Genomic DNA, 55,078 nt, shown 5'->3' on the forward strand with positions numbered 1-55,078 from the left:
CTGCTCGATCAGCTTGGCGACGTCTGCGGCAGACGCCTCCGTTTCGGTTGACATGCCCAGCGGTGCTAGGAAGCTGACATTGTACTCGCGGCCGAAATAGCCGAAGGCGTCGTGGCTCGTCAGCACCTTGCGCCGGTCGTCCGGAATCGTGTCGAATTTGGAATGGGCATAGGCGTCAAGCGCGTCGAGCGTCTTCGTGTAGCGCTCGGCATTCGCCTTGAAGATGCCGGCATCCGCCGGATTAGCGGCCGATAGCGCCTTCTCGATATTGGCGACCCAGACCTTTACGTTGACCGGACTGTTCCAGACGTGGGGATCCGTGACGGTCTCGCCGTCCTCTTCCATCGTGCGGGTCTTGATGCCGTCGGAGACGGTGACCGGCGTTCCCTTGTAGCCGGAAGCGGAAATCAGCCGGTCCATCCAGCCCTCCAGGCCCTCGCCGCTGACGAAGGTCAGCTGCGCGGTCTTCAGATGCTTGGCGTCGGCAGGCGACGGCTCGAACTCATGGGGGTCGCCATTCGGGCCGACGAGGCTCGTGACGTTCACGTGGTCGCCGCCGACCTGGCTGACGACATCGGCAAGCACGGTAAAGGAGGCAACCACCTTCAGGGTTTCGGCGGAGGCTGGTACGGACGAAAAGGCGATCAGCGCGGGAAGGGCCGCGGAAAGAAGCAGTCTGCGGGAAATCATCGAAATCTCCTTGAGTTCAGCCCTTAAGATGCGGGCGGGGAAAGAGGCGCCGGGCAAGGCCCGACGGCGCGAAGAGGATGGAAAGCCCGTAGATTGCCGCCGCCGTCATGATGATGGTCGGACCGGAGGCGAGCTCAAGATGGTAGGAGGCGATGAGCCCGAGATAGCCGGAGAAGGTGGCGCTGATCACCGCGATCGCCATCATCGACGGCAGGCTGCGCGACCAGAGCTGCGCGATTGCCGCCGGCAGCATCATCAATCCGACGGCCATCAGCGTGCCGAGTGCCTGAAAGCTGGCGACGAGGTTGAGCACGACGAGCAGCAGGAAAAGCACATGATAGACCGGTCCCCGGCCGCCGACGGCTTTGAGGAACCCCGGGTCGAAGCACTCGGCCACCAGCGGCCGGTAGATCGCGGCGAGAACGACGAGCGTGATCGAGGTGATCGCGCCGATCTGGACGAGAGAAGGAGCGTCGATCGCCAGAATGGTGCCGAAGAGCACATGCAGCAGGTCGATATTCGATCCGCGCAGCGAAACGATCAGCACGCCGAGCGCCAGCGACGCGAGATAGAAACTTGCGAAACTGGCATCCTCCTGCAGGACCGTCGTCCGGCTGACGATGCCGGAAAGCAGTGCGACGGAGAGCCCGGCGATAAGGCCGCCGATGCCCATGGCGGTCAGCGACAGCGATCCCGCAACGAGGTAGCCGATCGCCGCACCCGGCAGCACGGCATGGCTCATCGCGTCGCCCATCAGGCTCATGCGCCGCAGCATCAGGAAGACGCCGATCGGGCCGGCGCCGAGGCCGAGGCAGAGGCAGGCGACGAGCGCGCGGCGCATGAAACCGTAATCCGCAAACGGCGCGAGGAAGATGTCGAAGGACGTCATGCCGCAGGCTCGCAGGCTCTCGCATCCTCGTCCCAGCGCTCGGCCATGGCGCGCGCCTTGAGAAGATTGGCGGGCGACATGACGTCGCCGGTCGGCCCCCAGCCGATCAGCTTCCGCGCGATCAACAGCGTCTGCGGGAAATGCGCCCGCACCTGGTCGAAGTCGTGAAGAACCGCAATGACGGTTCGCCCGTCGCCGTGCCAGCGCGCGACGATATCGAGCAGATCCTTTGTCGTGCGGGCGTCGATGGCTGTGAACGGCTCGTCGAGCAGGATGAGCTTGGCATCCTGCAGCAGCAACCGGGCAAAAAGTACGCGTTGGAACTGGCCGGCCGACAGTGAACCGATATGGCGTTTCTCGAAACCTTCGAGCCCGACTGCGGAAAGCGCTTCGCGAGCCTTGCCGGTCTCATGCGCCAAGACGCGCCGGAAGGCGCCGCTGCTACGCCAAGCGCCGAGCAGCACGGCGTCAAAGACCGAGATCGGAAAGCGCCGGTTGATTTCGGCCGCCTGCGGCAGGTAGCCGAAATCCGTGCGCTGCAGCCTATGGGAAATCCGCCCCTCGGCGGGCCGCAGCTCGCCCATAATGGCTTTCAGAAGCGTCGATTTACCTGCACCGTTCGGCCCCGCGATCGCCGTCAGGCTGCCTGCGAGAATGGAGCCGGAAACATGATGCACCGCTGGGTGACGATCATAGGCGACGGTCAGGTTGTCGAGGGTGATCAGCGCGTCGCTCATGGCAGGACGATCGCCCAATGAATCGCCGTCCAGAGTGCCCCGACGAGAACGAGCACGCAGGCGACGCGGGTCACAGCAGAGGGCAGGAGCAGGCCGGATGCGAAAGGCAGACTTTTCATAGGGTGCTTCTTAATGTAATAACATTACAAGTTATGTTATAACGAATATGGCAAATTGACGGCGGTGGCGAGCCCGCCGAAAACAAAAGGGCGCATACGAAACCGGCGACGCCCCCGAAGCTGTGGCAGGAGCCGTCGTGAAAGCCGCCGCTGATCCTGCGCCGAAAAGCCGATACACTGCGGGAAAACGGGCGGGCCAAGTCAGCCTCATGCGTCGTTTCCTGCCGGAATTCCCGGTCGACAAGAACCTACGAAATTACAATAATTTACCGATCTGAGGCGGCTGGGTTCGGCCGCCTCTCGACGCCTTCTCTGCCGCTCTCTCAGAGCTGCTCTATCATCGTGGCCGCACCTGAGATCGTGGCTTGGCCGGGGCTCTCCTCGACGTTCAGCGATTTCACGACGCCGTCTTCGACGAGCATCGAATAGCGCTTGGAGCGCACCCCGAGGCCGCCGGCGGAAAGGTCAGCGTCCAGGCCGAGCGCCTTGGTGAAGCCGGCGTTCCAGTCGGCGAGGAAGTGGATCTTGCCCATGCCGCCGGACTGCTCGGCCCAGGCGCCCATGACGTGCCAGTCGTTGACGGAGAGAACGGCGATATCGTCGACGCCCTTGGCGAGGATGGAATCGCGGTTTTCGAGATAGCCCGGCAGATGGTTCAGCGAGCAGGTCGGCGTGAAGGCGCCGGGTACGGCGAAAAGCACGACGCGCTTGCCTTTGAAGAGCTGATCCGTCGAAACCTCTACCGGTCCGTCGGCCGTCTTTTCCTTGAAAGTGGCGGCAGGAAGCTTATCGCCGATCGCGATGGTCATAGGGTTCTCCTTGATGTTTATGATTGCGGTGGGGGCAGCCGACTATAAAAGCCGGTCAGTCAAAGGCAAGCGGCGTCTCCATGGCGCGGCCGCCATCGATGATCAGAACGCTCCAGCTTTTGCGGGCGATTTCATAATTCTTCGGCAGCTTGTCGACGGCAATCGACGTTGAAAAATTCTTTCCGTCGCGCTTGCTCATCAGCTTCCTGGTGAAGACATATCCGTTTGGCCCCGTGAGGATCACCTCCGGCGCGGTGTCGCCGCCGTCGGGCAAGGCAACTTGCAGCCAGAGCTCTTTCATGTCCTCAGAGAACTTGTGGGAGATCACCTTGAACTGCGAAGACGGCTTTTCCGGCAGGGAGGCCTCGGCATTCTTGAGGATCGCTTCCTCTTCCGGCCGGGATTGATTGGCGGCAGCGATGGGAAGTGAGAATTCGGCCTGGAACGGAATGCAGATATCCTTGCAGATGCCGATGAACGCGCTCGCCTTCAGTTCGAGCGACCGGGAGGCGTTTTTCGCCGAGAAGGTCAGCGGCAGCGAAACCGGCGCGTCATAGGCGATGTCGTCTATCTTGCCGTCGACGAGATGTTTTGGCACGGGATAGCGGATTGCCGTCAGCGTGATGCCGCTTTCCCGCGCGACCGTGATCTGGGGCGGTATTCCGCTGTTGCCGGGCTCGCGCCAATAGGTGATCCAGCCGGGCTTCGGCTCGATCTGCAGCGCACCGCGCATCATGCCGTCGCGGCCGGGCGGCAGCGCGATCAGCCGCATCCGGCCGCCCTCATTGGCGATCCAGCCGCTCATCTCGGCGCGCGCCGGCTCAAACGATCCGGCCAGCGCGGCGGCGCAGATCGTGGCGTTCAGAAACTGGCGAAACTCGAGAAAAAAAATCGTCATGGAACAACGGTTTATCGAAAATCGCCTTTGCCTGCCAGAAGTTCGGCCATCTAATTCTTCATTTTCAGTTGATTGATCTGCGGCATTGCCCCATGTTTCTTTTATAGGGCTGTTGGTAACAGTCTGGCAGCAGGAGGAAGTATGTCCTTATCCACGCTGAAAAACAGGCGGGAACGCGGCTTTTTCGACGGGCAGTTCCTGATTGCCATGCCGGGCATGGAAGATAGCAACTTCTTCCGCACGGTCATCTATATCTGCGCCCATTCCGATGCCGGTGCCATGGGTTTCATCATCAACCGCGCCCAAAGCCTTACCTTCACGGACGTGCTGCTGCATCTCGAAATGGTCAACGACCAGGAGCCGATAGTCCTTCCGGAACATGCCCGGGACTTCCCGATCCAGACAGGCGGTCCCGTGGAAAGCGGCCGCGGTTTCGTGCTGCATTCCGATGATTATATCAGCGACTCCAGCATCCCGATCAGCGACGATATCTGCCTGACGGCGACGCTCGACATCGTCCGCGCGATTTCCAAGGGCGGCGGGCCGAAGAGGGCCACGATGATGCTCGGTTATTCCTCCTGGGGTGCCGGCCAGCTCGAAATGGAAGTTGCCAGCAACGGCTGGTTGACCTGCGCCGCCAATGAGGCGCTGATCTTCGACCGCAATCTGGACGACAAATACGAGCGCGCTCTCGCGGGCATGGGCATCACGGCCGCGATGCTTTCGGCCGAAGCCGGACATGCGTGATATCTAATCCAGGAACGATTTCGTTGACGTGACGTTTTCTTCCGGCAAGCGTGTCAGATGGCGCGCTGCCGAAATGCCTGTTGCGCGCCGCGCAGCAGGCATTTTGGTTCGTCACCATTCGTCGAGGTAATCATGAGGCTCTTCGCCTGCGACAATTGCGACCAGGTCGTCCACTTCGACAACCGCCATTGCGTCCGCTGCAATCATCGCCTGGGCTTCCTGCCGGATGACCTCTGCGTGCACTCGCTCGAGCCGCGCGATGAAATGCAGTGGCAGTTCGTCGCACGTCCGGAGCGCAGGATCCGCTTCTGCGCCAATGCCGGTCTCGATATCTGCAACTGGCTGCTTGCGGATGAGGACCCCCATGATTTTTGCATCGCCTGCCGCCACAACAGGCTGGTGCCGAACACCGGAACCCAGGACGGCATCGCCCGCTGGCGCCGCATCAGTCAGGCGCAGCGCCATCTGTTTTATTCGCTGCTGCGCTGGAACCTGCCTCACCCGGATCGCGAGGAAGATCCCGTCGGCGGCCTCGTTTTCGATTTCCTCGAAGATACGGTTCAGAACGACGGCAATATCCTCCCCGCGATGACCGGACATGAGGAGGGCCTGATCGCCATCCGTGCGGCGGAAGCAGATGACGCCACCCGCGAACAAGCGCGCACCATGATGAACGAGCCTTACCGCACGCTGCTCGGCCACTTCCGTCATGAGGCCGGCCACTTCGTCTGGAACAAGCTGGTGCGAGACAGGAATGGCTTAGATGCCTTCCGCGCCGTCTTCGCCGACGAACGACAGGATTACGGCGCAGCCCTTCAGAACCATTATGTAAACGGTCCGCCCTTCGGCTGGCAGGAGAGCTTCATCAGCGCCTATGCATCCTCACATCCGTGGGAAGATTTTGCCGAGTGCTTTGCGCACTACCTGCATATCGTTGATACGCTGGAAACGGCCCGCGCCTTCGGCATCGCCATCGATCCCCGCGGCCATGAGGAAATGGCCTCGGAAGTGGATTTCAATCCATACAGGGCGGAAAGCGCTGAACAGCTCGTCAGCGCCTGGGTTCCGCTCAGCGTCGCGATCAACGCCATTCAGCGCAGCATGGGCCAGCCGGACTCCTATCCCTTCGTGCTGTCGCGGGCTGTCGTCGCGAAGCTGGAATATCTGCACAAGCTCATTCAGGTTGCGTCTGCGATGTCGCGGAAGGCTGCCGCGTAGCCCCTCATCCACCTGCCAGCCTTCTACCCGACAGGAAGAAGGGGCATGCGGTTGACGCAGGGAGAGGACAGGGTGTTGGGTAGTCGCCAGCATTTATTTGGAGGGCCTAAGCCCGCTTCGTCAGTGGAAACCGTTCCTTCAGCAGGCGCAGCACGGAATCGGAGCCCATCGGCGGGCCGAAGAGGTAGCTTTGCCCGTAGCTGCAGCCCATCTTGGCGAGCTCGATGGCATCCTCGTTGGATTCGATGCCTTCGGCGACCACCTGCATCTCCAATTCGCGCGCCATGGAGATGACCGACCTTAGAATGGTTGCCTTTTTGTCGCTGTCATCGCGAACGAGCGCCTTGTCAAGCTTGATCGTGTCGAAGGGGAAGCGGGTAAGATAGGCCAGCGACGAGTAGCCCGTGCCGAAGTCGTCGAGCGCCAGTCCGAGGCCAGCTTCCTTGAGCTTCTGCAGCACGAGCCGTGCCTGTTCCGGATTTTCCATGACCATGGATTCCGTCAGCTCCAGCTTCAGGCGCGACGGCTCGCAATGAGTCTTCGAAAGAACCGAGCGCACGTCGTCATAAAGTTCGTTGTTGAGGAGCTGCACGCTCGACAGGTTGATCGAGACGAAGATCGGCAGCTCGCCGGTCTGGTTCTGCCAGGCCATCAGGTCGCTGGTCGCCTGTTCGAGCGCGAACATGCCGAGCGGACCGATGATGTCCGAGGCCTCGGCAATCGGGATGAATTCGGACGGCGGGATGTTGCCGCGCTTCGGATGCTCCCAGCGCATCAGCGCCTCGAAGCCGGCAATCTCGACATCCTCCAGCCGTGCGATCGGCTGGTAGACCATCGAGAGCTCCTTGCGCTCGATGGCGCGGCGGAGATCGGATTCGAGCTGCAGGCGGTCGGCGCCGAAATCGCGGAAGGCGGGGCGGAAGGGTTCGACGCGGTTGCCGCCGGCGCGCTTGGCGCGATACATGGCAAGCTCGGCATCGCTCAGCATTCCGGCTGCGTTTTCCTGCTGGTCTACCCAGGAGGCGAGACCGATCGAGGCCGTCAGAATAATTTCGCGATTGCCGAAATTGATCGGCACCATGATTGCCTTGCTGACGGCATCAGCAAAATCGGCGACCTTCGCTGGATCGCGCTCGGAAACGAGAATGAGACCGAACTGGTCGCCCGCAAGGCGCGCCAGCGTATCCTGCGGCTTCAGCAGACGACGCAGGCGGCGGGTCAGCGCGATCAGAATGTTGTCGCCGGCTGCGACGCCAAGCGAATCGTTCACCAGCTTGTAGCGGTCGATATCGATCACCATCACCGTCGGCCTGAGCGTTTCGCCGCCGGGCGCAAGCGCCAGCACCGATTGCAGGCGGTCGATGAAGAGCTGGCGGTTCGGCAGGCCAGTGAGATTGTCGTGCAGTGCATCATGCAGCAGCCGCTCGACGGAATTCTTCTGCTCGGTGACGTCTACGATCGTGCCGACGCAGCGGATGATCTCGCCGTTCGAGCCGAGCACGGGCCGCGCGCGGATCAGCAGCCAATGGAAATGCCCGTCCTCGGCGCGGATGCGGAACTCGTGGTTCAGCCGTCCGCGACGATGTTCGAGCAGCACGTCCAGCGTCGCGCGGAATCGGTCGCGGTCGTCCGGGTGAAGCCGCGGCAGCCAGTTGCGGGCTGCGCCATGCATGGTTCCCGGCGGCAAGCCCAGTTTGATGGAAACGTCCGGGATGGTGACGACGCGGTCGCGCGCCACGTCCCAGTCCCACACCATGTCGCCGGAGCCGGTCAGCGCCAGAGACTGGCGTTCGAGATCGGAAAACAGACCCTGCTGGAAGGCGCCGCCCGCAAAGGCGTGCTGCATCACCGTAAAACCGATCAGCAGAACGATGAGGACGAGGCCGCCGCCGAGCGCCGGCTGGATGATGTCGTTGTCGAGCCGGCCGGTCACGGTCAGCCAAGCCCCGAAAATCCACACCAGGATCAGCGCCCAGGCAGGCACCAGCAGAATGGCGCGGTCATAGCGGTTGAAGCCGAGATAGATGATGAGCACGATGCCCATCGTCGCCGTCAGCGCGAAGGAAAGCCGCGCAATACCGGAGGCGATCGACGGATCATAGATCGCGACACCGAAGAGCAAAGCCAGGCCGAGAACCCAGGCAAGCGTCGCATAGCCGAGATGCGTGTGCCAGCGGTTGAGGTTCAGATAGGTGAACAGGAAGATCACGAAGCTCGACGCCAGCGCCACTTCCGCGCAGGCGCGCCATATTCGTTGGTCCGCCGAGGCGACGCTGACGAGTTTGCCGAGGAAGCCGAAGTCGACGCAGATGTAGCCGAGCACCGCCCAGGCAAGTGCCGCCGTTGCCGGCAGCATCGAGGTTCCCTTGACTACGAAGAGGATCGTCAGGAACACGGCCAGAAGGCCGGCAATCCCGAGCACGATGCCGCGGTAGAGCGTGAAGGCGTTGATCGTGTCCTTGTAGGCGTCCGGCTCCCAAAGATAGATCTGCGGAAGGTCGGGCGTTGCAAGCTCGGCGACGAAGGTGATGACAGCGCCTGGATTCAGAGTGATGCGGAAGACGTCGGCCTCGTCGCTCGGCTGGCGGTCGAGCGCAAAGCCCTCGCTCGGCGTGATCGCCATGATGCGCTGCGAGCCGAGGTCCGGCCAGAAAAGCTTGGAATTCACGAGGCGGAAATGCGGAGCGACGATGACGCGCTCGAGCTGTTCTTCCGAGACGTTGGCGAGCGCAAAGACGGCCCAGTCGCCCTGGTGGTTTTCGGAGCTGGCACGCACCTCGATGCGCCGGCGGATGCCGTCTGCGCCTGCGGCCGTCGAGACCTGGAAGGCCTCGCCCTGATTGGCATAGATTTCCGTCGTCGCGGTCAAATCGAGCGCGGTGTCGTCGCGGGAAATTTTCACGGGTTCCGCCGCCTGCGCAACGCCTGCAGCCAATGCAAGCATCGACAGGAAAAGAGCTGCGATCACCGCGATCAATCGGCCGGACGGTGATTTAGGCAGCATGCGGTTCGTGGTCATCGGCTGTCGGTTTTCCTGCCTGTATCCGTATCGGTGGCAAGCAGTGAATACATCACGTGGTCATGCCACTGACCGTTTATTTTCAAGTATCCGCGCAGATAGCCCTCCCGCTGAAACCCGGCTTTCTCAAGCAGGCGAATGCTTCGTGCGTTCTCCGGAATACAGGCTGCCTCGATACGGTGCAACTCAAGCCCTGCGAAGATATAGGGTATAACCAACTGAAGTGCGGCGAACATATGGCCTTGGCCGGCATGCTTCTCGCCCATCCAGTAACCGATCATGCAGCTCTGCGCCGCGCCGCGGCGGATATAGCCGATCGTGATCCCGCCGAGCAGTTCCATGTCTGGTTTTAGGAACAGGAACAGCGGGATCGCCTGGCCGGACGCATATTCCTGCTTGCCGCGGATGACGCGGGCGCGATAGGCGCCCTCTGTCAACTCGTCGCGACGCCATGTCGGTTCCCAGGGCTCCAGGAACTTGCGGCTGGCGGAGCGCAGCTTGTGCCACTGGTTGAAATCCTGATAGCGCGGAAGTCTTAGCGCATAGCGGTCGTTCTCGAGCTCCACCGCCTCCGGCTGCCGCGACAGGAATCGAAAAACCGATTTTGGCATCGATCACTCCCGGCAGATGGAACGCGGCTCAGCGGCTTGCAGTTTTCGACTGCGGCAGGGGAGCGGACAGCGAGGCGACGATATCTTCCGTCGGTGCCAGTTGCTCCAGCGGGCCGATTGCCGAAAGCGTCGGCACAGTGTCGAAAAACAGTCGGCCGGCAAGGTCGGTGAGACGCTCGATGGTGATGCCCTCGAGCCGTTCCATCATTTCCTGATTGGAGATCGGGCCGCCGTAGAGCATCATCTGGCGGGCGATCTGGCCGGCACGGGCGGCAGGGCTTTCCTGTCCCATCAGAAGCTGTGCGCGGATCTGCGCGCGGGCACGCTCGATCTCCTTCTGCTCGATGAAGCCGGCCGACTTATGCAACTCGTCGATGATCACCGGTACGAGTTCGGGAAGGTTCTCGCCGCCGGTTGCGGCATGGATGCCGAAGATGCCGGTGTCGGAAAAGCCCCAGTGGAAGGCATAGATCGAATAGCAGAGGCCGCGGATTTCGCGCACTTCCTGGAAGAGGCGGGAGGACATGCCGCCGCCGAGGATGTTGGCAAGGATCTGCGAACAGTAGAAGTCGCGGGCATGATAGGCCTTGCCCTCGAAGCCGAGCAGGATCTGCGCGTCCATCAGGTCGCGCGTCTCGCGCACGCTGCCGCCGATATAGCGGGCGGTCTCGATGACCGGCTGCGCGCTCGGAGCGGTCGGCAGGCTCGCGAAGCGCTGTTCCACCATGCGCACAAATTCATCGTGATCGACTGCACCGGCGGCAACGATGAACATGCGATCGGTCGTATAGTTGCGGCCGAGATAGTTGCGGATCTGTTGCGGCGAGAAGGAGACGACGGTCTCCGGCGTGCCGAGGATGGCGCGGCCAAGCGTCTGGTTGCGATAGGCGGTCTCGGAAAACTTGTCGAAGACCACGTCGTCTGGCGTATCGTTCGCCGCATTTATCTCCTGCAAGATCACCTGCTTCTCGCGTTCGAGCTCGTCTTCCTCGAAGGCCGATTCGGTCAGAATGTCGGCGAGAATATCGACGGCGAGCGGCACGTAATCCTTCAGCACGCGGGCGTAGTAGGACGTCGTTTCGGTCGAGGTGGCCGCGTTCACTTCGCCGCCCACGTCCTCGATTTCCTCGGCGATGTCGCGGGCCGAGCGGCGTGCGGTACCCTTGAAAGCCATGTGTTCGAGCAGGTGGGCTATGCCATGCTCGTCTTCCGTTTCGTTGCGCGAACCCGATTTGATCCAGACGCCCAGAGCGACGCTTTCAAGATGCGGCATGGTCTGGGTTACTACTGTCAGCCCGGATTTGAGCCGGGTGCACTCAACTGTCATTGGCTATCTTTCTGCGCCTGCCGCATCACGTCCGGGCGTGCTTGCCGATAAAACCTTCAACGGCCTTAAGTTCCGGATCGACGACTTGGAAGCGCTCCTCCTTAAGCATCAGTCCAGCAAGCCACGTCGGAAGCGCCGGGTCAATACCGGAGGCGGATTTTACCGCGGCGGGGAATTTTGCCGGGTGCGCGGTCGCAAGCGTCACCATCGGCGTGTTCGGCTTGTCGTGCTTGGCGGCAACGAATACGCCGATTGCCGAGTGCGGGTCGAGAAGATAGCCTGTTTCGGCGTAGGTATTCTTGATCGTCTGCGCCACCTGCTTCTCGCTGGCGCGGCCCGCGCGGAAGTCCTTCTTGATGGCGGCAAGCGCTTTCGGCGCGATCTCGAAGCCATCCGATTGCTTCAGGCTGTCCATCGCATGGCGCACCTTGGAAGCGTCCCGATCATAGGCTTCGAAAAGCAGGCGCTCGAAATTCGAGGAAATCTGAATGTCCATCGACGGCGAGGTCGTCGCCTTGACCTGCTTCATGTCGTAGCGGCCGGTCTTCATCGTGCGGGCGAGGATGTCGTTCTCGTTGGTCGCGATTACCAGCTTGCCGATCGGCAGGCCCATGCGTTTGGCCGCGTAGCCTGCGAAAATGTCGCCGAAATTGCCGGTCGGTACCGTAAACGAAATCTTACGATCAGGCCCGCCGAGTGTGATCGCCGTCGTGAAGTAATAGACGATCTGGGCCATAATGCGCGCCCAGTTGATCGAGTTGACACCGGAAAGGCGAACCTTGTCGCGGAAGGCGGCGTCGTTGAACATCGCTTTGACGAGGTTTTGGCAGTCGTCGAAATTGCCCTTGACCGCCAGCGCGTGGACATTGGGGGCCGTCGAGGTCGTCATTTGCCGCTGCTGCACCGGCGAGACCTTGCCGTGCGGGAAGAGGATGAAAATATCGGTGCGCTCGCGGCCGGCGAAGGCGTCGATGGCCGCACCGCCCGTATCGCCCGACGTTGCTCCAACGATCGTCGCGCGCTCGCCGCGCTTTTCCAGCGCATAGTCCATCAGGCGTGCCAGAAGCTGCATCGCCACGTCCTTGAAGGCGAGCGTGGTGCCGTGGAAAAGCTCCATGACGAAGCTGTTCGGTCCCGTCTGGACGAGCGGGGCGATCGCCGGATGGCGGAAGGTGCCATAGGCCTCGTCGATCATCGCCCGAAATGTGGCGGCGGGGATTTCGTCGTTCATAAAGGGCGATAGGATCGCAAACGCGATCTCCTGGTAGCTCTTGCCGCGCAGCGCCCGGATTTCCTTCTTGGAGAAATGTGGCCATTGCCGCGGGACATAGAGGCCGCCGTCGCGCGCAAGACCCGTCAGCAACGCATCGCAAAAGCCGAGAGATGGGGCCTCGCCGCGGGTCGAGATATAGTCCACGTTCTTCATCCTTGACGTTATGGCCGGAGGAAATCCGGATAGAGGATCCAGGCGCCGAAGTTGCAGCAGATCGAAATGTGCGTCAAAACGGTGCTTACCCAATCGATTTTTCTTTGCGCCGCTGATATAGACCATCGCAAACTGTCATGAAAGGCCCTGCAAGCAAGACTTCGGGCCTGCCAGAAACTTTGTAAGAGGGTGGAATAATCGTGTTCGGCAAAGTCTCGCGCCTCATCGTTTCCGTATCGGTTGCCGCTCTGCTTGCAAGCTGCAATTCCCTGGGCGTCGGCGGTGAAAGCAAGTCCGCCGAAGCGCCGGCTCAGCCGAACGGCAATGCCCAGATCATGCCGCTTGCGCCCGCCAATCCGTCTTCCAGCGACAAGCCGATCGGCACCGCGACCAACGTCCAAGGTACCGCGCAGCCGGTCGTGCAGGGCTCCTGCCCGCAGATTTTCATGAAGGATCAGGACGCGATCTTCCGCACCTATGCCAAGGGCAAGACGGGTGACAACAGCCAGATCGTCCATCAGGCGGCAATCGGGGACTACACGCGTCAGTGCACGCTGAACGAACAGAACCTGACGATGACTGTCGTGGCGCAGATCCGCCTGATCGCCGGCCCGGCCGGCGGCCCCGGCCGCGTCACGCTGCCGGTCCGGATCACCGCCTTCGACGGGCAGGATGTGGTCACTTCGGAAGTGGTTCCGTTTACTGCCGAAATTCCGGCAGGGCAGACGGCCGCTCAGGTTCTCTTCCGCAAGGACGGCTTCAAGCTGCCCGTCGGCTCCGGCGCGCTGGTTCGCGTCAATATCGGTTTCGATCAGGGCCCGGCCGCGAAGACCAAGAAGAGCAGCTAAGAGCCGGCCTGTCCCTGTTTTAGAGGACGCCAGCCCATTCCGAAAGAGCATCAACGACGCCCGGCAGATCCTTCATCCGCGAGATGACCGTCTCCGCGCCGGCATCCGTCAGGCGGTCGGCGTGCGAGGAATAGGTATGCGATGCGCCGGTGAAGCCGATGACGCGCATGCCGGCATCGCGTGCCGCATGGATGCCATGGACAGAATCTTCCACGACGACCGTCTTCGACGGCGAGACTCCCATCGTCTCGGCGCCATGCAGGAAGATGTCGGGCTTCGGCTTGACGCGATCCGGCCCGAGATCTTTTGCGGAAAAGATGTTTGGAGCAAATAGCTTCTTCAGTCCCACCTTGCCGAGCATCATGTCGAGCCGGTGCGCGCTGGAATTCGAGCAGACGCAACGCTTCAGATCAAGACGCGAGATGGCGAACTCGACGCCGGCAATGGCCTGCACGTCCCGTTCGAGGCGCAGGTCGAGCAGCTTTTCGGATTTGTCGAGCAGCGAGGCGGAAAGCGGAATGCTCGCTTCGCGCTCCACCTGCAGAAGAATGTTCTTCCAGGTCATGCCTGCGAAGCGCTCCGCCATCTCTTCGACGCTGATCGGATAGCCTGCGTCGGTCAGAAGCTTGGACTCCACATCCGCCGCTATGATTTCGGAATCGACTAGAACGCCGTCGCAGTCGAAGATAATGAGGTCGAAGCCGTCCATGAACTCTCAAGCCTTGTTGGGGGATGATGCGACTTACACGATGGCCGTCGAAAGCTCAACCGGCACGCCGGCATGGCTGGAATGCGCCGCGCGGGCGGCTTGCGGCTGACGTTTGGCGGCTCAGGCTTCCAGCGGAAAGAGCGACAGGAACTTCTGCTCGCCTTCGGGCGAAAAGATCACCGAGCGGCTTCCCGCGGTCCGCCGCGCCCAGCCCTTGTCGAAGAAAGTCGAAAGCAGCGCCTTGCCGAGACTGCCGGCCAGATGCGCGCGGCGCTCGCTCCAGTCGAGGCAAGAGCGGCAGAGCGGGCGGCGGGACGATTTGAGGCCGGGGACATCTATGCCGATACATTGCAGCCGGCTCTCGCCTTGAGGCGTGACCGACAATCCTTCGCCGATTGCGTCGATCGCACCCGTTGCCACGAGACTATCGAGCATGCGCACGCCGTAATCGCCGGCCAGATGGTCGTAGCAGATGCGCGCCTTGCGCAGCGCCGGTTCCTTCGGACCCGGCCGGTGGCGCAAATGTCCGCGGCTGGCGGCGAAACCCATCATGCTCTCGATCAGCAGGGCGGTTGCTTCGTCGGCGAGTGTGAAATAGCGGTGGCGGCCCTGCTTTCGCTGGGTAAGCAGGCCGCCGGTTTGGAGCTTGGCAAGATGCGTGCTCGCCGTCTGCAGGGTGATGCCACCCACTGCCGCAAGCTCGGTCGCCGTCAAGGCCCGGCCGCCCGACAGCGCAGCCAGCATGTTGGCGCGGGCAGGATCGCCGATCAGCGCTCCGACCTGGGCAATATCCGGTCCTTCTCTCATACTTCGATCGTAACCGAAGCATTGTCGTTACACAATGTGCGAAAACGCCTTTCACACGAAAAGGAGAGAAGTGATGCTGACCTGCTTCATCCGCTACGAGATCGACCCGTTCAAGAAGGATGCCTTTATCGAGTATGCCCGCGCCTGGGGGCAGGCGATACCGCGCAACGGTGCCGATCTCCTCGGATATTTCGGCCCCCACGAGGGGTCCGCGACGACCGCCTACGGCGTCTACAATATTGAAACCCTCGCCGCCTATGAGGACTATCGCGCCCGCCTCGCAGCCGATCCGCTCGGCAAGGAGAACTACGAATTCGCCAAACGCGGGCGCTTCATCCTGAAGGAAGACCGCATCTTCCTGAAGAACGTGTCCCTCCCTCATTCTCCTCTGGTGCTGCCATGATCGCCGTCATCTTCGAAGTCGTGCCTTATATGGGCGAACGCCACAAATACCTTGACCTTGCCTCCGACCTGCGCGCCGAACTGGAAAAGATTGACGGCTTCATTTCCATCGAACGCTTCGAGAGCCTGACGATGCGCGGCAAGCTGCTGTCGCTATCCTTCTGGCGTGACGAGGAGGCGGTCAAAGAGTGGCGCAATCTCGAAGCCCACCGCGCCGCGCAGAAGGCCGGCCGCAACGGCATCTTCGCCGATTACCGCCTGCGCATCGGCCATGTGGTTCGAGACTACGGCATGTTCGAGCGGGCAGAAACGCCGGTCGATAGCCGGCAGGTGCACACGGCTTAGTCTTTATCCACCTGCCTTTCAACGATCCGGATTTCGGGACGTTGATCCACGATGACGCCCCAGATGATTCTGCCGAAAAGGCATGATGCTCGTGCCTCAGCATGTTTCCGATCGACTTGGCGCTGGGCCTGGGCAATTTCCGGCCGCGCGTTCTTGAGATCATCCGAATGCCGCGGCTGGCTTTCGAGATGATCTCCATGGCCCGCGCCAGAGCGAGAGGCAGGATTGTCGTTCCGGCAGTCGGCGAACGGCTTGCCGGCGATTGCCGTCTCGATGATGGCGATTGCCCGAAGAATGTCATGTAGACGTCTAGCGCGGCGGCGACCTTACTTCCGCGTCCCTGCATTTATTTCCCGAAATCATCCACCGGTTCAGGCTTTGGTAACCAACTTGAGTAACCATAACGGCGAGTAAAAGCGTAATGTGTATAAGCGAGTATCCATATGGCGTCAGTTTTTCCGCTTGCCGATCTCAAGACCTCCGCAACACCGGGTTCTTGGATCGACACGATCATCAAGGGTGACTGTGTTGCAGCCCTCGAAGCTTTGCCGACCAATTCCGTCGATGTCATATTCGCTGACCCTCCGTACAATCTCCAGCTCGGTGGCACGCTTCACCGTCCGGACCAGTCGCTTGTCGATGCCGTCGATGACGCGTGGGATCACTTTGCATCCTTCGAAGCCTACGACGCTTTCACCCGTGCTTGGCTGCTTGCCTGCCGCCGCGTGCTGAAGCCTACCGGGACGATCTGGATCATCGGCTCCTATCACAACATCTTCCGGGTCGGCGCGACCCTGCAGGACCTGAACTTCTGGATTCTCAACGACATCATCTGGCGCAAGACCAACCCGATGCCGAACTTCAAGGGCCGCCGCTTCCAGAATGCCCATGAGACGATGATCTGGGCGAGCCCGGACGCGAAGGCCAAGAGCTATACCTTCAACTACGATGCGATGAAGGCTGCCAACGACGACGTGCAGATGCGCTCCGACTGGTTGTTCCCGATCTGCAGCGGTGGTGAACGGCTAAAGGGCGACGATGGCAAGAAAGTTCATCCGACGCAGAAGCCGGAGGCGCTGCTCGCCCGTGTCATCATGGCGTCGTCGAAACCCGGCGACATCATCCTCGATCCGTTCTTCGGCTCCGGCACCACCGGCGCTGTCGCCAAGCGCCTCGGCCGCCACTTCGTCGGCATCGAGCGCGAGCAGGACTATATCGATGCGGCCTCTGCCCGCATTGCCGCCGTCGAGCCGCTCGGCAAGGCAGAGCTGACTGTCATGACCGGCAAGAAGCAGGAGGTTCGCGTCGCCTTCAATGCACTTTTGGAAAGCGGCCTCATCAAACCCGGCCAGGTGCTGACTGATGCCCGCCGCCGCTACAGTGCGATCGTCCGCGCAGACGGCACGGTTGCCTCCGGCGGCGAGGCTGGTTCGATTCATCGTCTCGGCGCGAAAGTGCAGGGGCTCGATGCATGCAACGGATGGACATTCTGGCACTTCGACGACGGGCAATCCCTGCGCCCCATCGACGATTTGCGGTCTGTGATCCGCAGTGATCTGGCGAAGGCGGAATGAGCAGCGGCCTGACCTGATCGAGACTACCTTCTTCCGGTTTTTGTACCTCCAGTTGCGGAAGAAGGCCTACGGCGCCCGGGATCAACACCCCGGGCGCCTTTCTGTTCAACGCCAGTCCGTCACCTTGCCCTTACGCCATAGTCGGCAAGATCGCTGCGCAACTTGTCGGCACCGGTGAAAAGCACGGCATTCCATCCTGCCGCCCTTGCGCCTTCGACATTCGCAGGCGCGTCGTCGACGAAGATCGTCGCCGCCGGCTCGAGGCTGAAGCTCCTCGTATGCGTTTCATAGATCGCGATATCCGGCTTGATTAACCCTACATCGCCGGAAACGGTGACGCCGCGCGGTTTCGTCAGGAAGGAAAAGCGCTTCTGCGCCTCGCGGAACGTATCGGATGCGAAGTTCGTCAGCATTGTGACATCGCGGCCCTCCGCAATCAGCGCTTCCATGATCGCGACGCTGTCCTCGTAGGCATGCGGAACCATTTCGTGCCAGTACTTGCGGAAGGCGCGGATATGCTCTTCCCGCGTCGGATGGGCTTCGATCAGGAGCGCTTCGGCATCCGCCCAGGTGCGTCCGCGGTCCTGCTCGACGTTCCAATCATGGGTGCAGACGTTGTCGAAAAACCACTTGCGTTCGGCCGCGTCGGGAATGAGGCGGCTGTAGGGAATATTCGGATCGTAGTGGATAAGAACTTTGCCAATATCAAAAACGATGTGATGGATTGATGCAGTCATATATCATCCCTTGGGCATTGCAAACACACGAGGAATAGCGGTGGCGATCGCTTTTTTCATGATCGTCGGCAGTGCCTGCGCTTCAAGATTTGTAACCGGCTCCCACCATTTGTCATCATGCTGAATTCTCGATGGGATCGCGGCGCGGTAGATCGAAAGCCGGAGTTCGAAATGCGTGAAGACATGGGTGACGCTGCCGCATGGTTCCCATTGTGCCGGGAAGGGCGCTGCATCCGCGGAAGTTTCCCCATCCGCCCGCGATGTCCAAGCGGTCGTCGGCACCTCCGTCATGCCGCCGAGCAGCCCGCTTGCGATCCGCCGCCGCAGGAGGATTTCGCCGTCAGCGGTCACGGCGACGAAAGCTGCACCGCGCCGGACCGGCCTTTCCTTCTTTGCCGCCTTCACCGGAAACTGCTCGGGATCATGCAGGCGAAGCGCCTCGCACGATCCCCTGAACGGACAGAGCGAACACGCCGGCCGTTTCGGCGTACAGATGGTTGCGCCGAGATCCATCATCGCCTGCGCGAAATCGCCGGGTCTGTCGGCTGGCGTCAACAGCGCCACCTTCTGCTTCATCAGCGTCTTGCCGGCCGGAAGCGGAGTCGAAATCGCGTAGAGCCTGGAGATCACACGCTCGACATTGCCGTCCATGACGGCAGCCTGCCTGTTGAAGGCGATCGCCGCGAGCGCCGCTGCCGTATAGTCGCCGATGCCCGGCAGCGATTTCAGGCCGTCCTCCGTATCCGGAAAGACGCCGTCATGTTGCGTGGCGACCGCTTCTGCGCATTTCTTGAGATTGCGGGCGCGGGCGTAGTAGCCGAGCCCTGCCCAAGCTGCCATGACATCGTCGTTCGGCGCCTCGGCGAGGTCGCGAACCGTTGGCCAGCGCGCCAGGAAATTGGCAAAATAGGGCTTCACGGCCTGCACGGTCGTTTGCTGCAGCATGACCTCCGAAAGCCAGACGCGATAGGGATCGGCCCTCACGCCACGCGCCGCCATCGGCGGGGAGACGCGCCAGGGCAGGTCGCGGTGATGCCGGTCGTACCAGTCGAGAATAGGCGTTGCGGAAGGGGCGTCGAGTGTCGTTGATGTCATCATTTGCCGCGGGACGGGGAAGTGCCTTATACTTGGCGGAGCAATGCTGCGCGATCAAGGTGGTAGCGCCGATTGGCGACGGCATCCGAAGGTTTCGATGAGTTATCCACGTAAAGCTGAAAAGCAGATATCCGAACTGGCGAACGGCCTGATCGACCCGGTGCTTGCAAAACGGGCCGGCATCAACACCGCGCTGCTCGGTTCCTGGGATGAAATTGCCGGCGAGGATTTCGCCGACTGCACACGTCCGGAAAAGATCGCCTGGTCGCGTGGCTATGAAGTCGACACCTATAAACCCGGCGTCCTGACGATTGCCTGCGAAGGCGCGCGCGCTCTGTTTTTGACGCACGCGCAGGGCGAGCTCATCCAGCGCATCAACAGTTTCTTCGGCTTTGCTGCCGTCCACCAGATCCGCATCGTCCAGAAGCCCGTTTCGCAAGCGGTAAAGCGCTCCCGCACTCCGCCGCCACTGAAGGGCGAGGCTGCCCGAAAGCTTGAAGACATGATGGAAGGCATCGAGGGCGACAAGCTGCGCGAGGCGGTGAAGCGGCTGGGCACTGCGGTGCTGGGGAAGCGGAGCAGATAACGCACTTTGAAAAAACGTCTTCGTTCGCATTCTCCTATTCGAGAAACGGGTCCTCATGGTGACCAACTTCGACAGGGCGATCTTCGCAGCGAATGCACCAGAGGTGAAGATGATCGTCTTCGCCGTCGCATTCGATCAATTCGGCCCCGAAGTCGCGACACAGCTTGGCGAAGATGCGCCGCAGGTGGCGGATTGCCGGTACTGACAGAACGTCGCGGGCGGTATTTCGTGACGAAGACCAAATGACCATGGAGCCTGCCGCTTTTTGCCAAAACTGAAATTGCGGATGCGGCTCGCAACGTCAGCTTTCGTCCCACCAAGGTCACAATTCTTTGAAGAAAGTTGCCGAAGCGTGCCTTGTTCGCGGCCGCTTGCCGTTATATCGCACATTCAGCCGCCACTCTCGATTAGGGGAACCCATGCTGATCTCTGAAATGCAACTGACGAAACGCCAGCTTCTGAGCGGCATGGCCGCCGCGACCGCCACACTTGCGGTTACCGGCACGGCAAACGCAGCAGCCGAACTTCCGAAGCCGGCTGGTGATGTCGACATGGCGGAAGTGCTGAAGCCCGGCCCGCTGCCAGAAATGGCGCTCGGCAAGGAAGATGCGCCGGTGACCATCGTCGAATATATGTCGATGACCTGCCCGCATTGCGCCCACTTCCACAACACAACCTTCGACGAGATCAAGAAGAAGTACGTGGACACCGGCAAGGCGCGTTTCATCATCCGCGAATTCCCGTTCGATCCGGCCGCTGCAGCAGCCTTCATGCTCGCTCGCTGCAACGCTTCCAAGCCGGAAGAATTGAGCACGCCGGAACAGTATTTCCCGATGGTTTCCATGCTTTTCAAGCAGCAGGAAACCTGGGCCGCCGCTGAAGATCGCCGTGCTGCACTTCTCCAGATGGCCAAACTCGCTGGATTTAGTGAGGATAGTTTTACGAAGTGCTTGACGAACCAGAAGCTTCTGGATGAAGTGAACGCCACGCGGGAAAGGGGCTCCAAGGAGTTCGGCATCGATGCCACGCCGACTTTCCTCATCAATGGGAAGCGTTATTCTGGAGACATGCCGGTTGACACCCTGTCGGCCCTCATCGACAGCCTGCTTTGATCCGAACCGTTTCAAGATGACGGGCGGCGGCGAAAGCCGTGCGCCCGTTTGTTGTTCTGCGCGCCATGAGGGCGCCGCATGAAGTTCAACAAGCTTCGCGTCATCGGCTTCAAATCCTTCGTCGAGCCGACGGAATTCATCATCGAGCGGGGCCTGACCGGCGTTGTCGGGCCGAACGGCTGCGGCAAGTCCAATCTTGTCGAGGCGCTGCGCTGGGTGATGGGCGAGAACTCGTACAAGAACATGCGCGCCTCCGGCATGGACGATGTGATCTTCTCCGGTTCGGGAAACCGCCCGGCGCGCAACACTGCCGAAGTCGCGCTCTATCTCGACAACAGCGAGCGTACGGCGCCTGCCGCGTTCAACGACAGCGACGAAATTCAGGTGACCCGCCGCATCGAGCGCGAACAGGGTTCGATCTATCGAATCAATGGCAAGGAAAGCCGTGCCAAGGACGTGCAGCTTCTCTTCGCCGATGCCTCGACCGGCGCGCGCTCGCCCTCGATGGTCGGGCAGGGACGTATCGGCGAGCTGATTTCGGCAAAGCCCCAGGCCCGCCGCCAGTTGCTGGAAGAGGCCGCCGGCATTTCCGGCCTGCATTCCCGCCGTCATGAGGCCGAACTGCGGCTGCGCGCCGCCGAAGGCAACCTCGAACGCCTTGATGACGTGACCTCGCAGCTTGAAGGCCAGATCGAGAGCCTGAAGCGCCAGGCGCGTCAGGCGAACCGCTTCAAGACGCTGTCTGCCGAAATCCGTGCGCGCGAAGCCACACTCCTGCATATCCGCTGGGTGCAGGCGAAGGAGGCGGAAGCCGAGGCCGACAGCGCCCTTAACCAGGCGACCGTCGGCGTTGCGGAAAGGGCCCAGATCCAGATGGAGGCCGCAAAGGCTCAAGGGGTGGCCAGCCTGAAGCTTCCGGAGCTCCGCGAGAGCGAAGCGCGCGCCGCCGCTGCCCTCCAGCGGCTGCAGATCGCAAGGTCGCAGCTCGAGGACGACGCAAACCGCATCCTGCGCCGCCGTGACGAACTGACTCGCCGCCTGGCGCAACTCGCCGAGGACATTCAGCGCGAGGAGCGGCTGGTGTCGGACAATGCTGCGATCCTTTCGCGGCTCGATGCCGAGGAGGCGGATATTGCGGAAATACTGGCCGATTCTGGCCGTCATGCGGACGAATTGCGCGAGGCTTTCGAAGGTGCTGCGGCAAAGCTTGCCGACAGCGAGCGCGTTTTCGCGGCGCTGACCGCCGAGCGTGCCGAAGCTGCTGCTGGCCGCCATCAGCTGGAACGGGCGATCCGCGATCTCGCAGACCGCAAGATGCGCCTCGAACGGCAGATGAACGAAGCAAACCGCGAGTTCTCCAGTGTGGCTGAAAAGATCACTGCGATGCCCGATCCCGATGAAAAGCGGGCAGTGGTCGAAGCTGCGGAGATGGCTGTCGTCGAGGCCGAAACGGTCATCCAGGCGGTTGAACAAGCGCTCTCCGCTGCGCGAGAAACCGAAGCGCTTTCACGCGCGCCGGTCGATCAGGCGCGCTCGAAGCTGAATGCGCTGGAAACCGAAGGCCGCACGATCTCGCGCATGCTTGCTGCTGGTGCGGCGGCAGGGCGATTCCCGCCCGTTGCCGATGAGCTCCGTGTCGATCGCGGCTTCGAAACGGCCTTGGGCGCCGCACTCGGCGACGATCTGGAATCGCCCCTTGATCCGAAGGCGCCTGCCCACTGGTCGGGAAATGGTGATGGCACTTCCGATCCCGCACTGCCGGCCGGTGTCGTGCCCTTGCTGACCCATGTCGGCGCGCCGGCTGCACTGACGCGCCGCTTGAAGCAGATTGGCCTCGTCGCCGATGGCGACGCGATGCGGTTGATGAACGACTTGAAGCCCGGCCAGCGCCTGGTGACGAAAGATGGCGCCGTCTACCGCTGGGATGGCCATGTGACCGGCGCCGATGCGCCGAGTGCCGCCGCTTTGCGCCTCGCCCAGAAGAACCGCCTCGGCGAGCTGGAAAGCGAAGTTTCGCTCGCTCGCGATATTCTGGCTGAAGCGGAGGAGCGGCTTGCCATGGCGGGAGAAGCGATTCGCGGTGAGGAACGCAAGCTCAACGAAGCGCGTGACATAAGCCGCCTATCGGCCCGTCATCTTGCCGAGGCGCGCGACGCGCTGGCTGCCGCCGAACGCGCCTCCGGCGATCTCATCCGCCGTCGCGACGTGGTTGCGGAAGCCGTCAACCAGCTCCAGTCGCAGCAGGAAGACCTCGCCGTCCAGGAAGAGACCGCGCGCATCGAGCTTGAGGATGCGCCGGATCTCACCGCACTCGACGACCGGCTGCGCATCCAGCAGGCCGAGGTCGCGACCGATCGCGGCCTTGCGGCCGAAGCGCGCGCCCGCCACGAAAGCCTGAACCGCGAGAACGAGGCTCGCCAGCGCCGCATCATTGCGATCGGTCAGGAGCGCGAGACCTGGCGCCAGCGCGCCGCAAGCGCCGAGGATCACATCGCGACTTTGCGCGATCGCGAGGAGGAGGCACGCGAGGAAGCGGCCGAACTCGAAATGGCGCCGGATGAATTCGAGGACAAGCGCCAAGCGCTGCTGAACGAATTACAGAAAGCGGAAGCCGCCCGCCGTGGGGCCGGCGATCTTCTCGCTGCCGCCGAACTCGTGCAGCGCGAAGCCGATCATAAGGCCGCCACCGCGCTTTCCGAACTTGCCGAAAGCCGCGAGCGCCGCGCCCGTGCCGAAGAGCGCCTCGTCTCTGCGCGCGAGAAGCGGCAGGAGAGCGAAAGCCGAATCCGGGAAGTGCTCAATGTTCCGCCACATGAGGCGTACCGTCTGACAGGCCTGCAGGCTATGCAGTCCGTTCCCGACTTGCGCGAGGTCGAGCGCGAGCTGGAGCGGTTGAAGATGGAGCGCGAGCGCCTCGGAGCCGTGAACCTCCGCGCCGAGGAAGAGCAGAAGGAGCTCACCGAAAAGCTTGAGGCGCTGATCAGGGAGCGTGACGACGTCATCGACGCCATCCGCAAGCTTCGCGGCGCGATCCAAAGCCTCAACCGCGAGGGCCGCGAACGCCTGATTGCCGCCTTCGACGTCGTCAACGGCCAGTTCCAGCGCCTCTTCACCCATCTTTTCGGTGGCGGCACGGCGGAACTTCAGCTGATCGAATCCGATGATCCGCTGGAAGCGGGCCTCGAAATCCTCGCCCGCCCGCCCGGCAAGAAGCCGCAGACGATGACACTGCTTTCGGGCGGCGAGCAGGCGCTCACGGCCATGGCACTGATCTTCGCCGTCTTCCTCACCAATCCGGCGCCGATCTGCGTGCTTGACGAGGTGGATGCGCCGCTGGATGATCACAATGTCGAGCGCTATTGCAATCTGATGGACGAAATGGCGGCCTCGACCGAGACTCGATTCGTCATCATTACTCACAATCCAATCACCATGGCACGCATGAATCGACTTTTTGGTGTAACGATGGCCGAGCAAGGCGTATCGCAGCTTGTTTCCGTCGACTTGCAAACCGCCGAACGCCTTCGCGAAACGGCCTGAAAAATAAGCGCTTTCATAAATACCCAAAAAAGGTCACGTCCCAAAGGGCGCGTTAACCCAATTGGGTGATGCTCTTTTTCCAAAATTGAATTAGAAGTTGTTTCTAGATGGCGGACCTGAGATGCGGGCTGATGCGCATGTTGGATCGACCGGGGGGCATACCGAATAAGGGCAGTCGGATTTTCCCGGTTTAACGTACCCCCCGTCCAGTTTCCTGGCTGGACGGAAACAAGGCTTTGCGGGACGGTTGTTGCAGTCCCGCAAAGCTTTTTTTCTTCCCTTTTCCAATCAATCGGTTCGAAACGGCGAGCATCCATTGTGCGGTGCAACATTTCGCCGTATTTGTCGATTTTCATTTCAGGACCATGGGAATAAGCTGGTCCTGATTTTGATCGGGGGGAAAATGACCAAACTGGTCTATACGTTCGGCAACGGGCAGGCGGAAGGTCGCGCACGGGACCATGACGTTCTGGGCGGTAAGGGCGCCAATCTGGCCGAGATGTGCAGCCTGGGCCTGCCGGTGCCGCCGGGCTTCACCATCATCGCCGATGCTTGCAGCGCTTATTACGCGCTCGGTAGACGGATCGATGCCGGCCTGAAAGATGAAATCCGCCGCGGATTGGAGACGATCGAGAAGGCGACTGGCCGGCAGTTCGGCGCAAAGGACCGGCCGCTGCTCTTGTCCGTCCGCTCAGGCGCCCGCATTTCCATGCCGGGCATGATGGATACGGTTCTCAATCTCGGCCTCAACGACGAAACCGTGCAGGCGCTGGGACATGATGCGGGCGACGCCCGGTTTGCCTGGGATAGCTACCGCCGCTTCATCCAGATGTATGCGGATGTCGTCATGGGCCTCGATCACGAAATTTTTGAGGAGATCCTGGAAGACCAGAAGGCGCGTCTCGGCCATGAGCTCGAAACCGAGCTGACAGCCAGCGACTGGCAGCAGGTCGTTTCGCTGTATAAGGAGCTGATCGAGGAGGAACTCGGCGAGGAATTCCCGCAGGATCCCGAAGAGCAGCTCTGGGGTGCCATCGGTGCCGTCTTCGCAAGCTGGATGAGCGCGCGCGCCGTCACCTATCGCCAGCTCCACAACATTCCGGGAGGCTGGGGCACGGCCGTCAACGTCCAGGCCATGGTCTTCGGCAATCTCGGCAATGCGTCGGCAACCGGCGTCGCCTTTACGCGCAACCCCTCGACCGGCGAAAGGTCGCTCTACGGCGAATTCCTTGTCAATGCGCAAGGCGAAGACGTGGTCGCCGGCATCCGCACGCCCCAAAGCATTACGGAGGAGGGACGCATCAACTCCGGTTCCGACCGTCCGTCGCTTGAAAAGCTGATGCCAGAGGCTTTCGAGGAACTCACCCATATCTGCACCGAGCTCGAAGCGCACTACCGCGACATGCAGGACATCGAATTCACCATCGAGCGCGGCAAGCTCTGGATGCTGCAGACGCGCTCCGGCAAGCGCTCTACAAAGGCGGCGATGAAGATCGCCGTCGATATGGTGGATGAAAAGCTGATCACCGAAGAGCAGGCGGTGCTGCGCATCGAGCCTTCAACGCTCGACCAGCTTCTGCACCCGACGATCGATCCGCGTGTAGACCGCCAGGTGATAGGCACCGGATTGCCGGCTTCGCCGGGGGCTGCGACCGGCGCGATCGTCTTCACCGCGGAAGAGGCGGTCGAGGCGGAGGAGGAGGGCCGCAAGGTCATTCTGCTCCGCGTCGAAACGAGCCCGGAGGATATCCATGGCATGCATGCCGCAGAAGGTATCCTCACCACGCGCGGCGGTATGACCAGCCACGCGGCGGTGGTCGCCCGCGGCATGGGCGTCCCTTGCGTAGTCGGCGCCGGAACCATGCGCATCGATCTCCGCAACGAGCGCCTTATCGGTGTTGGCGTGACACTGAAAAAGGGCGACATCATCACCATCGATGGGTCGGCCGGGCAGGTGCTGCGGGGCGAGGTTCCGATGATCCAGCCGGAGCTTTCCGGGGATTTTGGCCGCATCATGGGCTGGGCCGACAGGGTTCGCCGCATGACAGTGCGCACCAATGCCGATACCCCCGCCGACGCGCGCGCTGCGCGTGCCTTCGGCGCGGAAGGTATCGGCCTTTGCCGCACCGAACACATGTTCTTCGAAGGCGAGCGCATCCATGTCATGCGTGAGATGATCCTTGCCGAAGACGAGAAGGGCAGGCGTGCCGCACTCGACAAGCTGCTGCCAATGCAGCGGTTGGATTTCACCGGCCTCTTCACCGTCATGCACGGCCTGCCGGTGACGATCCGCTTGCTCGATCCGCCGCTCCACGAATTCCTGCCGAAGACCGAGGAAGAGGTCGTGGATGTCGCGGCTGCCATGGGCATGGAGGCGGCCGCACTCCGCCAGCGTGTCGATGCGCTGCACGAGTTCAACCCGATGCTCGGCCACCGCGGCTGCCGGCTTGCCATTTCCCATCCCGAGATCGTCGAAATGCAGGCGCGCGCCATTTTCGAAGCGGCTATTGCCGCCGCGCAGGAAACCGGGGCGGCCGTCGTCCCGGAAATCATGGTGCCGCTAGTCGGCCTTCGTTCGGAATTGGATTATGTCAAGGAACGGATCGACGCGGTTGCCGGGGAGGTGATGACCGAGGCTGGCATGAAGATCGATTATCTCGTCGGCACGATGATCGAGTTGCCGCGGGCAGCCCTGCGCGCGCACAAGATCGCCGAGGCCGCCGAGTTCTTCTCTTTCGGCACCAACGACTTGACGCAGACGACCTTCGGCATTTCGCGCGACGATGCCTCCGCCTTCATCCCGACTTACCAGCGCAAGGGGATCATCGAGCACGATCCTTTCATCTCGCTGGATTTCGAGGGCGTCGGCGAGTTGATCAGCATCGCTGCAGAACGCGGTAGGCGCACGCGCAACGACATGAAGCTTGGCATCTGCGGCGAGCACGGCGGCGATCCCGCCTCGATCCATTTCTGTGAGACAATCGGCCTCGATTATGTCTCCTGTTCGCCGTTTCGCGTGCCGATTGCCCGGCTCGCGGCAGCTCAGGCGGTCATCAGCAACGCTCAGCGGCGATAATAGCGCGGATAGTAGATCGGCCGGGTGAAGTCGTCGAAGTTTTCATCTGCCTGCGCGCGAAATGCCCGCGCGTCGGCGCGCCTGTCGAGATCAATGCGCTGCAGGCAGGTGGCAAACGCGTCTGTGCCGCGCCTGAAGCCGTAGCTGAGGCATCGCCGCTCGTCGGCAGCCCGCCGTTCTTCCGGCGTGAGAGTCTGGCAGGCCGAAAGGCTGATCGCGATGGCGGCGAGGGACAGGGAAAGAGCGGAAAGACGCATAGCACATTCTCCGATGCATGAACCGGTCGCCAGACAAGAGGCGATTTGCCGGCTCACGTCAACAAACATCGGAAAACGCGGCTGAGTTCAAATTCGTTCCAGCACCTCGATGAAGGCATCGGCGAACTGCACGAGATGTGCGGTCTCCTGATCCGGCGCCTGCACGCGGATTTCCGAGCCATTGGTATCGAGAACGGCAAGCACGACACGCATTTTGGTGCTCGCCGACGGGATGCGCAGAACGGCGATGCGCCGGCAATCCTCGATGAGCCCGGCTGCCGGAAGATCGAACAGGAATTCGCCGTTTGCATTGGCGGCAGCCGCGCGCACGGCCTCGCAGAAGCCCTCTTCGCCGCCGTCGTAGCCTTCGAGCGAAAGCTCGAGCTCAAGAAGCTCCATCGGCAGGAAGGACTCGGATGGATCGCTTGCGCCAAGCGATGATGCCTGTGGTCTTTCGGTTGTTTCCGATGAAAGCATCACTCTTCTCCTGATCCTTCCCGTTATCGGCAAATGCGCCGGAGCCGTCTTTTTAGTGACATATCAGATGTTACTTATTAAAGCCACCACCGCCTTTTGGTGGATTGCGGCCCTTGCGCGGAGACAACAGTTTCAATTTAGGCGAATCTTGCCATAAACAAGTGTGGGTGCTTCTTGCGCCCTCGCAGGCGGTTTGCGCCCGCGAATAATCGGTAAGTTTGATGGCCATCCGCTTTGACCGCCCCGTTTCCAATTCGGCCCGCTTTGCGCGGCGCTTCGGGGCGTTTGCTTTGGTCCTCTGGGTCGCGGTGCTAGTCGCGCACCGGTTCGGCGGCCTTGCCACGCCCTATCTCGTGCTCCTGCTGCTTGTCTCCATCGGCTTTGCGCTGCTTGCCGCCATGCTTGCCGCCGTCGGTCTCAGAAGCCTCTGGGCGACTGGAGCCGAAGGCGGCCTCGATGCGTTGAAAGCGTTGATCTTTGCGATCCTTCCCTTGGGTTTCGGCGGTTTTATCGCTGAGCGCTATTTCACGCGGCCGGCCATCTATGACGTGTCGACGGATGTCGTTTCAGCGCCAGACTGGCTTTCGTCGCCACATGCCGATCAGATCTGGATGAAACGCAATCCCGACGTGTCGGCGCAGGAGCGCGAACAACAGCTCCTGGCTTATCCCGAACTGACCGGCCGGCGTTATGAAGGCGCGATCGACCGCGTGCTCGAAGCGGTCAGGAAAGTGGCGAAGCTGGATGGCATCACGATCACCGGAAGTGCCGGCGAAGGCGAACCGGTCCGCGATCTCGAGGATGCGCCGGCAAGGCCCCAGCCCGATGGCGATGCCGTCGCCGAAGCGCCCGATCAGGTTCCCGTTCCCACGCCGAGGCCCTATGAGGACGATGTCGCAAAGCTTATTCGCGACGCAAACGGCGTGACGCTTCAGGGCGAAACCCGCACGCTCATCACCGGCCTGCACTTCGACGTCGTCATCCGACTGCGCGAAGAGGCCGAAACCACCTTCGTCGACATTCGCGTCGCCTCCCGCTACGGTCAGCACGACCTCGGCCTCAGCGCCGAAATCGCCGACCATTATCTCGAAGCCCTCGATATGGAATTGCTGGGCATTGCGGGGTAAGACGAAGGCTCAACCGCCTTCTTCTTCCAGCCATCCGGCATACCTCACGATCAGCCCGATCAGCGGCCCGCCGACCTCCACATGAAAATGGAATCGGCTTTCGCGCTCCTCCTCGTAGATATCGCCGCCGGGCGCTAGCACCAAAGGCAGGGGGATGCCGAAAAGGCGCCAGCCGCGAACGACGAAACGCAGCTTGGCGCCATCCGGCACCACAGCCATGAGAATCCGGAAAGGCCCGAAATCCTCAGCGAGCAGATGCGCATCGCGCCCATGGCCCTTCAATTGTACGCTGCAAAACTCTGCACCGCCGAAATCGCGTGTCCAGAACTCTATTCTGCCTTTGGTGGTGAAACATACGCGGACCGCAACATCATCTTGCGCTTTCGGAAAGCCCACCACAGCAGCGATGATCGAGGCCACGAAACCGGTCCCGCGCTCCACGCGTGCACGGCCGGAGAGCCTGTTCCCGCCTTCGGGTGTGTCATGCGTCGCGGCAATTGCACGGGGCAGCTGTTCCCAGGCCGAGCCAGGCAGGCGCCGGTAGAGAGGCAGGTCCACCTCTCCCGGCCGGACGTGGCGCGTGCCGCTGTGGATGGCGAAACGCTCGAAGCATCTTTCGAACGCTTCAAGAGGAAATTCGCCAGCCGCCGACCGCGCGCCATCGGCCGGTCGATTGCCATTCGCCAGCTTTCGGATCAGGGCCTCCAGCCCGGTGACAGGGACGAACGGCCCGTCATCGCCTTCCGCGACCAGATGCCAGCTTGCCTCGAGCGGCTGGCCGGCCCGGTCCGATCCCGAGGCGCGGACGAACATTCCGCCCCTGTGTTCGCCGGAGGCGAGGGGCTTGCTTGCCCGATGCATCAACGGGGCAAATGGCATTAACGAGGGAAGAAGCTTGAGCCGCACCAGTTGCGCCGTTGCGGCCAGCAGCCGTTGCAAGCTCTGCGGCTTTGTTGCCGCACCGGTGAACATTGATGACAAGCCTTCGAACCTTTGAGGCAGAAGATCGAGGTCCGGCGCGTCAACCAGTCTGAAACGTCCGCTTTTGAGCGGGATGCACCCCGGCGGTGCGACCGTCACCCGATGCCATTCGATCAGCCCAAGGCCGGTCGCGGAAATGCCGTTGCGAAGGATCGGCACGGGCTTTCCGGCATAGCTCGTAATCGCCCGGATGACGTTGGGGCCGATGTCGGCATGCGGCGAGGGCGCGATACCCGATGAAACATGATCGATCCGCGAAAAATCCTGTGCCAGACGGTCGAGCGCGGCAAAGGAGAGAGCGGGAAAGCTGCTCAGCCCCGACAGAACGAATACGCCTGCCGTCCGCGCTTCCGCGTCGAGCTCCGCGATCTGGCGGACGAATTCGCGGCTGTCTGCCAGATCGGCGTAGTCGATGCCGAGAGATATGCAGGCTCTCGGCACGCGATAGGTGTCGCCGCCCATCGTCTGAAACGGTCCGGAAGCGTCTACGGTCACGGCCGGCGCGACCGCTGACAGCTGCTTGTAAACATCGCCGTTGCGGTCGAACACCACCGGCTCCTTGCCGGCTTTGCCGCCCAGGCTGGACGCGAAAGCAACCGCCTTGGCAAGCGAACGTCCTCCAATCAGCAGGCAGAAGCGCTCGTCGTCGCAAAGAAGCTGCGACAGCTTGGCGCCGAAGGTGCCACATAGCCGCCGATGATGAGAATGCGAAGTGCTGCACCGCTCACGCCAGGAAGCGGCTCCGTTCCTCGGGCGACGGCACATAGCAGGTTGTCCGGCGCCCGGCGATCTTCAGGCGGTTTCTGGCGACGAACTCATAGAGCCGGTCGGCAAACGGGCGCGGCAGGATGTAAAGGATACTGACGAGCGACCAGGGAAAGCCGAGCCGGGCAATCATGCGGATCGAACCCTCGGATTTGAAATGCGCGCGGCCGTCTTCGAGCAGGATATTCGTCTCGTAGTCTCGCTCATCCAGGCCGTAGTGCCGGTAAAGTGCCGTGCCGAGCGGCGATTGCGCGGCAAGGAAGCGGTAACGCCCGGCCTTGTCGTGCTTCAGCGCAAACCTTACCCAGCGGGAGCAGAAGACGCATTCGCCGTCGAAGATGATGAGCGGCTTGTCGTCCGGAAAGGCCGGAACAGCGGCATCGCTCCGATAGCTATAGTCATTCCGTCTCATCGTTCCTCTCCAGCAGACAGTTGATACGCCCCGAAAAGCGAAGGCGGTCCGTCCGCCTGCACGATGCCGCGTTCCACCAGGTCCTCGATATGAGCGAAGACGGAGAGTGCCGCCGCGCCGTGCAGCCTGGGGTCTGTGTCGCGGTAGATCACCTTCACCATATCGGGGATCAGCCGGTCGCCTGCCTTCATCCGCTCCACGACGGCGCGCTCGCGCATGCGCCGGTGCGTCTTCAGCGCCCGCATGAAGGAGACGGGACGTTTCACCGGCCCGCCATGGCCCGGTAAAAGCAGGTGGTCGCGGCGTGCGATAAGCTTGTCGAGCGAGGCCATGTAATCGGCCATCGAGCCATCCGGTGGCGCAACGATGGAGGTCGCCCAGGCCATGACATGGTCGCCGGAAAAGAGGATGCCGGTGCCTTCGAGCGCGAAAGCCGCGTGGTTTGCGGCGTGTCCCGGTGTCAGCACCGCCGTCAGCGCCCAGCCGTCACCCTTGATGGTCTCGCCGTCGCCAACCGAGATATCCGGCACGAAACGCGTATCGGAGCTTTCGGCAAAGGGATTGACCTCGCCGTCATGGAGCGGCCTTGCTGCGCGGTGCATACCTTCGCCGACGGTGATGGCGCCTGTCTCTCTCTGCAACTTCGCGGCAAGCGGCGAGTGGTCGCGATGTGTATGGGTGACGACTATATGCGTGACCGTCCGGCCCTTGAGCGCCTTAATCAGTGCCTCAAAATGCGCCTCGTTCTCAGGCCCCGGATCGATGACGGCGACGGATGAGGTACCGACGATGTAGCTGTTGGTGCCGTGGAAGGTGAAAGGACTCGGATTGTTGGCCGTGATGCGCTGGACCCCCGGCGCAACGTCCACCGCGCGGCCATAGTGAGGGTCGAAGGCAAGATCGAATGTCGGACTGGGCATGGTTTACTTGTATTCTATCTCGATAAAGGTCATCGGCTCGCTACCGGCATTGACGACATTGTGCTCGCCGCCCGCCTCGCGCCGGTAGGCAGCACCCTTGGCCACATCGACGCGCCGGCTGCCATTCCGATCCTCGAGCAGGAATTTGCAGTCAGTCATAGGCACGACGACATAGCCGAGCCCGTGGGTATGCACGCCAGTATCCGCGCCCGGCTCGAAATCCCAGCGCGTGATGCGAACCACGGCATCGTCGAGAAGAAGCGTCGCAAGGGCAGGCGGGCGGGCACGGTACTGGCTCATCATCTCTCCTGAGACTTTGATCGGCGAACCAAGACGTAGCACGGCGCAGGAAGAAGCGCACAGAAATTTGCCGGAAGCGCAAGTTAGTGATTGTGAGGCAGCCGGACCTTTGCTAATCAGGCCTCGCTTCCGGCAAAGCGGGTTTCCGCTCTCAAGCTGTGGTGGGGCGTCGCCAAGCGGTAAGGCACCGGTTTTTGGTACCGGCATTCCCAGGTTCGAATCCTGGCGCCCCAGCCAAGACTGTTCGGGGTCCATTCTGGACACGTAGGTTACGGTTTATTCCTGAGACATAGTGTAGTGCTCCCCGATTTTGAGACAAAAGCATGGTAACAGTTCTCCGTTAGGAGGACTAATGAGGACGGACGATCCTGGGCGGCGGTTCAGTCGCGAGGTTAAGCTGGCAGCGGTTCAGCGAATGGCTGCCGGCGCCAATGTCAGCAAGCTTGCTCGCGAGTTGGGGATTTCGCGCAAGGGCCTTTATCAGTGGCAAAAGCAGTTCCGAGTTGGCGCAGCGTCGGCGTTGCGAGAAGGCGGACGTCCGCAGCGAGACGCAGCAGCGAGCGATGAGCAACCGGAAGCTGGCGCGCTGCAGTCTTCCTCGAGCGACGAACTCTTGAGAGCGCTTGCGCGGATTGCGGAATTAGAGCGGCTTGTCGGACAGCAAGCGGCCGATATTGATTTTTTTCAAAAGGCCTTGCAGCACGTCGGGACAGCACGCCAGCGGAGTGGCAAGCCTGGCGGGACGGCATCTACACGGTCATCGAAGCGATGATGGCGTCCGGGCTGCAAGGCCAAATCAGTGTGGAACGAATGTGCCGGCTGGCTCGGGTGAGCCGCGCGGGCTACTATCGTCATTGGCAGGCGACGGCGCCGCGCAGGGAGGAAATGGGGCTGCGCGACACCCTCCAACGCCTGGCGCTCGCCAACCGGCATTACGGCTACCGAAGAATCGCCGTGCTTTTGAGCCGAGAAGGCTGGCGTGCCAACCACAAGCGCGTGCTGCGCCTGATGCGGGAGGATAATCTGCTGTGTCTGCGCAAATCCCCGTTCGTGCCGATGACAACCGACTCCAGGCATGACTGGTGCATCGTGCCCAACCTGGCTCGAGGTCTTCAACTGACCGACATCGACCAGCTCTGGGTCGCCGACATCACCTACGTTCATCTCGCCGAGGAGTTCGCATTCCTGGCGATCGTCCTCGACGCTTTCAGTCGCAAGGTCATCGGCTGGGCGATTGCAACCCATCTGAAAGCGGAACTTGCCATTGAGGCATTCGACATGGCGGTTGCGGCTCGCCGGCCGCGACCTGATAGCGTCATTCACCATAGCGACCGCGGCGTCCAATATGCCTGCGCCGACTATGCGGCACGACTTGCAGACCACGGCATCCAGCCGAGCATGAGCCGCGTCGGCAATCCCTACGATAATGCGAAGGCCGAGAGATTCATGAGGACCCTGAAGGAAGAGGAGGTGGATGGTCAGGCGTATCGCGACCTGGACGATGCAAGGACTAGGATCGGCGAATTCATCGAGGTGGTCTACAACAGGCAGCGCCTGCACTCGGCCCTCGACTATCTCGCGCCGGACGCTTACGAAGCCAGTCTCTTGCAACAGCGGCAAGAGACACCAGACGCAATTCACAGCCGGGAGAACTGTTACTGATTGCTGTCTCACCAAAGGGGTGCAGTCCAATAGGTGACACTTTCGGCCTGAAGGGGTTTGGACGTGGCTCCAGTCTGCATGTCTCGTCGTCGAAATGGCCAATGAAGAAAAGGCAGCCTGCAGGCTGCCTTTCTGGACTGACACTGGCCGCGAAACTCGACTACCGAGCCGTTTCCGGCGCCAGAAACTCCGCACAATAGGACTTGCTGTTTTCGCCCGGGATGTCGCCGACGGTGCGGATGGAGCGGATGGTGTAGCTGGAATCGGCGGTGACTTCGGCCTGGCAGCGGAGATAGAGCGTGCGGGCGGCAGCGATCTGCTTGCCGCGCTTGCCGTTTTCGCCTTCGGCATATTTCGCCGGGACGCGAATCCTCTTGTAGCCGCCCTTCCAAGTGTAGACGGTGGCCGAGCCGTTTTCGGTATCGGCGATCGGCGGGCCGTAGGCGGCGAAGAACTTGCCGGCCGACTGGCCGGTCCAGCGTGCGGAAATCGGATCGCCTGCAGAAGGAATGGTCGTGCAGCCGGCAAGCGCAATGGCAAGCCCGACCGCGGCAGTGGTGCGGAGTTTCATCTAATCGTCCCTGAATTTTGTCGCGCATTCGAGGCGGGAATCGCTGTCTGCCAACGGTTTCCGCTTGTCCCGTGGAGCGCTTTAGCGCGGAACCCGGCAAAAGAAAATTGCCCTGTCTTCGCGATTGCGAAATTTGCCGCGAGTGTGGCTTTTTGTTGCAGTTTTAGGCTGCGCCAGGCCCTTTCACCCCTCTGTCAAAAATGCGCCGGGTTTTGAAATTTGGTGCTTGCGCAATAAGATGGGCCGGTCTATAGAGGCGCCGCTGGTCACGGAGTGTAGCGCAGTCTGGTAGCGCACCACGTTCGGGACGTGGGGGTCGAGTGTTCGAATCACTCCACTCCGACCAGCCGATTTTCCCGAATTGCTCTGACCCCGGCGAGAAATGCGCCGCACACTGCGTGCAGCGATCCGTTTGCGCCAGATGCGTAACGCGCGCCCTCGACACGGCAAGAAAAAGGGGCCGTCCGGCCCCAGCTTCAGTCTCAGATATCGCTTGCGGCGTTTTTCCAGAGTTCCGCCGCTTCCGCTGCGGTCATCCGGTGCACATGCGCCTCGTCGCGGCGGGTTGCGAAGATCTCGCTCGCCATAATCTGCTCGGCGAGGTCGGCTGGAAGCGAGAGGATGACGCGCGCGTCACCGGTGTGAAGTCCGCCGAGTTCCGAGCGCTTGCCGGTCACCATGCCGCCGGCGACCGTATTGTTGGTGTCCGGGTCGATGAGGATGAAGGAGCCGGAGGAGCGGTTCTGCTCATAAGGATCGAAGATCGCCGCTTCATCGAAGGCGAGGCGCACTTTGCCGATGGCATTCATGTAGAGCCGCTCGGCTACGTTCCAGGCGCCGGACTTCAGCTCCAACTGGCTGAGGGGTTGCACCTGGACGCGCTGGCGGCGGCTGCCGCTCTTCAGCCAGTAGCGCTTACCGGCCTCGATGCCTTCCGGCTGCAGCGCCACGATCTGCGCGTCGAAGGCAAGGCCGACCTGCGGCTGGCTGTCGATCGAGACGATCATGTCGCCGCGCGCGACGTCCACCTGCCGGTCGAGCACGAGGGTGATTGCGTCGCCCGCGACGGCCGCGTTGCGCACGAGGTCGAAGGTGACGATCTTGGAAACATTGGCGACCATGCCCGATGGCAAGATCATGACGCTGTCGCCCGGCTTCACCGAACCGCCGGCAACGGTGCCTTGATAGCCACGGAAGCTTTCGCCGGGACGCGACACGCGCTGCACCGAGAGACGGAAGCCGACGGTCTGCGACGAGCGCACCGTGGCAAGCTCCAGCGTCTCGACGAGCGTCGGACCCGTGTACCAGGGCATGGCGGCCTGGCCGGAATAGACGACGTTTTCACCCTTCAGCGCCGACATCGGGATCGCGGTGATCTGCTTGACGCCGAGCGACAGGGCAAATTCCTTGAACTCGTGCGTGATCTTCTCGAAACCGGCGCGGTCGTAGCCGGTCAGGTCGATCTTGTTGACGGCGAGCACGAACTGCTTGATGCCGAGCAGCGAGGCGATCGTCGCGTGGCGTCGCGTCTGCTCGAGGATGCCGGCGCGGGCATCGACGAGCAGCACGGCAAGATCGGCGGTCGAAGCGCCGGTTGCCATGTTACGGGTGTACTGTTCGTGGCCGGGCGTGTCGGCGACGATGAAGGCGCGCCTGTCGGTCTGGAAATAGCGATAGGCGACATCGATGGTGATTCCCTGTTCGCGCTCCGCCTGCAGGCCGTCCAGAAGCAGTGCGAAGTCCGGCAGGCCGAGATCGTTTTGCTTGCCGGTGGAATCGCGCTGGAGCGTCGCTGCCTGGTCTTCCTTGACGGCCTTGGTGTCCCAGAGCAACCGGCCGATCAGCGTGGATTTGCCGTCGTCGACGCTGCCGCAGGTGATAAGGCGCAACGGCCGCGTGTCGCGCGTGGCCTTCAGCGGCTCGGCGGCAGGCAGGGCGATGGCGGTTGCAGGTGCTGCTGCAGTCATCTCAGAAATATCCTTCACGCTTCTTTTTTTCCATGGAGCCGGACTGGTCGCGGTCGATGGCGCGGCCCTGGCGCTCGGAAACGGTTGCGATTTCCAGCTCCGCTATGACGTCTTCAAGGGTGGTGGCGGTGGAGCGGATGGCACCCGTCAGCGGGAAATCGCCGAGGGTGCGGAAACGGATCATGCCTTCCTGGCGGACTTCGCCGGGAAGGAGTTCCAACCGCGGGTCTTCCGCAAGGATCATCATTCCGTCGCGCTCAACGTAGGGGCGCTTCTTCGCATAGTAGAGCGGCACTAGCGGAATTTCTTCGGCTTGGATGTAGCGCCAGATATCGACTTCGGTCCAGTTCGACAGCGGGAAGGCGCGCACGCTCTCGCCCTTGCGGATCTGGCCGTTGTAGATGTTCCAGAGCTCGGGCCGCTGGTTGCGCGGATCCCAGCGGTGGTCCGGCGTGCGGAAGGAATAGATGCGTTCCTTGGCGCGGCTTGCCTCCTCGTCGCGGCGCGCGCCGCCGAAGGCTGCGTCGAACTGTCCGGCGTCGAGCGCCTGGCGCAGCCCCTCGGTCTTCATGATGTCGGTGAAGGTCGCGGAGCCGTGGCTGAAGGGTGTGATTCCTTCGGCGGCGCCGCGCGGATTGATGTGCTCGACGAGGTCCAGGTCATACTTCTTCGCGGTCTCGTCGCGAAAGGCGATCATCTCCTGGAATTTCCAGCCAGTGTTCACATGCAGCAGCGGGAAGGGCACGCGGCCCGGATAAAAAGCCTTACGTGCCAGATGCAGCAGAACCGACGAGTCCTTTCCGATCGAATAGAGCATCACCGGACGCTCGAATTCGGCCGCAACCTCGCGGAAGATATGGATGGACTCGTTTTCCAGAGCCTTCAGGTGCGGATCGAGCGGCGGCTTGGCGCTCTGCGGATTGTTGAGTTCCGTATCCGGACGGCTATCGGGCATTTCCTACTCCAGACTTTCGATCATTGGCAAGGAGGCATTTGCCCCTCACCCCAATGCCGCGCTCGGCGGCTCGTTTTCCGTCCCCTCGCCCCGCTTGCGGGAAGAGGGCCAGGGGTGAGGGCCGGGCAGTCCGGCACGTCAAACTCACCCTTCGTGGCTATCGTGCGGTAACCGCTGTCGCTTCTTCGCCGACATGCAGGCCGCATTCGCGCTTCTCATCCTGTTCCCACCACCAGCGGCCGGCGCGCTCCGGCTCGCCAGGCTTGATGGCGCGCGTGCACGGCTCGCAGCCGATAGAAGGGTAGCCGCGGGCATGCAGCGGATTAACCGGCACGCTATTGTCGGCGACGTAGGACTTGACGGTCTCGATATCCCAGTCGGCAAGCGGATTTATCTTCAGGAGGTGCCGTTCGGCGTCATATTCCGCAAAAGGCGTTTCCGCGCGGTTGGCGGACTGACCGCGCCGCAGCCCGGTGATCCAGATCGTTGCGCCTGCCAGCGCCCGCGCAAGCGGCTTCAGCTTGCGCACGCCACAACAGGCATGCCTGGCTTCGACGCTCTCGTAAAAGCCGTTCATGCCGTATTTTGCCGCATAGGCGTCGATATCGGCCTGCTCGGGCTCGTAACGGGTGATGTGGATGTCGTACTGGCTTTCGGTTTCGTCGATCAGCGCCAGCGTCTCGGGGAAGAGGCGGCCGGTCTGCAGCGTTACGACGTCGATCGGTAGGCGATGGTTGCCGATTTCGGCGGTGATCACCTGGTCTTCGATACCAAGCGATGTCGTGAAGACGACTCTTACGTCTAGGCCGGCGACAAACGACAGACGTTCGGCCAGGCTCAAGGTCGCAAGTTTCGCATTCAGCGTTTCCGCTTCTTCGATGATATTGACAACAGTCATGGGAAAACCTGTCCTCGATGTTGGCCGGAGTATCGCAGCTTGAGGGCAGATCGCACAGAAAAACGGATTTCGAAAGCGGCGCATACGGGAGCAAATATCTCTCCGAAGCCGCTGCAATGCAGAAAAGCAGCCGCGTCAGGTCAGCAATCTGTCGGGGCTACTTTAATCTCTATAAAATTAGTAGGGTTACACGGTGCCTGTCAATTCGAAACCTGAAGTGATGTCGAAAAAGATGCAGGAAGGGCAATTTCAGCGTAGAATTCTGTCCGTTGGCCGAGCAGGAAAAACAAGGCCAAAATGCTTGTCTTCCAAGGCTTTCGCGGGCGCGTTCAAATTCCGTTCATGCTGGCTGTGCAATAGGAGATATGTAAGCTTGTGAAGTGGTGCGGCACGTCGCATCGCTCGTGTGTGTGACGGTCCAAAATGATTACGCAGAAAGCAAAATACGCGCTCCGGGCGCTGACGGTACTGGCGGAAGCCGATGCCGGCGAGCCCGTCATGATTTCGGACATTGCAGCGCAGCAGAAAATTCCGAAGAAGTTCCTCGAGCAGATCCTGCTCGATCTTAAGCATCAGGGCATCGTCGCGAGCCGACGCGGCAAGGCGGGCGGCTATCTGCTGTTGAAGCCCGCCGACATGATCACCTTCGGCGAGATCCTGCGCATCGTCGACGGCCCGATCGCGCCGCTGCCATGCCTTTCTATCACCGCGTATCGCAAGTGCGACGATTGCGACGGCGAGCAGACCTGCAAAATCCGCAGCGTCTTCGCGAAAGTCGCGGATGCAACGCGCAAGGTGCTGTTCTCGACGACAATCGCCGACGCGGTCGCGCCGGCAAAAGGCGCAGAGGTCACCCGCCTTCTCGCCTGACGGGGCTTCTTCCCTCTCCATTGGCAGCCGCAGGTTCGCGAAATCATCTCCCACCTTCAAGATTTGGTGAAAAGCCTTTCAAAGCCGCCGGAATGCGCCAATTCGGAGCTGTTCGGAAAAGGGCAGGGAGAACTGAAATGCGTGTCTTATCCACAAAGCAGATCGTCTTGAGCGCGGCCGTCGCGGCAGCTTTCGCGACCGGCGCTGCGGCGCATCACGGCTGGTCATGGGCCGAGGCCGAGCAGATGGAGTTGAGGGGGACGATCCAGAAGATTTCCATGGGCGGCCCGCATCCCGCGCTTGACGTTGCGACCGCCGATGACGGCGTGTGGCGCGTCGAACTCGGCAATCCGCGCCAGACGGAGCGCTCCGGCTTCGTCGAGGGCTCGGCGAAGAACGGCGATCAGATCGTTGCGATCGGAAACCGTTCGCTGGATCGGAATGAAAAGCGCATGAAGGCCGTGCGAATCACGGTCGGCGAGAAGCGCTACGATATCTATCCCGATCGAATCCAGACGAATTGACCGCATGGCGATCGAACTTCTGGAATGGCTTGCCGCAACGCCGCTCGCGGCAGGGTTGCGGCGTTCAGCGCTGCTTTACATGTTCGTCAACGCTTCGCATATCCTGTCCATCGGTTTGCTGCTCGGCGCCATCCTGCCGCTCGATCTCAGGTTGATGGGCTTCTTTCCGTTGGTCCCGCTTTCGGTGGTCGGGCCATTCCTGTCGCGCGCAGCGGCGGTCGGTTTGACGGCGGCGATCGTCACGGGCTTCTGCCTCTTCAGCGTCCGGCCGATGGAATATGCTGCAAACCCAGCATTTTTGGTAAAGATCGGATTGCTGGCAGTAGGCGTTGCCAATGCCGCCATCGTGCATGCCAGGGACAGCTGGCGAAAGGCGATTGCCGGAGTGGTCGTTGCAGCGAGCCTGCGCATTGCAGCCATGGTTTCGGCGGCGGTGTGGATTACCGCTCTCATCGCCGGGCGGTGGATCGGTTTCATATAGAGGCGATCACGCCGCGACGGTGCTCGCCGCGCGCCACCAGCGCAAGGAAGAGATCACTGAACTTGTGCGAAGGCCGAGGTTGCGATGCCCACGCTGTTTCTGCTTTTGAAGTCGTTGCGTTCGATCATGAAAATAGCCGAGCGCGCGGCGCATCTGGCAGCTTCATCACATGAAACTGCCAGATGCCAACATCGGAGCAACTGCGGATATGCATTCGATGATTGATATTGGCGATAGGCGCGAAGAAGATCCCACGAGACTGCTGGGCATTCGTGTGCCCTACCAGCTCTGTTTACCGGTCGCTCAGTGCCCAGCGCGGATTGACCCAGGGCTCCTGGTTCGAGCGCGGCAGGGGCTGCTTGCCGAGGATATGGTCTGCCGCCTTCTCGCCGGTCATGATCGAGGGGCCGTTGAGGTTGCCGTAGGTGATGTGTGGGAAGATTGACGAGTCGGCAACGCGCAGGCCGTCCACTCCGATGACGCGCGTCTCCGGGTCGATCACGGCCATCGGGTCGTTCTTAGCGCCCAACTTACAGGTGCCGCAGGGGTGGTAGGCGCTTTCCAGATGCTCGCGCAGGAAGCCGTCGATCTCGTCGTCCGTCTGCACCTTCTCGCCCGGCTGGATTTCCGGCCCTCGATAGGGGTCGAAAGCCTGCTGGCCGAAGATCTCGCGGGTGAGGCGCACGCAGTGGCGGAATTTCTCCCAGTCATCCGGGTGACTCATATAGTTGAAGCGGATGATGGGGTCGGCCTTCGGATCGGGCGAGCGCAGGGTGACGGACCCGCGCGACTTCGAGAGATTGTAGCCGACATGCACCTGAAAGCCGTGGCTCTTCGCCGCCGCCTTGCCGTCATAGCTGATCGCCACCGGCAGGAAGTGATACTGGATGTCCGGCTGCTTGACGCCGGCCGCCGAGCGCAGGAAGGCGCAGGCTTCGAACTGGTTGGAAGTGCCGAGGCCGGATCTCGTGAACATCCATTGCGCGCCCGCCACGCCCTGCCAGAACCATGGCAGCCAGGAATAGAGTGAAACCGGCTTGGTGCTGACCTGCTGGAAATAGAATTCCATATGGTCCTGCAGGTTGGCGCCGACGCCTGGCCGGTCGGCTTTCACCTCGATGCCGTGCTCCTGCAAATGAGCCCCAGGGCCGATACCGGAAAGCATCAAGAGCTTCGGCGAGTTGAAGGATGAGGCAGAAACGATCACCTCGCGGTTCGCCTTGATGATTTCGACCTTGCCGCGGCGCTCGATCTCGACACCGGTCGCGCGGCCGTTCTCGATAACGATCCTGCGCGCCAGGGCGTAGGCGATGTCGACATTCGGCCGCCTCAGCGCCGGCTTCAGATAGGCGTTCGCCGCAGACCAGCGACGGCCGCGGAAGATGGTCTGCTCCATCAGCCCGAAGCCTTCCTGCTTCGAGCCGTTGTAGTCGTCCGTCGCCTCGAAACCCGCCTGCTTGCCGGCTTCGATGAATGCATGGAACAGCGGGTTGCGAAAGCCGCCGCGTTGCACATGCAGCGGGCCGTCGGTGCCGCGCCAGCCTTCCTCACCGCCGTGCGAATGCTCCATGCGCTTGAAGTAGGGCAGCACGTCTGCATAGGCCCAGCCGTTGGCGCCGAGCTCTTCCCAACGGTTGTAGTCTTCGGCATGGCCGCGCACATAGACCATGCCGTTGATCGAGGAGGATCCGCCGATCACCTTGCCGCGCGGTGCGGTGATGCGCCGGCCGTTGAGGTTTGGTTCGGGTTCCGAGAGGTAGCCCCAGTTGTAGCGCCTCATGCTCATCGGCCAAGCAAGCGCTGCCGGCATCTGGATGAACGGCCCGAAGTCGCTGCCGCCCGCCTCGATGACGATCACGCTGTTTCTGCCGTCTTCCGAGAGACGATAGGCGAGGGCCGACCCTGCCGAGCCGGAGCCTATGATGACGAAGTCTGCTTGCATGATGTACACTCAGTATGTGTTGGCCTTCCCCACAAGCGGGAGGGCTTGGCCTCTTCTCAATACGGCGCCGCCACCGGCCCCATGCCCACGTAAACCGTTTTCAACTCCGAATAATGCTCCAGCGCCGCAAGCGAGTTCTCCCGCCCGAAACCGGATTGCTTCGAGCCGCCGAAGGGAATTTCGACCGGGCAGAGATTGTAGGTGTTGATCCAGAGCGTGCCTGCCTCGAGCTGGTCGGCGACGCGGTGGGCGCGCGTCAGATCGGCGGTGAAGACGCCACCCGAAAGGCCGAATTCGGTGGCGTTCGCACGTTCGATGACCTCGGCTTCGTCATCGAAATCGAGCACGCACATCACCGGCCCGAAGATCTCCTCGCGGGCAATGGTCATGCCGTCGGTCACGTCGGCAAACACGGTCGGCTGGACGTAATAGCCTTCGCCGGAAACATTGTTCGGAATGCCGCCGCCGGTGACGAGTGTCGCACCCTCGGCCTTGCCCTTGTCGATGTAGCTCAAGACCTTCTGTCGCTGGTCGAATGAAACCATCGGGCCGAGCTGCGTCGCCTCGTCCATCGGGTCGCCGATCAGGATCGCCTCGGTGCGGGCCTTCAGCCGCTTCAGGAACTCGCCCTTGATCTTCCGCTGCACAAAGACGCGGGTGCCGTTCGAGCAGACCTGGCCCGTCGAATAGAAGTTGCCGAGCATGGCGCCGCCGATTGCGCTGTCGATATCGGCATCGTCGAAGACGATCAGCGGCGACTTGCCGCCGAGCTCCATCGTCACATGTTTGAGGTGGCCTGCCGCGGAGGCGGCGACCTTGCGGCCGGTCGGCACCGAGCCGGTGAGTGACACCTTTGCCACGTCCTTATGGTTGACGAGCAGCGGGCCGGTGTCGCGGTCTCCCTGGATCACATTGTAAAGGCCCTTCGGCAGGCCTGCTTCGTGCAGGATTTCGGCAATCTTCAGCGCGCCGAGCGGCGTGTTTTCCGAGGGCTTGAAGACCATCGCATTGCCGGCGATCAGCGCCGGCGCCCCTTTCCAGCAGGCGATCTGCTGCGGATAGTTCCAGGCGCCGATGCCGACGCAGACGCCGAGCGGCACGCGCTTCGTATAGGCGAAATCGCCGCCGAGCGGGATATAGGAGCCGTTGAGGCCGGCTGCCGCGATGCCGCCGAAGAACTCGAAGCTGTCGGCGCCCGACGTCGGATCAGCGACGATCGTTTCCTGGATCGGCTTGCCGGTATCGAGCGTTTCGAGCTCGGAAAGCTCGCGATTGCGCTCGCGCATGATCTCGGCGGCGCGCTTGAGGATGCGGCCGCGGGCCGTCGGGCTCATCGCCGCCCATTCCGGCTGTGCGCGCCTGGCAGCCGCGATCGCTTTCTCGACGATGGCAGGCGTTGCCGCATGCAGCCGCGCGATCACTTCGCCGGTTGCCGGATAAATGCTTTCGATGACGCTGCCCGCTTCGTCCTCGATATATTCGCCGTCAATGAAGTGCGACGCTTTCGGCTGGGCTTTCATAATTCAATCCTTTGCTTTGTGCGACAGGGCAAAAATTAAGGCTCCTCATTCCTGTGCGGTGAGCCTCATTCGATCCCCCTTAGTTGCATCGTCACATAATCCTCCGTCAGCCCGATCGAAGCCTCGATGTTTATCGGCGCCGATTTCAGACTTTGGCGGATATAGAGCCCGTCGATCATCGCAGCAGCGCCTTCGGCGATGCGTCCTGCGGCATCTGGCGGGCAAAGCTTCTTGAGGTTGGCCAGCAGGTTCGAACGCAGCCGGCGGGCATAGATGACGAGGAAACGGCGCGTCTCTTCCGAGCGCTGCGCTTCGGCATAGAAGGCGAGCCATGCGGCGATCGTTTCCGGCGCGAACTGATCGGCCTGGAAGCTGACCCGGATGACGGCAGAGAGATTTTCGCGTGGGGTACGGGCAGCCTTCAGCGCCGTCACCGTGTCGTCACGCAATTGCCTGAGCAGCGAACGGACCGTCTCGATCAGCAGTTGCTCCTTGCTGCCGAAATAGTGGTGCGCAAGGGCAGGAGACACGCCGGCCTGGCGGGCGATATCGGACATGGTGACGCTCAGCGAGCCGCGATCCGCGATTACGCGCAGCGCAGCGTCGACGAGCGCCTTTCGGCGTAGAGGTTCCATTCCGATTTTCGGCATGAGGGCCAGCTCCGACAGTTCAGCACATATTATTTTTGATTGACTGATCAATCAACAAAAACTTTTTGACGGAATTTGAGAAGGCTCAACCCTTTCCGGCCCGCGATTCTGCAGCATATGAACAGCTATCAGGAGGTGTGTCATGGCTAGCGTCTTCGATGGAGCGCCGTCCTCGTCCCTGCAGTCGAAATGGATATGGTTCGTGGGTCTCGGCGTGCTGCTGTTGATCTGCGGCCTGATCGCGGTCGGAAATCTCCTTCTCGCCACCGTGGTGTCGGTCTATTCCGTGGGAATGCTGATGGTCTTCGGGGGGGTCGTCTATCTCATCCACGCCTTTCAGGTGCGCGGCTGGGAGCACATCCTTTTCTGGGCGCTGAGCGGTGTACTCTACGTCCTCGCAGGCATATTCGCCTTCATCAATCCGATCCTTACCTCCGCTGCTCTGACGCTCTTTCTCGCCGTCGCTCTGCTTGTTGCCGGCGTCTTCCGCGTCTTTATCGGCCGCCGCATGAAGCCGCTCAAGGGCTGGGGCTGGATTGTCGTAAGCGGCGTGGTCACCGCGCTCGCAGGCTTTATCATCGCGCTCGGCTGGCCGGTGAACAGTCTCTGGGTCCTCGGACTTTTCCTCGCGGTCGATCTTATTTTGCAGGGATGGACGATGATTGCATTCGGGATCGGCCTTCGAAGCGTGCAATGAGGCTGTCCACAGGCTGTGCTCACGGAATGTTTCTTTTTTTGACAAGCATGTGAGGCGGGACTAAAATTCAGATACCAAGGCGCCGGCAGATGACATTGCCGGAACAGATGTCATGAGTGGTCATGCATCCCGCGTAGGGCAGGTTCTGTCCCGTAGAAAAACGAAGGGAGGAAGTTCATGCCAATGGTCACAGTTTCCATATCACCGGTCCAGGCAGCAGGCATTCGCGATGCCGTCGATCATGGCGGCTATGCATCGAGCAGCGAGGTTGTTCGTGAGGCGCTGCGCCTCTGGGATGCCGCCCGCAAGCTCGCAGAATATCGCAATGACGTTCTAAATGACGAAGACCGCGCGAGTGGGGGCCGCTGCGTTGCAGATATGTTTGCCGATCACGAAGCGGAGCGCCGCCGGTCCGCCTGATAGGGTCGGGACCTAACCCATTGACCGGAATGCTGAAACATTCCGGTCCGCAACTTTCACAAAAGTTTCACATTGGCGAAAGGGTTCGTTGATGCTTTTTCACCATCTTCGCTGCGAAAAAGAAGACTTCGCAGTGGAGAATTTGGCATGTCTTTGGCTGCCGCCGTCGAACCGGGCGTATTGCGCCGTTATGCCAGCGATCAGATCGTGACGCTCGCGAAACTCGTCATCGAAAATGCTTTCCAGCCAATTGTCGAAGCAGGGACGGGCACGGTCTTCGGCTACGAGTCACTGATGCGCGGGCAGGAACGCATCGGCTTCGATTCTCCTGTTGAAATCCTCGATGAGGCGCATCGCGCCGCCCAGCTGCTGCAGCTGGAGCAGATGGTCGCCAGCCGCGCACTCGCCAAGTTCGCGACGCTCGGCAATTATTCGACTTCGACGCTTTTCCTCAATCTCGACGTTCGGCTGATCCCGCACGGCGACCGCCTGGTTGAAACCCTCCTCCAGCACCTGAAGGCCGCCAACATCCCGCCGTCCTCGGTCTGCTTCGAATTCTCCGAGCGTTTCGACAATACCAGCGTGCCGGAATTCGAGGCGCTGGTTTCCAAGCTCCGCAAGACCGGCTTCAAGCTGGCAATCGACGACTTCGGCGTCGGTCACGGCGAAATGAAGCTTCTTTGCGACTATGCCGTCGATTACCTCAAGATCGACCGTCACTTCGTCGCCGACATCGACCGCATGCCGCGCAAGCGCCACCTGTTGAAGAATATCGTCAACATCGCCCATGTGCTCGGCACCCGGGTGATCGCGGAAGGCATTGAAACCGAAGCGGAATTCCTCGCTTGCCGCGAATATGGCGTCGATCTCGTCCAAGGCTGGTTCATTGCCCGGCCGACGCCGCATACCTCCGAGCTCGTGTCCTCGTTTCCGCATCTGCAGGATCTCGGCAAGAGCAAGCACAACACACAATCGCTCGATGAGATCCTTATCCGCAAACAGATTGAAGTGCTGCCGACAGTTTACGAGAACGACAGCATCGACACGGTCTTCGAGCTCTTTCGCCGCAATCCGCGCCAGGCCTTCTTCCCGGTGTTGAATGCCAATGGCGAGCCGCGCGGCATCATCCATGAGCACCATCTCAAGGAATATATCTACCAGCCCTTCGGCCGCGATCTCCTGAAGAACAAGGTCTATGGCCGCACGATTTCACATTTCGTCGAAATGGCACCGATCGTCGGTCTCGATTCCGACGCCGAGCGGTTGATGACGATCTTCGCCAATATGGAAGGCAGCAACTGCCTGATCCTTACGGACAACATGCGCTATGCCGGCGTCGTCTCCGCTGCCTCACTCATCAAGGTCATCAACGAAAAGCAGTTGAAGACCGCGCAGGACCAAAACCCGCTGACCGGCCTGCCGGGCAACCGCGCCATCCGCGATTTCATGCGCCAGGCCGGTCGCGACGGCGACGAGGTACGGCATTTCTGCTATTGCGACTTCGACAACTTCAAGCCGTTCAACGATGCTTATGGTTTTCATCTCGGCGACCACGCGATCTCGCTCTTCGCCGCGCTGATGCGCCGTTACTTCTTCGCCGAGCGTCATTTCCTCGGCCATGTGGGGGGCGACGACTTCTTCATCGGCGTCATCGGATGGACGAAGGAGGAACTGACCGAGATCCTTGACCGGCTCATCAGCGATTTCCACGAAGACGTCCGCGATCTCTATTCCGACGAGGACCGAGCTGCCGGGCGCATTCGCGGTCATGACCGTGCCGGTGCGGAAGCGCTTTTCCCGCTGATGCGCTGCTCGATCGGTGTCCTTGAGCTGCCGGAAGGCTTGGTGATCGACGACATTAATCGTGTCAGTGCCGAAATCGCGCACATCAAAGCCGAAGCGAAGGAAAGCGCCGACGGGTTGATCTTCCATCCGCTGGGCGAGGCGAATTGACGCCTTTGCCACTTCTCTCCTTCCCAAGCACCGGGCGGTGAATTATCTCCTGGGCTTTCGGAAAGAGGAGACCGTCATGCCCTTGCCAGCGAACATGCGTTTCGTCGACCTGCCGAGCTTCGGCGCGCCGGAAGTCATGAGGATCGCGACCGCACCTGTTCCGGTGCCCGGCGAGGGACAGATCCTCGTTCGCATGCAGGCGATCGGCATCAACCGTCCGGATGTGGCGCAGCGCCAGGGAACATACCCGCCGCCGAAGGATGCAAGCCCCATTCTCGGGCTCGAGCTTTCCGGTGAAGTGGCCGCGATCGGTCCGGGCGTGGCCGGATATTCGCTCGGAGACAAAGTCTGCGGGCTCGCCAATGGCGGTGCCTATGCCGAATATTGCTTGCTGCCCGTTGGCCAGGTTTTGCCGTTCCCGAAGGGTTACGATGCGGTGAAATCCGCAGCCCTGCCGGAGACTTTCTTCACCGTCTGGGCGAACCTCTTCCAGATGGCCGGCCTGACGGAGGGTGAGAGCGTTCTCATCCATGGCGGCTCCAGCGGCATCGGCACCACGGCGATCCAGCTCGCCCGCGCCTTCGGCGCCGAGGTCTATGCGACCGCAGGCTCGGCGGAGAAATGCAAGGCCTGCGAAAAGCTCGGCGCGAAGCGGGCGATCAACTACAAGAGTGAGGATTTCGCCGGAGTCATCAAGGCCGAGACCGGTGGCCATGGCGTCGATGTCGTACTTGACATGATCGGCGCCGCCTATTTCGAAAAGAATATCGCATCGCTCGCCAGGGACGGCTGCCTGTCGATCATCGCCTTGCTGGGCGGCGCGGTCGCTGAAAGGGTCAACCTCGCGCCGATCATGGCCAAGCGCCTCACTGTCACCGGCTCGACGATGCGCCCACGCACTGCAGAAGAAAAGCGCGCCATCCGCGACGACCTTTTCTCCCAGGTCTGGCCGCTCCTCGAAGCCGGCAAGGTCGCCCCCGTCATCCACAGGACCTTTGCCTTCGAAGATGTCGTCGAAGCGCACAGGCTGATGGAAACGAGCAGCCATATCGGCAAGATCACCCTGACCGTTTGAGGTCAGCTTCGGACCAGCATCGGTGCACAAGGTAAAACTGATCCTGGCCGTAAGTGAGTCTCCGGGGTCGCTGAACTGTCGTCTGAGCGAAACCCGGCCCCGAACTGCGCATCTTGATGTGGCGTTGATTGCGCGTCGTACGGTCCCCACGAGGAATGCAATGGCTCTATTCCACTCTTGCCCCATCTGCCGCAGCAGGATTCCGCATTTCGTGCCGCTTCCGCGGTATTATATCGACAAGGCGACCGAACATGGCTTTGCTTATGGGGTCGATGAATTCGAAACGATCAATCATCAGGCCTATAGTTGCCCCAACTGTCACTCGAGCGACCGCGACAGGCTCTATGCCCTGTTCCTGACGCCTGTGTTTCAGCGCCTCAACCAGGCGCAGCCGTTCCGGTTTCTGGATATCGCCCCAGGCCGCTCTTTGAGCTTCTGGCTGAAAAGCCATCCGCACATCTTCTATCGCAGCTGCGACATGTATATGCCGGAGGCGGACGACAAGGCGGACATTCACAATCTCCCTTATGCGGACGAGACTTTCGATTTCGTTCTGTGCTCGCACGTGCTCGAACACGTCGACGATCCGGTGCGCGCCACCTCAGAAATACGGCGTGTTCTCAAGCAGAACAGCATTGCCATCCTGATGGCGCCGATTTGCCTGTCGATCCAGGACAATTATGAAAATCCCGATGTGACGACGCCTGAGGGGCGCTGGCAGCATTTCGGCCAGGATGACCATGTGCGCATATTCTCCAAGCCGGGATTCGTCGATGTGATCCGGCGGTCAGGTCTTGCGGTGCAGGAGGTCCCGGTCAGTGAGTTCCTGACGCCCGAAGTCTGCGACACCTACGGCATCGGCCTCCGCTCCGTTCTTTATCTCGGCGTGAAGCAGCAGGCTGTCCAGCAAGAGCCGGAGCGCAGCGTCGCCTGAGATCGCTCGAAACTCTCATTCATGGAAGAGGCGCCCCGGGGCGCCTCTTTTCAATTTCGGCCTTCTCTCAGCGTCAGTGCCGCCGCAATCGTGACGATGCCGGGGAGCGCCATGGCGGCGTAGAGCCAGTGGGCCGCCGAGATGCTGCCGGCAATGCCGCCCGGTGTGACGAGCCCTGTGCTGTTGGCAATGACGCCAGCGACCGCCGCGCCGAAAGCGCCGCCGAGCGACTGCAACGTGGAGATCGCTGCCGATGCCTTGTCCTGCTCGGCGCTGCTGACAATGCGCAGCACCTTTGTCACCAGATGCGCCCATCCGAGGCCGACACCGAAACCCATCATCAGCATTGCGACAGCCGCCGGTCCGAGAATTGCAAGGCTCGCCATCTGGTTGTCTCGGGCGAGAAAGGTCGCCAGGAAAACGGTCGCCAGCGCTTCAATGATGCAGCCGGCGACGATCGCGTTGCTCGCGCGCCTGCCGGTCAGAGAGCCGCTGAAGAAGGCGGCGATCGTCCATCCGAGCGCGACAAGGGCGGTCAGATAGCCGGAAATCAGCGGCGTCACGCCATGCAAGGTCTGCAGGAAATAGGGAATGTAGATGTCGCTGACGAGGATGAACAGCAGCGCGAACATGATGAGGTAGACGCGCGCAACCGGCTTTGCGAGCATGACCGCGCCGGTTGGAAGAAGCCGGTTGTTGCCTCGACGTTCCGTCACCAGCATCAGTGAGATCGAGAGGACGGAAACGGCAATCAGCGCAGCCTTCGTGACCATATGCTCGACGGTGCCTGCGATGCTGACGAACAGCACGGCGACAAGCAGCAGGCAGATCTGCAAGACCGGCGTCTTGCCGTGGGCGCGGTCGTCCGTCGCTTTCGGTAGCAGCCATGGCGAAAGAACGGCCATCAGCAGACCGAGCGGCACGATGATGATGAAGGCGTACCGCCACGCACTTCCTTGCGAAAACAGGCCGCCTGCACTCGGCCCGAGCAGGGTCGCAACACCCCAGATCGCCGCATAGAGCGTGGAGGCTTTTGGCCAGAGCGGTTCCGGATAGGCGAAGCGGACGAAAGCATAGGCAAGCGCGGCAAGGATGCCGGCGCCGAAACCCTGAACGGCGCGCCCGGCGAGCACCACTTCCATGACAGGTGCGGCGGCGCAGATGAGGCTGCCTGTTGCGAAAATCAGGGCGCCGCAGACATAGGCGCCGCGCAAGCCCATACCGCGCGGCCGCGTGGCCACGAAGATCGAGCCGAGCACGGCGGCGGCAACGAAAAGCGTCGTCACCCAGGCAAGTAGCGGCAAGCCGCCGATATCGCGCACGATCGAGGGGGCGACTGTGGCGGTGATATAGCTCTCGATTGCATAGAGCGTCACTCCGCCGCCGAGCATCAGCGTGGCGGGCAGCAGGGACGGCGTGAAAAGCTGGAAGACGGATGACTGCGGCTCTGCCGCCTGATCGGCACTGGTCATGAACTATTACCTTGATGTTTTCGCTAGCGGATCATTATTTTCCAAGTTATAAGTTGGAAAATTACATGCCTGCCTCATTAAAGCAAGCAACGACTTGGAAAAATAAATGCGCCAATCGCCTGCCAACCGTATTCTGCTTCTGCTAAAGACCGAAGGGCCTCAGCGCGCAGCGTCGATCGGCGATGTGCTGGGCATCACTTCTGAAGCGGCGCGCCAGCACCTGACGAAGCTTGCCGAGGACCGTCTTGTCGAGCCCCTTACCGAGCCGGGTTCGGGCAGAGGACGGCCAGGCCAGCTCTGGCATCTGACCCTGGCCGGCAACCAGACCTTTCCGGACGGCCACGCGGAATTGACCGCGACCCTTCTGAGCACCATGGTCAAGACGCTCGGCAGGGATGCCCTGGATACCATCATCTCGGCACGCGAGGCAGAAACCGTGAAGCGCTACCGCAAGGAGGTCTCGGCTTCCGATCTCGCTCTGCGCATCCGCCAGCTGACAGCGATCCGGACGCGCGAAGGTTACATGGCCGATAGCTGGATGGAAGAGGACGGCACGTTTATGCTTGTCGAAAACCACTGCGCCATCTGTGCGGCGGCCCGGGCCTGCGCCGGCTTCTGCCGTTCCGAGCTCGAGACCTTCCGCAATGTGCTTGGCGCCAATGTCGAGCGGTCCGAGCACATTCTTCTCGGCGCTCGCCGCTGCGCCTACCGGATCAGTCCGCTTTAGGCTTCGGCTTCGGGACGAAACGGGAATGCAATTGCCGCAGCGCGGCCGAAAGGCGTTGCTTTATCGGCGCAACGCGCTATGGCTTTGCTCTCCCCAAAAACCGATCCGGATCCCTGCCCATGTCCAATCCCGTCACTGTCGAAGTCACCCGCGGCTCGCTCGTCGAAAGCTGCCATCGCGGCACGATCGTTGCCGTCGACGGCGATGGCAAGGTCGTCTTCGGGCTTGGCGATATCGATGGCGGCGTTTTCCCGCGGTCTTCCTGCAAGGCTATGCAGGCGTTGCCGCTGGTCGAAAGTGGTGCGGCCGATGCCTACGGCTTCGGCAACAAGGAACTGGCGCTCGCCTGTTCTTCACATAACGGCGAGGACGATCATGTGGCGCTTGCCGCCTCCATGCTGGCGCGCGCTGGTGGGAGCGTCGAAATGCTGGAATGCGGTGCCCACTGGTCATCGGACCGCAAGACTCTGATCCACCAGGCGCGCACGATCACAGCGCCGACGGCGCTCCACAACAATTGTTCCGGCAAGCATGCAGGCTTCGTCTGCGCCTGCTGCCATCAGGGCATTGATGCGAAGGGCTATTGCGGCTACGACCACCCGCTGCAGCAAGAGATCCGCGGTACGATGGAGAGCCTCTGCGGTGCTGTGCTCGGCCGCGACAATTGCGGCACTGACGGCTGCTCGATCCCGACCTATGCCGTGCCGCTCCGCGGCCTCGCGCATGGCTTTGCCAAGATGGCGACCGGCAATGGCCTTGAACCGCTGCGCGCCAAGGCCTCCCGCCGCCTATTCGACGCCTGCATGGCGGAGCCCTTCTATGTCGCGGGTACGGGCCGCGCCTGCACCGAGCTGATGCAGATCGCGCCGGGCAGGATTTTCGCCAAGACCGGCGCCGAGGGCGTCTTCTGCGCTGCAGTTCCGGAGGAAGGGATCTCGATTGCCGTAAAGTGCGAGGACGGGACGACACGCGCCGCCGAGGCCATGGTGGCGGCAGCGCTCGCCCGGTTCTTCGAAAGGGGCAGCGAGGTTCACGCGAAGCTGGTTTCGATGGGCGTCAAGCCGATGCACAATTGGAACGGCATCCATGTCGGCGACATTCGCGTCACGGCTGCGCTTCTCGCATAGACCGTGCCGTTACGGCACAACCTGTTTCGGATAATCAGCAATTCCTAATATGCGTTAAACCAAATCCTGCGAGAGGAGGTGCGCGGCGGCGCATTTGTCCTACTATGGTGCGGCGTTTCAACCCGTGCCGCGAGGGCAGGATATGTTTGCAGGCCGCTATCTCTGGTGGATGCTGATCGCCGTCGCGATCTTCCTGTTCTTTTCCATGTGCTTCGATTACGTGACCTGGGCGATCGTCGCCATGTCCGGCTGCGCCGAGATCGCCGGTTCCTGCGGGCCGATTGTGCTTGCCATGTCCGGCGCGATGAAGCCTTCGGGTATTGGGCTTGCCGGGGCAATCATGGTGATCTGCACATTCGCCCGTTTGCATTACCTGTCGGTCAACTGGCTCTGGGCGCCCGTCGCGCTTGTCTGGTTTTCGGCGTCGGCGGCCTTCCCGGGGATTCTCGCGGGCGGCTGGACGGGCCAGTTGCGGCCGGAAATGGTCGTCGAAAGCCTGCCGGTGGCCTTCCTCTTCGTCACGGTGTTCTGCGCTTATCTCTTCATCGCCTTCGAAGAGGGGAGGATGGTTTCCTTTGGCCAGCGGGCGTGGCTGCGGACCGTCATCTGGATTGCCGCGGGCTACGGCGTGCTTGCGGCAATCGCGGAAACGCCAGGCTTCGGTGCCCTCCCGGCGCGCATGCTCGGCATGCCGTGGATCGCCTCGACGATCGCGGCATTCCAGCCGCTTTTGGCGGCAGTCTGCGATCTCGGAACCGGCAGCATGATGCCGGCCTATGCTATGCTGGCGGTCTTCGTGGCGGCGCTCTTCGCAAGCCTACTGCCGCAGGACATCGCGCGGCGCGCCGTGCCCTTCATGCTTCGAGGATCGCGGCATTGAGCGCCCGGTAGGGCGCAAGCCGCTCTTCCGGCACTCCCGCCGAAACAATCAGTCCGGCAACATCGGCAATGCCGAGCACAGCGCAGGGCGAAACGAGATCGAATTTCTCCTCGGTCAGCAGGACATATGTTTCGGCCGCGCAACGGGCGATATGGCGCTTGATCGCCGCCTCCTCGAAATCGCCCGTGGAGAGCCCGTGCACGGGATGGGCGGCGGTGACGCCGAGGAAAAAGATATCGGGTCTAAGCTGCGAGATCGCCGCCATGGCCGCAGCGCCGGTTGCCACCATCGAGTGCTTGTAGAGCCGCCCGCCTGTGAGAATGATGTCCGCGGTCGGGTGATGCTCCAGTTCCGCCGCGATCGTCGGGCTATGCGTTGCGACGGTAAAGGCGATGTCGCGTGGCAGATACCGGGCGATCTCCGCCGTCGTCGTCCCGCCGTCGAGAAAGATCATCTGCCCCGCTTTCACCATTTGCACCGCCCTGGCGCCGAGCCGCTGCTTGGCATCGGACAAAACGCTCCGCCGCGCCGAGAAATTTGGCAGGTCCGGCGCAATCGGCATCGCGCCGCCATGCACCCGGTTCAAGAGCCCGTCAGCCGCCATCTCCCGCAGGTCGCGCCGGATCGTGTCTTCCGACAGCGCTAAATCTTCGGCGACGCGCTTGGCGATGACCTGGCCGTCACGGCGCAGGATGTCGAGGATCAGGGATTTGCGTTGTGTTGTCAGCATCGCTCTGCACGAAAATCAACGAATTATCACGATAATGCCTGAGATGACTCGACATGCAAGCAATTTCACGCATTATCGTGAAATCCCGTGCATGAGGCCGGGAGTGATGGAGTTTAACGATGTTGATCCTGATTGCAGGGCCGTACAGGTCCGGAACCGGCGATGATCCGGAAAAAATGGCGGCCAACCTGAAGCGACTGGAGGAACCCGCTTACGCGCTCTTCAAGGCGGGCCATGTTCCGATGATCGGCGAATGGGTGGCCTTGCCGGTCTGGAATGCAGCCGGAGGCAAATCGATCGGCGATGATCTCTACGAGGAAATCTTCCACCCTGTCGCTCACCGGCTTTTGGAGCTTTGCGAGGGTGTGCTGCGGCTGCGGGGGGACTCCAAGGGTGCCGACAACGACGTCCGCATCGCGCGCGAGCGCGGCATTCCGGTCTGGTACAAGCTGGAAGAGGTGCC

The 55,078-nt window shown here is 61.6% G+C and carries 55 protein-coding genes, 2 tRNA genes and 1 pseudogene (2 of these 58 cut by a window edge); 28 read left to right on the forward strand and 30 right to left on the reverse strand.

Going from position 1 to position 55,078, the window contains the following annotated elements; genetic code table 11:
- The 6 genes from RGR602_RS05040 to RGR602_RS05060 form a co-directional block, all read right to left on the reverse strand.
- Positions 1–690: the 5' portion of a metal ABC transporter substrate-binding protein gene (locus tag RGR602_RS05040; protein ID WP_039844204.1), read on the reverse strand. Its footprint begins 210 nt before the window's first position; only the first 690 of its 900 coding nucleotides appear in the window; its start codon is at positions 688–690; its stop codon lies off the left edge, out of view.
- Positions 691–706: 16 nt separating this feature from the next.
- A complete protein-coding gene (locus RGR602_RS05045) occupies positions 707–1,579 on the reverse strand; it encodes a metal ABC transporter permease (protein ID WP_039844205.1) in 873 nt (290 codons plus the stop codon).
- Positions 1,576–2,316, reverse strand: a complete 741-nt coding sequence (locus RGR602_RS05050; RefSeq protein WP_039844206.1) for a metal ABC transporter ATP-binding protein — start codon at positions 2,314–2,316, stop codon at positions 1,576–1,578. The genes RGR602_RS05045 and RGR602_RS05050 overlap by 4 nt, the downstream gene beginning before the upstream one ends.
- Positions 2,313–2,435, reverse strand: coding sequence for a hypothetical protein (locus RGR602_RS39165; RefSeq protein ID WP_267285091.1), 123 nt, complete (start codon positions 2,433–2,435; stop codon positions 2,313–2,315). The genes RGR602_RS05050 and RGR602_RS39165 overlap by 4 nt, the downstream gene beginning before the upstream one ends.
- A 323-nt stretch (positions 2,436–2,758) precedes the next feature.
- On the reverse strand, positions 2,759–3,244 hold the full coding sequence (locus RGR602_RS05055; RefSeq protein ID WP_039844207.1) for a peroxiredoxin: 486 nt from the start codon (positions 3,242–3,244) through the stop codon (positions 2,759–2,761).
- Positions 3,245–3,299: 55 nt separating this feature from the next.
- Complete coding sequence (locus RGR602_RS05060) at positions 3,300–4,142, reverse strand: protein-disulfide reductase DsbD domain-containing protein (protein WP_082046493.1); 843 nt, start codon at positions 4,140–4,142, stop codon at positions 3,300–3,302.
- 141 nt (positions 4,143–4,283) lie between these two features.
- Here RGR602_RS05060 and RGR602_RS05065 point away from each other — a divergent pair, with 141 nt between their 5' ends.
- Together RGR602_RS05065 and RGR602_RS05070 are read left to right on the forward strand one after the other, a co-directional pair.
- On the forward strand, positions 4,284–4,889 hold the full coding sequence (locus RGR602_RS05065; protein WP_039844208.1) for a YqgE/AlgH family protein: 606 nt from the start codon (positions 4,284–4,286) through the stop codon (positions 4,887–4,889).
- A 132-nt stretch (positions 4,890–5,021) separates the two neighbouring features.
- On the forward strand, positions 5,022–6,107 hold the full coding sequence (locus RGR602_RS05070) for a zinc-binding metallopeptidase family protein (protein ID WP_039844209.1): 1,086 nt from the start codon (positions 5,022–5,024) through the stop codon (positions 6,105–6,107).
- A gap of 106 nt (positions 6,108–6,213) precedes the next feature.
- Here the strand turns inward: RGR602_RS05070 and RGR602_RS05075 are convergent, their stop codons facing one another.
- Genes RGR602_RS05075 through thrC form a run of 4 tightly spaced genes read right to left on the reverse strand, consistent with a single transcriptional unit; the run spans position 6,214 to position 12,481 of the window.
- On the reverse strand, positions 6,214–9,126 hold the full coding sequence (locus RGR602_RS05075) for a sensor domain-containing phosphodiesterase (RefSeq protein WP_039844210.1): 2,913 nt from the start codon (positions 9,124–9,126) through the stop codon (positions 6,214–6,216).
- Positions 9,123–9,737, reverse strand: coding sequence for a GNAT family N-acetyltransferase (locus RGR602_RS05080; RefSeq protein WP_022716447.1), 615 nt, complete (start codon positions 9,735–9,737; stop codon positions 9,123–9,125). Before RGR602_RS05080 ends, RGR602_RS05075 begins: the two co-directional genes overlap by 4 nt.
- 28 nt (positions 9,738–9,765) lie before the next feature.
- Positions 9,766–11,064, reverse strand: coding sequence for a M16 family metallopeptidase (locus RGR602_RS05085; RefSeq protein WP_039844211.1), 1,299 nt, complete (start codon positions 11,062–11,064; stop codon positions 9,766–9,768).
- Between the two features lie 25 nt (positions 11,065–11,089).
- Positions 11,090–12,481, reverse strand: a complete 1,392-nt coding sequence (gene thrC, locus RGR602_RS05090; protein WP_407692039.1) for a threonine synthase — start codon at positions 12,479–12,481, stop codon at positions 11,090–11,092.
- 206 nt (positions 12,482–12,687) lie between these two features.
- On the opposite strand from thrC, the gene RGR602_RS05095 reads away from it, so the two are divergent.
- Positions 12,688–13,338, forward strand: coding sequence for a hypothetical protein (locus RGR602_RS05095; RefSeq protein WP_170250151.1), 651 nt, complete (start codon positions 12,688–12,690; stop codon positions 13,336–13,338).
- A gap of 19 nt (positions 13,339–13,357) precedes the next feature.
- Here RGR602_RS05095 and RGR602_RS05100 read toward each other — a convergent pair whose 3' ends face one another.
- Together RGR602_RS05100 and RGR602_RS05105 are read right to left on the reverse strand one after the other, a co-directional pair.
- Entirely contained in the window at positions 13,358–14,047 is a 690-nt protein-coding gene (locus RGR602_RS05100) for an HAD family hydrolase (RefSeq protein WP_039844213.1), read from the reverse strand.
- Positions 14,048–14,167: 120 nt separating this feature from the next.
- A complete protein-coding gene (locus RGR602_RS05105) occupies positions 14,168–14,854 on the reverse strand; it encodes an ArsR/SmtB family transcription factor (protein WP_039844214.1) in 687 nt (228 codons plus the stop codon).
- A 73-nt stretch (positions 14,855–14,927) separates the two neighbouring features.
- On the opposite strand from RGR602_RS05105, the gene RGR602_RS05110 reads away from it, so the two are divergent.
- From RGR602_RS05110 to RGR602_RS05125, 4 genes are all read left to right on the forward strand, one after another.
- A complete protein-coding gene (locus tag RGR602_RS05110; RefSeq protein WP_039844215.1) occupies positions 14,928–15,257 on the forward strand; it encodes an NIPSNAP family protein in 330 nt (109 codons plus the stop codon).
- Positions 15,254–15,601, forward strand: coding sequence for an antibiotic biosynthesis monooxygenase family protein (locus tag RGR602_RS05115; protein WP_039844216.1), 348 nt, complete (start codon positions 15,254–15,256; stop codon positions 15,599–15,601). Before RGR602_RS05110 ends, RGR602_RS05115 begins: the two co-directional genes overlap by 4 nt.
- Positions 15,602–15,702: 101 nt before the next feature.
- Positions 15,703–15,906, forward strand: a complete 204-nt coding sequence (locus RGR602_RS05120) for a hypothetical protein (RefSeq protein WP_039844217.1) — start codon at positions 15,703–15,705, stop codon at positions 15,904–15,906.
- Positions 15,907–16,044: 138 nt separating this feature from the next.
- The gene (locus RGR602_RS05125; RefSeq protein ID WP_039844218.1) at positions 16,045–17,175 is read left to right on the forward strand and encodes a site-specific DNA-methyltransferase; all 1,131 of its coding nucleotides are present in this window, start codon (positions 16,045–16,047) and stop codon (positions 17,173–17,175) included.
- Positions 17,176–17,294: 119 nt separating this feature from the next.
- Here RGR602_RS05125 and RGR602_RS05130 read toward each other — a convergent pair whose 3' ends face one another.
- Together RGR602_RS05130 and mutY are read right to left on the reverse strand one after the other, a co-directional pair.
- Positions 17,295–17,912, reverse strand: coding sequence for an HAD family hydrolase (locus RGR602_RS05130; RefSeq protein ID WP_039844219.1), 618 nt, complete (start codon positions 17,910–17,912; stop codon positions 17,295–17,297).
- A 3-nt stretch (positions 17,913–17,915) separates the two neighbouring features.
- The gene (gene mutY / locus RGR602_RS05135) at positions 17,916–19,007 is read right to left on the reverse strand and encodes an A/G-specific adenine glycosylase (protein ID WP_039844220.1); all 1,092 of its coding nucleotides are present in this window, start codon (positions 19,005–19,007) and stop codon (positions 17,916–17,918) included.
- A 97-nt stretch (positions 19,008–19,104) separates the two neighbouring features.
- Here mutY and RGR602_RS05140 point away from each other — a divergent pair, with 97 nt between their 5' ends.
- The gene (locus RGR602_RS05140) at positions 19,105–19,593 is read left to right on the forward strand and encodes a DUF721 domain-containing protein (RefSeq protein ID WP_039846660.1); all 489 of its coding nucleotides are present in this window, start codon (positions 19,105–19,107) and stop codon (positions 19,591–19,593) included.
- Positions 19,594–19,627: 34 nt separating this feature from the next.
- On the opposite strand, the gene RGR602_RS39615 is transcribed toward RGR602_RS05140, so the two are convergent.
- Positions 19,628–19,843, reverse strand: coding sequence for a transposase (locus tag RGR602_RS39615; RefSeq protein ID WP_203226186.1), 216 nt, complete (start codon positions 19,841–19,843; stop codon positions 19,628–19,630).
- Between the two features lie 169 nt (positions 19,844–20,012).
- On the opposite strand from RGR602_RS39615, the gene RGR602_RS05145 reads away from it, so the two are divergent.
- The 3 genes from RGR602_RS05145 to ppdK all read left to right on the forward strand — a co-directional run bounded on the left by RGR602_RS05145 (position 20,013) and on the right by ppdK (position 27,321).
- Positions 20,013–20,705 (forward strand): DsbA family protein, encoded by a 693-nt coding sequence (locus tag RGR602_RS05145; RefSeq protein ID WP_039844221.1) that lies wholly within the window; start codon positions 20,013–20,015, stop codon positions 20,703–20,705.
- 78 nt (positions 20,706–20,783) lie between these two features.
- Positions 20,784–24,245, forward strand: a complete 3,462-nt coding sequence (locus RGR602_RS05150) for a chromosome segregation SMC family protein (RefSeq protein ID WP_039844222.1) — start codon at positions 20,784–20,786, stop codon at positions 24,243–24,245.
- Between the two features lie 403 nt (positions 24,246–24,648).
- Positions 24,649–27,321, forward strand: coding sequence for a pyruvate, phosphate dikinase (gene ppdK / locus RGR602_RS05155; protein ID WP_039844223.1), 2,673 nt, complete (start codon positions 24,649–24,651; stop codon positions 27,319–27,321).
- On the opposite strand, the gene RGR602_RS05160 is transcribed toward ppdK, so the two are convergent.
- Both RGR602_RS05160 and RGR602_RS05165 read right to left on the reverse strand, forming a co-directional pair.
- Positions 27,309–27,578, reverse strand: a complete 270-nt coding sequence (locus tag RGR602_RS05160; RefSeq protein WP_022716432.1) for a hypothetical protein — start codon at positions 27,576–27,578, stop codon at positions 27,309–27,311. The genes ppdK and RGR602_RS05160 overlap by 13 nt on opposite strands.
- An 87-nt stretch (positions 27,579–27,665) precedes the next feature.
- The gene (locus RGR602_RS05165; protein ID WP_039844224.1) at positions 27,666–28,055 is read right to left on the reverse strand and encodes a hypothetical protein; all 390 of its coding nucleotides are present in this window, start codon (positions 28,053–28,055) and stop codon (positions 27,666–27,668) included.
- A 221-nt stretch (positions 28,056–28,276) separates the two neighbouring features.
- On the opposite strand from RGR602_RS05165, the gene RGR602_RS05170 reads away from it, so the two are divergent.
- Positions 28,277–29,182: a DUF1499 domain-containing protein gene (locus tag RGR602_RS05170; RefSeq protein ID WP_039844225.1), complete on the forward strand. Its 906-nt coding sequence runs from the start codon at positions 28,277–28,279 to the stop codon at positions 29,180–29,182.
- Positions 29,183–29,191: 9 nt separating this feature from the next.
- Here RGR602_RS05170 and RGR602_RS05175 read toward each other — a convergent pair.
- The 4 genes and pseudogenes from RGR602_RS05175 to RGR602_RS05190 form a co-directional block, all read right to left on the reverse strand.
- A pseudogene (locus RGR602_RS05175) lies at positions 29,192–30,891 on the reverse strand (DUF4166 domain-containing protein).
- Positions 30,888–31,340: a thiol-disulfide oxidoreductase DCC family protein gene (locus RGR602_RS05180; RefSeq protein WP_039844226.1), complete on the reverse strand. Its 453-nt coding sequence runs from the start codon at positions 31,338–31,340 to the stop codon at positions 30,888–30,890. Before RGR602_RS05180 ends, RGR602_RS05175 begins: the two are co-directional and overlap by 4 nt.
- The gene (locus RGR602_RS05185) at positions 31,337–32,260 is read right to left on the reverse strand and encodes an MBL fold metallo-hydrolase (protein ID WP_039844227.1); all 924 of its coding nucleotides are present in this window, start codon (positions 32,258–32,260) and stop codon (positions 31,337–31,339) included. Before RGR602_RS05185 ends, RGR602_RS05180 begins: the two co-directional genes overlap by 4 nt.
- 3 nt (positions 32,261–32,263) lie before the next feature.
- Entirely contained in the window at positions 32,264–32,560 is a 297-nt protein-coding gene (locus tag RGR602_RS05190) for a cupin domain-containing protein (RefSeq protein ID WP_039844228.1), read from the reverse strand.
- Positions 32,561–32,722: 162 nt separating this feature from the next.
- Between RGR602_RS05190 and RGR602_RS05195 the strand changes: the two genes are divergently transcribed.
- The 3 genes from RGR602_RS05195 (at position 32,723) to RGR602_RS05205 (ending at position 34,222) form a co-directional block, all read left to right on the forward strand.
- Positions 32,723–32,797, forward strand: a tRNA-Gln gene (locus tag RGR602_RS05195).
- Between the two features lie 178 nt (positions 32,798–32,975).
- On the forward strand, positions 32,976–33,332 hold the full coding sequence (locus RGR602_RS39620; RefSeq protein WP_407692048.1) for a helix-turn-helix domain-containing protein: 357 nt from the start codon (positions 32,976–32,978) through the stop codon (positions 33,330–33,332).
- Positions 33,333–33,370: 38 nt separating this feature from the next.
- Positions 33,371–34,222, forward strand: coding sequence for an IS3 family transposase (locus RGR602_RS05205; protein WP_052451633.1), 852 nt, complete (start codon positions 33,371–33,373; stop codon positions 34,220–34,222).
- Positions 34,223–34,382: 160 nt separating this feature from the next.
- Here the strand turns inward: RGR602_RS05205 and RGR602_RS05210 are convergent, their stop codons facing one another.
- Positions 34,383–34,793: a hypothetical protein gene (locus tag RGR602_RS05210; RefSeq protein WP_039844230.1), complete on the reverse strand. Its 411-nt coding sequence runs from the start codon at positions 34,791–34,793 to the stop codon at positions 34,383–34,385.
- 269 nt (positions 34,794–35,062) lie between these two features.
- On the opposite strand from RGR602_RS05210, the gene RGR602_RS05215 reads away from it, so the two are divergent.
- Positions 35,063–35,139, forward strand: a tRNA-Pro gene (locus RGR602_RS05215).
- Between the two features lie 136 nt (positions 35,140–35,275).
- Here RGR602_RS05215 and cysN read toward each other — a convergent pair.
- The 3 genes from cysN to RGR602_RS05230 form a co-directional block, all read right to left on the reverse strand.
- A complete protein-coding gene (cysN, locus tag RGR602_RS05220) occupies positions 35,276–36,760 on the reverse strand; it encodes a sulfate adenylyltransferase subunit CysN (RefSeq protein WP_039844231.1) in 1,485 nt (494 codons plus the stop codon).
- Between the two features lies 1 nt (position 36,761).
- The gene (cysD, locus tag RGR602_RS05225) at positions 36,762–37,715 is read right to left on the reverse strand and encodes a sulfate adenylyltransferase subunit CysD (RefSeq protein ID WP_039844232.1); all 954 of its coding nucleotides are present in this window, start codon (positions 37,713–37,715) and stop codon (positions 36,762–36,764) included.
- Between the two features lie 157 nt (positions 37,716–37,872).
- Positions 37,873–38,613 carry a phosphoadenylyl-sulfate reductase gene (locus RGR602_RS05230; protein WP_039844233.1) on the reverse strand — a complete coding sequence of 247 codons (741 nt, stop codon included), beginning with the start codon at positions 38,611–38,613 and terminating at the stop codon, positions 37,873–37,875.
- Positions 38,614–39,036: 423 nt separating this feature from the next.
- On the opposite strand from RGR602_RS05230, the gene RGR602_RS05235 reads away from it, so the two are divergent.
- From RGR602_RS05235 to RGR602_RS05245, 3 genes are all read left to right on the forward strand, one after another.
- Positions 39,037–39,483: an RrF2 family transcriptional regulator gene (locus tag RGR602_RS05235; protein WP_022716377.1), complete on the forward strand. Its 447-nt coding sequence runs from the start codon at positions 39,037–39,039 to the stop codon at positions 39,481–39,483.
- 137 nt (positions 39,484–39,620) lie between these two features.
- Positions 39,621–40,007, forward strand: coding sequence for a DUF6152 family protein (locus RGR602_RS05240; protein WP_039844234.1), 387 nt, complete (start codon positions 39,621–39,623; stop codon positions 40,005–40,007).
- Between the two features lie 4 nt (positions 40,008–40,011).
- Entirely contained in the window at positions 40,012–40,488 is a 477-nt protein-coding gene (locus tag RGR602_RS05245) for a DUF6644 family protein (protein ID WP_039844235.1), read from the forward strand.
- Positions 40,489–40,780: 292 nt separating this feature from the next.
- Here the strand turns inward: RGR602_RS05245 and betA are convergent, their stop codons facing one another.
- The 3 genes from betA to betI form a co-directional block, all read right to left on the reverse strand.
- On the reverse strand, positions 40,781–42,430 hold the full coding sequence (gene betA / locus RGR602_RS05250) for a choline dehydrogenase (protein ID WP_039844236.1): 1,650 nt from the start codon (positions 42,428–42,430) through the stop codon (positions 40,781–40,783).
- A gap of 56 nt (positions 42,431–42,486) precedes the next feature.
- Positions 42,487–43,950 (reverse strand): betaine-aldehyde dehydrogenase, encoded by a 1,464-nt coding sequence (betB, locus tag RGR602_RS05255; RefSeq protein ID WP_039844237.1) that lies wholly within the window; start codon positions 43,948–43,950, stop codon positions 42,487–42,489.
- A gap of 65 nt (positions 43,951–44,015) precedes the next feature.
- Positions 44,016–44,600, reverse strand: coding sequence for a transcriptional regulator BetI (gene betI / locus RGR602_RS05260; RefSeq protein ID WP_039844238.1), 585 nt, complete (start codon positions 44,598–44,600; stop codon positions 44,016–44,018).
- A 142-nt stretch (positions 44,601–44,742) separates the two neighbouring features.
- Here betI and RGR602_RS05265 point away from each other — a divergent pair, with 142 nt between their 5' ends.
- The 5 genes from RGR602_RS05265 (at position 44,743) to RGR602_RS05285 (ending at position 49,679) form a co-directional block, all read left to right on the forward strand.
- Complete coding sequence (locus RGR602_RS05265) at positions 44,743–45,297, forward strand: HdeD family acid-resistance protein (protein WP_039844239.1); 555 nt, start codon at positions 44,743–44,745, stop codon at positions 45,295–45,297.
- Positions 45,298–45,474: 177 nt separating this feature from the next.
- Positions 45,475–45,717 carry a ribbon-helix-helix domain-containing protein gene (locus tag RGR602_RS05270; RefSeq protein WP_022716366.1) on the forward strand — a complete coding sequence of 81 codons (243 nt, stop codon included), beginning with the start codon at positions 45,475–45,477 and terminating at the stop codon, positions 45,715–45,717.
- Between the two features lie 147 nt (positions 45,718–45,864).
- Positions 45,865–47,670: a GGDEF domain-containing protein gene (locus tag RGR602_RS05275; protein WP_170251106.1), complete on the forward strand. Its 1,806-nt coding sequence runs from the start codon at positions 45,865–45,867 to the stop codon at positions 47,668–47,670.
- Positions 47,671–47,746: 76 nt separating this feature from the next.
- Positions 47,747–48,745 carry an NAD(P)H-quinone oxidoreductase gene (locus RGR602_RS05280; protein ID WP_039844241.1) on the forward strand — a complete coding sequence of 333 codons (999 nt, stop codon included), beginning with the start codon at positions 47,747–47,749 and terminating at the stop codon, positions 48,743–48,745.
- A 211-nt stretch (positions 48,746–48,956) separates the two neighbouring features.
- Complete coding sequence (locus tag RGR602_RS05285) at positions 48,957–49,679, forward strand: class I SAM-dependent methyltransferase (protein WP_223843973.1); 723 nt, start codon at positions 48,957–48,959, stop codon at positions 49,677–49,679.
- A 50-nt stretch (positions 49,680–49,729) separates the two neighbouring features.
- On the opposite strand, the gene RGR602_RS05290 is transcribed toward RGR602_RS05285, so the two are convergent.
- The gene (locus RGR602_RS05290; protein WP_039844243.1) at positions 49,730–51,151 is read right to left on the reverse strand and encodes an MFS transporter; all 1,422 of its coding nucleotides are present in this window, start codon (positions 51,149–51,151) and stop codon (positions 49,730–49,732) included.
- Between the two features lie 106 nt (positions 51,152–51,257).
- On the opposite strand from RGR602_RS05290, the gene RGR602_RS05295 reads away from it, so the two are divergent.
- The 3 genes from RGR602_RS05295 (at position 51,258) to RGR602_RS05305 (ending at position 53,885) form a co-directional block, all read left to right on the forward strand.
- Positions 51,258–51,878 (forward strand): helix-turn-helix transcriptional regulator, encoded by a 621-nt coding sequence (locus RGR602_RS05295; protein WP_039844244.1) that lies wholly within the window; start codon positions 51,258–51,260, stop codon positions 51,876–51,878.
- A 119-nt stretch (positions 51,879–51,997) separates the two neighbouring features.
- A complete protein-coding gene (locus tag RGR602_RS05300; protein ID WP_039844245.1) occupies positions 51,998–53,005 on the forward strand; it encodes an asparaginase in 1,008 nt (335 codons plus the stop codon).
- A gap of 142 nt (positions 53,006–53,147) precedes the next feature.
- Positions 53,148–53,885 carry a hypothetical protein gene (locus RGR602_RS05305; protein ID WP_039844246.1) on the forward strand — a complete coding sequence of 246 codons (738 nt, stop codon included), beginning with the start codon at positions 53,148–53,150 and terminating at the stop codon, positions 53,883–53,885.
- On the opposite strand, the gene RGR602_RS05310 is transcribed toward RGR602_RS05305, so the two are convergent.
- Positions 53,860–54,615, reverse strand: a complete 756-nt coding sequence (locus RGR602_RS05310) for a DeoR/GlpR family DNA-binding transcription regulator (protein ID WP_039844247.1) — start codon at positions 54,613–54,615, stop codon at positions 53,860–53,862. The two genes, RGR602_RS05305 and RGR602_RS05310, sit on opposite strands and share 26 nt — an antisense overlap.
- 119 nt (positions 54,616–54,734) lie before the next feature.
- Between RGR602_RS05310 and RGR602_RS05315 the strand changes: the two genes are divergently transcribed.
- A protein-coding gene (locus tag RGR602_RS05315) for an NUDIX hydrolase (RefSeq protein ID WP_039844248.1) crosses the window boundary here: on the forward strand, positions 54,735–55,078 show its 5' portion. Its footprint extends 22 nt past the window's final position; 344 of the gene's 366 nt are visible here — the first part of the coding sequence; it begins with the start codon at positions 54,735–54,737; its stop codon lies beyond the right edge, outside the window.

It is taken from the genome of Rhizobium gallicum bv. gallicum R602sp, assembly GCF_000816845.1.
GTDB lineage: Bacteria > Pseudomonadota > Alphaproteobacteria > Rhizobiales > Rhizobiaceae > Rhizobium > Rhizobium gallicum.

Coding starts and splice junctions, on each gene's coding strand:
- RGR602_RS05185 (WP_039844227.1), bottom strand. CDS start 32,260: ATGCCCAGTCCGACATTCGATCTTGCCTTCGACCCTCACTATGGCCGC.
- RGR602_RS05230 (WP_039844233.1), bottom strand. CDS start 38,613: ATGACTGTTGTCAATATCATCGAAGAAGCGGAAACGCTGAATGCGAAA.
- RGR602_RS05100 (WP_039844213.1), bottom strand. CDS start 14,047: ATGGACGGCTTCGACCTCATTATCTTCGACTGCGACGGCGTTCTAGTC.
- RGR602_RS05065 (WP_039844208.1), top strand. CDS start 4,284: ATGTCCTTATCCACGCTGAAAAACAGGCGGGAACGCGGCTTTTTCGAC.
- RGR602_RS05170 (WP_039844225.1), top strand. CDS start 28,277: ATGGCCATCCGCTTTGACCGCCCCGTTTCCAATTCGGCCCGCTTTGCG.
- RGR602_RS05310 (WP_039844247.1), bottom strand. CDS start 54,615: ATGCTGACAACACAACGCAAATCCCTGATCCTCGACATCCTGCGCCGT.
- RGR602_RS05210 (WP_039844230.1), bottom strand. CDS start 34,793: ATGAAACTCCGCACCACTGCCGCGGTCGGGCTTGCCATTGCGCTTGCC.
- RGR602_RS05085 (WP_039844211.1), bottom strand. CDS start 11,064: ATGACAGTTGAGTGCACCCGGCTCAAATCCGGGCTGACAGTAGTAACC.
- RGR602_RS05280 (WP_039844241.1), top strand. CDS start 47,747: ATGCCCTTGCCAGCGAACATGCGTTTCGTCGACCTGCCGAGCTTCGGC.
- cysD (WP_039844232.1), bottom strand. CDS start 37,715: ATGCCCGATAGCCGTCCGGATACGGAACTCAACAATCCGCAGAGCGCC.
- RGR602_RS05125 (WP_039844218.1), top strand. CDS start 16,045: ATGGCGTCAGTTTTTCCGCTTGCCGATCTCAAGACCTCCGCAACACCG.
- RGR602_RS05120 (WP_039844217.1), top strand. CDS start 15,703: ATGTTTCCGATCGACTTGGCGCTGGGCCTGGGCAATTTCCGGCCGCGC.
- RGR602_RS05080 (WP_022716447.1), bottom strand. CDS start 9,737: ATGCCAAAATCGGTTTTTCGATTCCTGTCGCGGCAGCCGGAGGCGGTG.
- RGR602_RS05265 (WP_039844239.1), top strand. CDS start 44,743: ATGGCTAGCGTCTTCGATGGAGCGCCGTCCTCGTCCCTGCAGTCGAAA.
- RGR602_RS39165 (WP_267285091.1), bottom strand. CDS start 2,435: ATGAAAAGTCTGCCTTTCGCATCCGGCCTGCTCCTGCCCTCTGCTGTG.
- RGR602_RS05070 (WP_039844209.1), top strand. CDS start 5,022: ATGAGGCTCTTCGCCTGCGACAATTGCGACCAGGTCGTCCACTTCGAC.
- RGR602_RS05105 (WP_039844214.1), bottom strand. CDS start 14,854: ATGAGAGAAGGACCGGATATTGCCCAGGTCGGAGCGCTGATCGGCGAT.
- betA (WP_039844236.1), bottom strand. CDS start 42,430: ATGCAAGCAGACTTCGTCATCATAGGCTCCGGCTCGGCAGGGTCGGCC.
- RGR602_RS05235 (WP_022716377.1), top strand. CDS start 39,037: ATGATTACGCAGAAAGCAAAATACGCGCTCCGGGCGCTGACGGTACTG.
- RGR602_RS05050 (WP_039844206.1), bottom strand. CDS start 2,316: ATGAGCGACGCGCTGATCACCCTCGACAACCTGACCGTCGCCTATGAT.
- RGR602_RS05160 (WP_022716432.1), bottom strand. CDS start 27,578: ATGCGTCTTTCCGCTCTTTCCCTGTCCCTCGCCGCCATCGCGATCAGC.
- RGR602_RS05245 (WP_039844235.1), top strand. CDS start 40,012: ATGGCGATCGAACTTCTGGAATGGCTTGCCGCAACGCCGCTCGCGGCA.
- RGR602_RS05305 (WP_039844246.1), top strand. CDS start 53,148: ATGTTTGCAGGCCGCTATCTCTGGTGGATGCTGATCGCCGTCGCGATC.
- RGR602_RS05275 (WP_170251106.1), top strand. CDS start 45,865: ATGTCTTTGGCTGCCGCCGTCGAACCGGGCGTATTGCGCCGTTATGCC.
- RGR602_RS05145 (WP_039844221.1), top strand. CDS start 20,013: ATGCTGATCTCTGAAATGCAACTGACGAAACGCCAGCTTCTGAGCGGC.
- RGR602_RS05110 (WP_039844215.1), top strand. CDS start 14,928: ATGCTGACCTGCTTCATCCGCTACGAGATCGACCCGTTCAAGAAGGAT.
- RGR602_RS05270 (WP_022716366.1), top strand. CDS start 45,475: ATGCCAATGGTCACAGTTTCCATATCACCGGTCCAGGCAGCAGGCATT.
- RGR602_RS05060 (WP_082046493.1), bottom strand. CDS start 4,142: ATGACGATTTTTTTTCTCGAGTTTCGCCAGTTTCTGAACGCCACGATC.
- RGR602_RS05290 (WP_039844243.1), bottom strand. CDS start 51,151: ATGACCAGTGCCGATCAGGCGGCAGAGCCGCAGTCATCCGTCTTCCAG.
- RGR602_RS05300 (WP_039844245.1), top strand. CDS start 51,998: ATGTCCAATCCCGTCACTGTCGAAGTCACCCGCGGCTCGCTCGTCGAA.
- RGR602_RS39615 (WP_203226186.1), bottom strand. CDS start 19,843: ATGGTCATTTGGTCTTCGTCACGAAATACCGCCCGCGACGTTCTGTCA.
- RGR602_RS05115 (WP_039844216.1), top strand. CDS start 15,254: ATGATCGCCGTCATCTTCGAAGTCGTGCCTTATATGGGCGAACGCCAC.
- RGR602_RS05140 (WP_039846660.1), top strand. CDS start 19,105: ATGAGTTATCCACGTAAAGCTGAAAAGCAGATATCCGAACTGGCGAAC.
- RGR602_RS05180 (WP_039844226.1), bottom strand. CDS start 31,340: ATGAGACGGAATGACTATAGCTATCGGAGCGATGCCGCTGTTCCGGCC.
- RGR602_RS39620 (WP_407692048.1), top strand. CDS start 32,976: ATGGCTGCCGGCGCCAATGTCAGCAAGCTTGCTCGCGAGTTGGGGATT.
- betI (WP_039844238.1), bottom strand. CDS start 44,600: ATGCCGAAAATCGGAATGGAACCTCTACGCCGAAAGGCGCTCGTCGAC.
- RGR602_RS05190 (WP_039844228.1), bottom strand. CDS start 32,560: ATGAGCCAGTACCGTGCCCGCCCGCCTGCCCTTGCGACGCTTCTTCTC.
- RGR602_RS05295 (WP_039844244.1), top strand. CDS start 51,258: ATGCGCCAATCGCCTGCCAACCGTATTCTGCTTCTGCTAAAGACCGAA.
- RGR602_RS05165 (WP_039844224.1), bottom strand. CDS start 28,055: ATGCTTTCATCGGAAACAACCGAAAGACCACAGGCATCATCGCTTGGC.
- mutY (WP_039844220.1), bottom strand. CDS start 19,007: ATGACATCAACGACACTCGACGCCCCTTCCGCAACGCCTATTCTCGAC.
- RGR602_RS05150 (WP_039844222.1), top strand. CDS start 20,784: ATGAAGTTCAACAAGCTTCGCGTCATCGGCTTCAAATCCTTCGTCGAG.
- RGR602_RS05240 (WP_039844234.1), top strand. CDS start 39,621: ATGCGTGTCTTATCCACAAAGCAGATCGTCTTGAGCGCGGCCGTCGCG.
- RGR602_RS05045 (WP_039844205.1), bottom strand. CDS start 1,579: ATGACGTCCTTCGACATCTTCCTCGCGCCGTTTGCGGATTACGGTTTC.
- cysN (WP_039844231.1), bottom strand. CDS start 36,760: ATGACTGCAGCAGCACCTGCAACCGCCATCGCCCTGCCTGCCGCCGAG.
- ppdK (WP_039844223.1), top strand. CDS start 24,649: ATGACCAAACTGGTCTATACGTTCGGCAACGGGCAGGCGGAAGGTCGC.
- RGR602_RS05205 (WP_052451633.1), top strand. CDS start 33,371: ATGTGCCGGCTGGCTCGGGTGAGCCGCGCGGGCTACTATCGTCATTGG.
- RGR602_RS05055 (WP_039844207.1), bottom strand. CDS start 3,244: ATGACCATCGCGATCGGCGATAAGCTTCCTGCCGCCACTTTCAAGGAA.
- betB (WP_039844237.1), bottom strand. CDS start 43,950: ATGAAAGCCCAGCCGAAAGCGTCGCACTTCATTGACGGCGAATATATC.
- RGR602_RS05075 (WP_039844210.1), bottom strand. CDS start 9,126: ATGACCACGAACCGCATGCTGCCTAAATCACCGTCCGGCCGATTGATC.
- RGR602_RS05130 (WP_039844219.1), bottom strand. CDS start 17,912: ATGACTGCATCAATCCATCACATCGTTTTTGATATTGGCAAAGTTCTT.